At 67.0% G+C, this 56,144-nt stretch carries 56 protein-coding genes (1 of these 56 running past the window's edge); 29 read left to right on the top strand and 27 right to left on the bottom strand.

Features of this window, described 5'->3' with window-relative positions; all coding sequences use genetic code 11:
* Positions 1–720 carry the 5' portion of a DUF6517 family protein gene (locus ACSBP4_RS13150; protein ID WP_049964698.1) on the bottom strand. The gene continues 12 nt to the left of window position 1, outside the view, so the window shows 720 of its 732 coding nt (coding positions 1–720); the start codon lies at positions 718–720; its stop codon lies beyond the left edge, outside the window.
* 111 nt (positions 721–831) lie between these two features.
* The gene (locus ACSBP4_RS13145) at positions 832–2,088 is read right to left on the bottom strand and encodes a Glu/Leu/Phe/Val family dehydrogenase (protein ID WP_435552472.1); all 1,257 of its coding nucleotides are present in this window, start codon (positions 2,086–2,088) and stop codon (positions 832–834) included.
* 959 nt (positions 2,089–3,047) lie between these two features.
* Here ACSBP4_RS13145 and ACSBP4_RS13140 point away from each other — a divergent pair.
* Positions 3,048–4,334 carry a Cdc6/Cdc18 family protein gene (locus tag ACSBP4_RS13140; protein WP_006649260.1) on the top strand — a complete coding sequence of 429 codons (1,287 nt, stop codon included), beginning with the start codon at positions 3,048–3,050 and terminating at the stop codon, positions 4,332–4,334.
* Positions 4,335–4,409: 75 nt separating this feature from the next.
* On the opposite strand, the gene ACSBP4_RS13135 is transcribed toward ACSBP4_RS13140, so the two are convergent.
* Positions 4,410–4,622, bottom strand: coding sequence for a hypothetical protein (locus ACSBP4_RS13135; protein WP_006649259.1), 213 nt, complete (start codon positions 4,620–4,622; stop codon positions 4,410–4,412).
* A gap of 119 nt (positions 4,623–4,741) precedes the next feature.
* Between ACSBP4_RS13135 and ACSBP4_RS13130 the strand changes: the two genes are divergently transcribed.
* Positions 4,742–6,142 (top strand): NAD-dependent succinate-semialdehyde dehydrogenase, encoded by a 1,401-nt coding sequence (locus ACSBP4_RS13130; protein ID WP_435552471.1) that lies wholly within the window; start codon positions 4,742–4,744, stop codon positions 6,140–6,142.
* A 14-nt stretch (positions 6,143–6,156) separates the two neighbouring features.
* On the opposite strand, the gene ACSBP4_RS13125 is transcribed toward ACSBP4_RS13130, so the two are convergent.
* A complete protein-coding gene (locus ACSBP4_RS13125; RefSeq protein WP_435552470.1) occupies positions 6,157–6,852 on the bottom strand; it encodes a hypothetical protein in 696 nt (231 codons plus the stop codon).
* Between the two features lie 160 nt (positions 6,853–7,012).
* The gene (locus tag ACSBP4_RS13120) at positions 7,013–7,363 is read right to left on the bottom strand and encodes a DUF5658 family protein (RefSeq protein ID WP_435552469.1); all 351 of its coding nucleotides are present in this window, start codon (positions 7,361–7,363) and stop codon (positions 7,013–7,015) included.
* 691 nt (positions 7,364–8,054) lie between these two features.
* Here ACSBP4_RS13120 and ACSBP4_RS13115 point away from each other — a divergent pair.
* Both ACSBP4_RS13115 and ACSBP4_RS13110 read left to right on the top strand, forming a co-directional pair.
* Positions 8,055–9,227: a hypothetical protein gene (locus tag ACSBP4_RS13115; protein WP_435552468.1), complete on the top strand. Its 1,173-nt coding sequence runs from the start codon at positions 8,055–8,057 to the stop codon at positions 9,225–9,227.
* A gap of 98 nt (positions 9,228–9,325) precedes the next feature.
* Complete coding sequence (locus ACSBP4_RS13110) at positions 9,326–9,550, top strand: hypothetical protein (RefSeq protein WP_006649254.1); 225 nt, start codon at positions 9,326–9,328, stop codon at positions 9,548–9,550.
* 25 nt (positions 9,551–9,575) lie between these two features.
* On the opposite strand, the gene ACSBP4_RS13105 is transcribed toward ACSBP4_RS13110, so the two are convergent.
* The 3 genes from ACSBP4_RS13105 to ACSBP4_RS13095 all read right to left on the bottom strand — a co-directional run bounded on the left by ACSBP4_RS13105 (position 9,576) and on the right by ACSBP4_RS13095 (position 12,224).
* A complete protein-coding gene (locus tag ACSBP4_RS13105; RefSeq protein ID WP_435552467.1) occupies positions 9,576–10,445 on the bottom strand; it encodes a class 1 fructose-bisphosphatase in 870 nt (289 codons plus the stop codon).
* Positions 10,446–11,240 (bottom strand): class I fructose-bisphosphate aldolase, encoded by a 795-nt coding sequence (locus ACSBP4_RS13100; protein WP_435552466.1) that lies wholly within the window; start codon positions 11,238–11,240, stop codon positions 10,446–10,448.
* A 225-nt stretch (positions 11,241–11,465) separates the two neighbouring features.
* The gene (locus ACSBP4_RS13095; RefSeq protein WP_435552515.1) at positions 11,466–12,224 is read right to left on the bottom strand and encodes a DUF7409 domain-containing protein; all 759 of its coding nucleotides are present in this window, start codon (positions 12,222–12,224) and stop codon (positions 11,466–11,468) included.
* A 114-nt stretch (positions 12,225–12,338) separates the two neighbouring features.
* On the opposite strand from ACSBP4_RS13095, the gene ACSBP4_RS13090 reads away from it, so the two are divergent.
* Both ACSBP4_RS13090 and ACSBP4_RS13085 read left to right on the top strand, forming a co-directional pair.
* Positions 12,339–13,193, top strand: a complete 855-nt coding sequence (locus tag ACSBP4_RS13090) for a 3-hydroxyacyl-CoA dehydrogenase family protein (protein ID WP_049964690.1) — start codon at positions 12,339–12,341, stop codon at positions 13,191–13,193.
* Between the two features lie 61 nt (positions 13,194–13,254).
* On the top strand, positions 13,255–14,607 hold the full coding sequence (locus ACSBP4_RS13085; protein WP_435552465.1) for a hypothetical protein: 1,353 nt from the start codon (positions 13,255–13,257) through the stop codon (positions 14,605–14,607).
* Between the two features lie 42 nt (positions 14,608–14,649).
* Here the strand turns inward: ACSBP4_RS13085 and ACSBP4_RS13080 are convergent, their stop codons facing one another.
* Together ACSBP4_RS13080 and ACSBP4_RS13075 are read right to left on the bottom strand one after the other, a co-directional pair.
* Positions 14,650–16,128, bottom strand: coding sequence for an HTTM domain-containing protein (locus ACSBP4_RS13080; RefSeq protein WP_435552464.1), 1,479 nt, complete (start codon positions 16,126–16,128; stop codon positions 14,650–14,652).
* 131 nt (positions 16,129–16,259) lie between these two features.
* Positions 16,260–17,318 (bottom strand): phytoene/squalene synthase family protein, encoded by a 1,059-nt coding sequence (locus ACSBP4_RS13075; protein WP_006182039.1) that lies wholly within the window; start codon positions 17,316–17,318, stop codon positions 16,260–16,262.
* Between the two features lie 152 nt (positions 17,319–17,470).
* Between ACSBP4_RS13075 and ACSBP4_RS13070 the strand changes: the two genes are divergently transcribed.
* From ACSBP4_RS13070 to ACSBP4_RS13050, 5 genes are all read left to right on the top strand, one after another.
* Positions 17,471–18,118, top strand: coding sequence for an SDR family oxidoreductase (locus ACSBP4_RS13070; protein ID WP_435552463.1), 648 nt, complete (start codon positions 17,471–17,473; stop codon positions 18,116–18,118).
* Positions 18,119–18,401: 283 nt separating this feature from the next.
* Positions 18,402–20,054 carry a long-chain fatty acid--CoA ligase gene (locus ACSBP4_RS13065; RefSeq protein WP_049964684.1) on the top strand — a complete coding sequence of 551 codons (1,653 nt, stop codon included), beginning with the start codon at positions 18,402–18,404 and terminating at the stop codon, positions 20,052–20,054.
* A gap of 161 nt (positions 20,055–20,215) precedes the next feature.
* Positions 20,216–21,361 (top strand): acyl-CoA dehydrogenase, encoded by a 1,146-nt coding sequence (locus tag ACSBP4_RS13060; protein WP_049964683.1) that lies wholly within the window; start codon positions 20,216–20,218, stop codon positions 21,359–21,361.
* A gap of 82 nt (positions 21,362–21,443) precedes the next feature.
* Entirely contained in the window at positions 21,444–21,674 is a 231-nt protein-coding gene (locus ACSBP4_RS13055) for an antitoxin VapB family protein (protein WP_049964682.1), read from the top strand.
* On the top strand, positions 21,671–22,078 hold the full coding sequence (locus ACSBP4_RS13050) for a PIN domain-containing protein (RefSeq protein ID WP_435552462.1): 408 nt from the start codon (positions 21,671–21,673) through the stop codon (positions 22,076–22,078). Before ACSBP4_RS13055 ends, ACSBP4_RS13050 begins: the two co-directional genes overlap by 4 nt.
* A gap of 85 nt (positions 22,079–22,163) precedes the next feature.
* Here the strand turns inward: ACSBP4_RS13050 and ACSBP4_RS13045 are convergent, their stop codons facing one another.
* The gene (locus tag ACSBP4_RS13045) at positions 22,164–22,463 is read right to left on the bottom strand and encodes a PadR family transcriptional regulator (protein WP_435552461.1); all 300 of its coding nucleotides are present in this window, start codon (positions 22,461–22,463) and stop codon (positions 22,164–22,166) included.
* 40 nt (positions 22,464–22,503) lie between these two features.
* Complete coding sequence (locus tag ACSBP4_RS13040) at positions 22,504–23,403, bottom strand: DUF3267 domain-containing protein (RefSeq protein WP_435552459.1); 900 nt, start codon at positions 23,401–23,403, stop codon at positions 22,504–22,506.
* A gap of 107 nt (positions 23,404–23,510) precedes the next feature.
* Between ACSBP4_RS13040 and ACSBP4_RS13035 the strand changes: the two genes are divergently transcribed.
* On the top strand, positions 23,511–23,810 hold the full coding sequence (locus ACSBP4_RS13035; RefSeq protein ID WP_435552458.1) for a DUF7111 family protein: 300 nt from the start codon (positions 23,511–23,513) through the stop codon (positions 23,808–23,810).
* Between the two features lie 42 nt (positions 23,811–23,852).
* Here ACSBP4_RS13035 and ACSBP4_RS13030 read toward each other — a convergent pair whose 3' ends face one another.
* On the bottom strand, positions 23,853–24,191 hold the full coding sequence (locus tag ACSBP4_RS13030; RefSeq protein ID WP_006649241.1) for a DUF7410 domain-containing protein: 339 nt from the start codon (positions 24,189–24,191) through the stop codon (positions 23,853–23,855).
* A gap of 149 nt (positions 24,192–24,340) precedes the next feature.
* Here ACSBP4_RS13030 and ACSBP4_RS13025 point away from each other — a divergent pair, with 149 nt between their 5' ends.
* Positions 24,341–25,762 carry a heme o synthase gene (locus ACSBP4_RS13025; RefSeq protein ID WP_435552457.1) on the top strand — a complete coding sequence of 474 codons (1,422 nt, stop codon included), beginning with the start codon at positions 24,341–24,343 and terminating at the stop codon, positions 25,760–25,762.
* Positions 25,763–26,148: 386 nt separating this feature from the next.
* Complete coding sequence (locus ACSBP4_RS13020) at positions 26,149–26,613, top strand: GNAT family N-acetyltransferase (RefSeq protein WP_049964677.1); 465 nt, start codon at positions 26,149–26,151, stop codon at positions 26,611–26,613.
* A gap of 125 nt (positions 26,614–26,738) precedes the next feature.
* Here the strand turns inward: ACSBP4_RS13020 and ACSBP4_RS13015 are convergent, their stop codons facing one another.
* Both ACSBP4_RS13015 and ACSBP4_RS13010 read right to left on the bottom strand, forming a co-directional pair.
* Positions 26,739–28,358 carry an SLC13 family permease gene (locus ACSBP4_RS13015; RefSeq protein WP_084158236.1) on the bottom strand — a complete coding sequence of 540 codons (1,620 nt, stop codon included), beginning with the start codon at positions 28,356–28,358 and terminating at the stop codon, positions 26,739–26,741.
* 56 nt (positions 28,359–28,414) lie between these two features.
* Positions 28,415–28,660: a hypothetical protein gene (locus ACSBP4_RS13010; protein WP_006182027.1), complete on the bottom strand. Its 246-nt coding sequence runs from the start codon at positions 28,658–28,660 to the stop codon at positions 28,415–28,417.
* Positions 28,661–28,820: 160 nt separating this feature from the next.
* Here ACSBP4_RS13010 and ACSBP4_RS13005 point away from each other — a divergent pair, with 160 nt between their 5' ends.
* The 4 genes from ACSBP4_RS13005 (at position 28,821) to ACSBP4_RS12990 (ending at position 32,302) form a co-directional block, all read left to right on the top strand.
* Positions 28,821–29,879: a M20/M25/M40 family metallo-hydrolase gene (locus ACSBP4_RS13005; RefSeq protein ID WP_435552456.1), complete on the top strand. Its 1,059-nt coding sequence runs from the start codon at positions 28,821–28,823 to the stop codon at positions 29,877–29,879.
* 138 nt (positions 29,880–30,017) lie between these two features.
* Positions 30,018–31,184, top strand: a complete 1,167-nt coding sequence (locus ACSBP4_RS13000) for a thiolase C-terminal domain-containing protein (protein ID WP_006182025.1) — start codon at positions 30,018–30,020, stop codon at positions 31,182–31,184.
* Positions 31,184–31,573, top strand: coding sequence for a Zn-ribbon domain-containing OB-fold protein (locus ACSBP4_RS12995; protein WP_435552455.1), 390 nt, complete (start codon positions 31,184–31,186; stop codon positions 31,571–31,573). Before ACSBP4_RS13000 ends, ACSBP4_RS12995 begins: the two co-directional genes overlap by 1 nt.
* A 72-nt stretch (positions 31,574–31,645) precedes the next feature.
* Entirely contained in the window at positions 31,646–32,302 is a 657-nt protein-coding gene (locus ACSBP4_RS12990; RefSeq protein ID WP_006649236.1) for a DUF502 domain-containing protein, read from the top strand.
* A gap of 1 nt (position 32,303) precedes the next feature.
* Here ACSBP4_RS12990 and ACSBP4_RS12985 read toward each other — a convergent pair whose 3' ends face one another.
* From ACSBP4_RS12985 to ACSBP4_RS12975, 3 genes are all read right to left on the bottom strand, one after another.
* Complete coding sequence (locus ACSBP4_RS12985; protein ID WP_435552454.1) at positions 32,304–33,242, bottom strand: alpha/beta fold hydrolase; 939 nt, start codon at positions 33,240–33,242, stop codon at positions 32,304–32,306.
* A gap of 139 nt (positions 33,243–33,381) precedes the next feature.
* Positions 33,382–34,476, bottom strand: a complete 1,095-nt coding sequence (gene meaB / locus ACSBP4_RS12980; protein WP_435552453.1) for a methylmalonyl Co-A mutase-associated GTPase MeaB — start codon at positions 34,474–34,476, stop codon at positions 33,382–33,384.
* Complete coding sequence (locus ACSBP4_RS12975) at positions 34,473–34,889, bottom strand: cobalamin B12-binding domain-containing protein (protein ID WP_006182017.1); 417 nt, start codon at positions 34,887–34,889, stop codon at positions 34,473–34,475. The genes meaB and ACSBP4_RS12975 overlap by 4 nt, the downstream gene beginning before the upstream one ends.
* Positions 34,890–35,111: 222 nt before the next feature.
* Here ACSBP4_RS12975 and ACSBP4_RS12970 point away from each other — a divergent pair, with 222 nt between their 5' ends.
* Positions 35,112–35,786, top strand: a complete 675-nt coding sequence (locus tag ACSBP4_RS12970; RefSeq protein ID WP_015299133.1) for an HD domain-containing protein — start codon at positions 35,112–35,114, stop codon at positions 35,784–35,786.
* 104 nt (positions 35,787–35,890) lie between these two features.
* Here the strand turns inward: ACSBP4_RS12970 and ACSBP4_RS12965 are convergent, their stop codons facing one another.
* The gene (locus tag ACSBP4_RS12965; RefSeq protein ID WP_006649233.1) at positions 35,891–36,571 is read right to left on the bottom strand and encodes a LysE family translocator; all 681 of its coding nucleotides are present in this window, start codon (positions 36,569–36,571) and stop codon (positions 35,891–35,893) included.
* Between the two features lie 347 nt (positions 36,572–36,918).
* Between ACSBP4_RS12965 and ACSBP4_RS12960 the strand changes: the two genes are divergently transcribed.
* Complete coding sequence (locus tag ACSBP4_RS12960) at positions 36,919–37,539, top strand: TlpA family protein disulfide reductase (RefSeq protein WP_435552452.1); 621 nt, start codon at positions 36,919–36,921, stop codon at positions 37,537–37,539.
* 60 nt (positions 37,540–37,599) lie between these two features.
* Here ACSBP4_RS12960 and ACSBP4_RS12955 read toward each other — a convergent pair whose 3' ends face one another.
* Positions 37,600–38,223 (bottom strand): class I SAM-dependent methyltransferase, encoded by a 624-nt coding sequence (locus ACSBP4_RS12955; protein WP_435552451.1) that lies wholly within the window; start codon positions 38,221–38,223, stop codon positions 37,600–37,602.
* A gap of 177 nt (positions 38,224–38,400) precedes the next feature.
* Here ACSBP4_RS12955 and ACSBP4_RS12950 point away from each other — a divergent pair, with 177 nt between their 5' ends.
* A complete protein-coding gene (locus ACSBP4_RS12950) occupies positions 38,401–39,021 on the top strand; it encodes a TlpA family protein disulfide reductase (protein ID WP_006649230.1) in 621 nt (206 codons plus the stop codon).
* A 230-nt stretch (positions 39,022–39,251) separates the two neighbouring features.
* Here the strand turns inward: ACSBP4_RS12950 and ACSBP4_RS12945 are convergent, their stop codons facing one another.
* The gene (locus ACSBP4_RS12945) at positions 39,252–41,732 is read right to left on the bottom strand and encodes a DNA topoisomerase I (protein WP_435552450.1); all 2,481 of its coding nucleotides are present in this window, start codon (positions 41,730–41,732) and stop codon (positions 39,252–39,254) included.
* A gap of 295 nt (positions 41,733–42,027) precedes the next feature.
* Between ACSBP4_RS12945 and ACSBP4_RS12940 the strand changes: the two genes are divergently transcribed.
* From ACSBP4_RS12940 to ACSBP4_RS12915, 6 genes are all read left to right on the top strand, one after another.
* Positions 42,028–42,267: a hypothetical protein gene (locus ACSBP4_RS12940; RefSeq protein WP_006649228.1), complete on the top strand. Its 240-nt coding sequence runs from the start codon at positions 42,028–42,030 to the stop codon at positions 42,265–42,267.
* A gap of 162 nt (positions 42,268–42,429) precedes the next feature.
* The gene (locus tag ACSBP4_RS12935; RefSeq protein WP_435552449.1) at positions 42,430–43,917 is read left to right on the top strand and encodes an MATE family efflux transporter; all 1,488 of its coding nucleotides are present in this window, start codon (positions 42,430–42,432) and stop codon (positions 43,915–43,917) included.
* A gap of 175 nt (positions 43,918–44,092) precedes the next feature.
* A complete protein-coding gene (locus ACSBP4_RS12930) occupies positions 44,093–45,022 on the top strand; it encodes a sulfide-dependent adenosine diphosphate thiazole synthase (protein WP_006649226.1) in 930 nt (309 codons plus the stop codon).
* 12 nt (positions 45,023–45,034) lie between these two features.
* A complete protein-coding gene (locus ACSBP4_RS12925) occupies positions 45,035–45,799 on the top strand; it encodes a DUF7001 family protein (protein WP_435552448.1) in 765 nt (254 codons plus the stop codon).
* Positions 45,800–45,885: 86 nt separating this feature from the next.
* A complete protein-coding gene (locus ACSBP4_RS12920) occupies positions 45,886–46,296 on the top strand; it encodes an acyl-CoA thioesterase (RefSeq protein ID WP_049964667.1) in 411 nt (136 codons plus the stop codon).
* 286 nt (positions 46,297–46,582) lie between these two features.
* Complete coding sequence (locus ACSBP4_RS12915; RefSeq protein WP_435552514.1) at positions 46,583–47,935, top strand: arylsulfotransferase family protein; 1,353 nt, start codon at positions 46,583–46,585, stop codon at positions 47,933–47,935.
* A 12-nt stretch (positions 47,936–47,947) separates the two neighbouring features.
* On the opposite strand, the gene ACSBP4_RS12910 is transcribed toward ACSBP4_RS12915, so the two are convergent.
* The 6 genes from ACSBP4_RS12910 to leuS form a co-directional block, all read right to left on the bottom strand.
* A complete protein-coding gene (locus ACSBP4_RS12910) occupies positions 47,948–48,328 on the bottom strand; it encodes a hypothetical protein (RefSeq protein ID WP_435552447.1) in 381 nt (126 codons plus the stop codon).
* Positions 48,329–48,409: 81 nt separating this feature from the next.
* Positions 48,410–49,135, bottom strand: a complete 726-nt coding sequence (locus tag ACSBP4_RS12905; RefSeq protein WP_049964665.1) for a class I SAM-dependent methyltransferase — start codon at positions 49,133–49,135, stop codon at positions 48,410–48,412.
* A 9-nt stretch (positions 49,136–49,144) separates the two neighbouring features.
* The gene (locus ACSBP4_RS12900; RefSeq protein WP_049964664.1) at positions 49,145–50,044 is read right to left on the bottom strand and encodes a thiamine-phosphate synthase family protein; all 900 of its coding nucleotides are present in this window, start codon (positions 50,042–50,044) and stop codon (positions 49,145–49,147) included.
* Positions 50,045–50,111: 67 nt separating this feature from the next.
* Positions 50,112–50,717 carry a DUF420 domain-containing protein gene (locus tag ACSBP4_RS12895; protein WP_435552446.1) on the bottom strand — a complete coding sequence of 202 codons (606 nt, stop codon included), beginning with the start codon at positions 50,715–50,717 and terminating at the stop codon, positions 50,112–50,114.
* 299 nt (positions 50,718–51,016) lie between these two features.
* Positions 51,017–51,310 carry a HalOD1 output domain-containing protein gene (locus ACSBP4_RS12890; protein ID WP_049964663.1) on the bottom strand — a complete coding sequence of 98 codons (294 nt, stop codon included), beginning with the start codon at positions 51,308–51,310 and terminating at the stop codon, positions 51,017–51,019.
* Between the two features lie 108 nt (positions 51,311–51,418).
* Positions 51,419–54,106: a leucine--tRNA ligase gene (gene leuS / locus ACSBP4_RS12885; RefSeq protein ID WP_435552445.1), complete on the bottom strand. Its 2,688-nt coding sequence runs from the start codon at positions 54,104–54,106 to the stop codon at positions 51,419–51,421.
* Positions 54,107–54,289: 183 nt separating this feature from the next.
* Between leuS and ACSBP4_RS12880 the strand changes: the two genes are divergently transcribed.
* Both ACSBP4_RS12880 and ACSBP4_RS12875 read left to right on the top strand, forming a co-directional pair.
* Positions 54,290–55,705, top strand: a complete 1,416-nt coding sequence (locus tag ACSBP4_RS12880) for a PQQ-binding-like beta-propeller repeat protein (RefSeq protein WP_435552444.1) — start codon at positions 54,290–54,292, stop codon at positions 55,703–55,705.
* Between the two features lie 65 nt (positions 55,706–55,770).
* A partial coding sequence (locus tag ACSBP4_RS12875; protein ID WP_435552443.1) for a hypothetical protein occupies positions 55,771–56,144 on the top strand: 374 nt, incomplete at its 3' end.

Raw genomic sequence — 56,144 nt, 5'->3', positions numbered from 1 at the left:
GCCGTCGTCGCTGTCGTTGTCGTCGCTCGTCGAGCCGTTTTCGGCGTCCGAATCGGAGTCGGCGCCGCCGCTCGAGGCGCCCTCGTCGACGTCGGTGGTCACGGCCTCGGTGAGCGTCGCCACGTTCGGCGCTTCCCGCCCCTGGAGGGGCTCGGGATAGACTCCGATCGTCACGAGCAGGTCGTCGTCGGCCTCGACGGCCTCGGTGATGTGGACGTCGACCGCGACGTCTCGGCCGTCGAACTCCGCGTCCGCGCTGTACCGCGACTTGGTCGTCGACTCCCCGAGGATCGTGACGGTGGCGTCCTCGTCGTGAGAGACGTTATCGATGCCGTCGTAGTTGCTCCTGACGAGGTCGATGAGTTCCTCGGTCGACATCTCCTCGACGGGGTTGAGTTCCTGCCCGAGGATGCTGACCTGCGGGGTCGTCAACACGTTGAAGACGGCCGCGCGGCGCTCGCCGAGCCCCTGAATCCCGACCCGCTTTTCGTGTTTGGTCATGTAGTTCGTGACCGTGACGGTTTCGTTCGTGGGGCCGACGTCCCGCTCGATCCCGAGGGGTTCGATGGCCGTCTGTTCGTAGCCGGTCTCCGCGCGGGCCTCGCTCGTGACGCCCGCGGGCGACGATTCGTGTTCGTCCATGCCGAGTAAGCCCAGACAGCCCGACAGGCCGGCCAGTCCCGCCGCACCGAGTCCCGCGATGACGGTTCGTCGATTCATTTCCCTGCAAATGGCGGTCCAGGTGGTAAGTGTTTACTGAAATCCTAACAGTGTGTCACTCGAAAAATGGGTGTCGTCCGAATCGCTCCGGCTACGGCAAGCGACCGTCGGTCAGGGCCAGGTCCCGGCTTCCTCGAAGGCGTCGGCGACCCGCTGGACCGCGACGACGTAGGCCGCGGTCCGGGGGTTCTCGAGGTCGTGTTCCTCGTAGGCCTCGATCAAGGCGTCGAAGGCGTCGACGATGACGCCCTCGAGTTCCTCGTTGACCCGCTGCTCGGACCAGTAGAAGCGCTGGCGGTTTTGTACCCACTCGAAGTAGGAGACGGTGACCCCGCCCGCGTTCGCGAGGATGTCCGGAATCACGAAGACGTCTTTCTCTTCGAGGACCTCGTCGGCCGCGGGCGTCAGCGGCCCGTTTGCGGCTTCCGAGATGACGTCGGCCTCGACGTCTTCCGCGAGGTCGGCGTCGACCGCGTTTTCCAGTGCCGCGGGGATCAGCAGGTCGACATCGAGGGTGAGGACGTCCTCGTTGGTGATCTCCTCCTCGCTTCCCTCGAAGCCGACGACGCTGCCCGTCTCGTTCTTGTGATCCTTGGCCGCGACCGGATCGAAGCCGTCGGGGTTGTAGATCCCGCCGCTCGAGTCGCTGGCGGCGACGACGGTCGCGCCCATCTCGTCGATCAGTCGGGCGGCGATCCAGCCGGCGTTCCCGTAGCCCTGGACGGCCACGGTCGCGCCCTCGAGGTCCTTGTCGAGGTAGTCGAAGGCCTCGCGGGCGGCGATGACCGTCGAGCGGCCGGTCGCGTCGACGCGGCCCTCACTGCCGCCCGAATCCAGCGCCTTCCCGGTCACGACGCCCGGCTCCGACGTGTTCTCGAGGGTCTCGTAGGTGTCTTTGATCCAGTTCATCTCCCGCTGGCCCGTGTTCACGTCGGGCGCGGGCACGTCGCGGTCCTCGCCGACCATGGGCCGGAGTTCCTTCGCGAACGAGCGAGTGAGCCGCTCGAGTTCGCTCTCGGAGTAGTCGTTCGGATCGATGATGATGCCGCCCTTCCCGCCGCCGAGGGGGATGTCGACGATCGCGGTCTTGTAGGTCATCCAGCCCGACAGGGCCTTGACCTCGTCGCGGGAGACGCCCGGGTGGTAGCGGATGCCGCCCTTGTAGGGCCCGCGGTCGCCGTTGAACTGCGAGCGGAAGGCCTTGAAGCGCTCCAGGTCTCCGTCGTCGCGTTCGATCGTGAGGTTCGTCTCGAGGACTCGCTCGGGGTGTTTGAGTCGCTCGATCACGTCGTCGCCGACGTCGAGATACGCCGCCGCGTCGTCGATCTGTGATTGCAAGCTTTCGAACGGGTTGGTCCCTTCGCTCATACGCGAGGGGTTTCGGGGACCAAGGGATAAGCGTAGCGAATATCTATCATGGAAAGAGATGCACGTTCTCCAAGGCTGACCTAAGTACCCTATATACTGACCGTTCAGTCGATTTCGCCGGTTGCTCCGGCCGGGTCACGACGCCTTCGACGCGGGTCCAGTTGGGGGGCGACCGCGCCCTCGAGGTCGACTTGCAGCACCAAATCGCAACAATCGCACACGATCGCCTCCGCACTCGAGCGGATGGGCGATCGGTCAGTTCTCTACCGCCCGTTTCGGGGCCCGGTCTCGAGCGCGGGCCGATAACCCGGTGGCACACCCCTCGTTCAGAGTGAAAAGCCGGGCGGTGTCGCCGGGCGTTCGGAATCATCCCGGCGATCGACGGATCACGATCGATGGGGTAGTCACACCCCTCGTTCAGAGTGAAACGGGATCGTGAGGGGATGACCGGATTCACTCTGAACGGCGGGGGATCCGATCGAACGCGATCGGACGGTTTGCGATTCGTAGTACCGGACCCACACCCCCCATTCAGAGTGAATACCGAGTGAGCGGTACCTGGTTGTGACCGACGGAATCGACCCGCGGGGGACACAAGCGATTGTTACGATTTGGTACTGTAAGATGTTGCAATATCTTCTGCTACCGTAATATATAATACTATTTCTAGATGGAGGAGAGGGAGAGGAGACGTTCCGGAAAGCTGCATCCGTCGCACTCTCGACGTTCCACGCGAACTCGGTGTACACTCCGGTTGGCGACTACGGCTTATCGACTGCTTTCAGTCTGAACGGGGTGTGGGCCTGTTCCCGACGGGCGTTCACAGTTCAGTCTGCACCCGGCAGCGAGTACGGATACTCCGAAACGGCCTTCAATAGACAGTAACAGTTCTATCTCTGTTCACTATCAGTCTGAACGGGCTTCCACAGGTTTATAATGTCCGTCTCCAGATCTGAACTATGGCCGAGCAGACCGGTGGGGACCCGCTCTTCGAATCTCATGATCCCATCTTCGATCGGAAGGAACTCCTCCACGTCGGTCACGTTCCCGACGAGGACCGCATCGTCGGGCGCGACGACGAGATCCAGTCCGTCGCCGCCGAAGTCGGTGCGATCACGCGTGGTGATCCGCCGAACAACGTGATGATATACGGCAAAACGGGGACCGGAAAGAGTCTGATCTCACGACACGTCTCGACGCGGGCCCAGGACGCCGCCCGCGGCAACGACATCGATTGTGCCGTTCTCTACGTCGACTGCTCCGAAGCGAACACCGAAACCCGTGCGACCCGACAGCTGGCACTCAGTCTGAAAGACCAGACCGACTACCAGCAGAACATCCCGCTTCGCGGCGTCGGAACGATGGAGTACTACCAGCACATCTGGGGGATTCTCGAGGACTGTTTCGACGCCGTCATCGTCATCTTGGACGAGATCGACAAACTGGACAACAGCAACATTCTGATGCAGCTCTCGCGCGCTCGAGAGGCCCGAAAGACCGACGCCTACATCGGCGTGATCGGGATCAGCAACAAGGTCCAGTACCGGGAGACCCTCGACGAGCGGATCGACAGCAGCTTCGGCCACCGGGAGCTGTTCTTCCATCCGTACGACGCCTCCCAGCTCCGCGAGATCATGCGCAATCGCGAGGACGCATTCCAGCCCGACGTCCTCGAGGACGGAACGATCGAACTCTGTGCCGCCCTCGCGGCGAAGAAACACGGCGACGCACGAAAAGCGATCGAGATCCTCAAGGAAGCCGGGGAACTCGCCCGCCGCACCGACAGCGAGACGGTTTCGGAGACCCACATTCAGCAGGCTCAGGAGGTCGCCGAGATCAACCGCATCGAAGAACTCACGAGCGGCGCGACCGTTCACGCGAAACTCGCCCTCTATGCGCTCGCCAGTTGTATCATCACGGGCGATCGGGAGACGTACAAGACCCGGGAGGTGTACGAGCGCTACGTCGGCATCTGTGAGCTGGTCGCGACCGACCCGATCACCGAAAACGGCCTCTATCGCCAACTCAAAGAGCAGGCGTTTCTCGGCGTCATCGAATCCGAGAAGACCGGTGGCGGTCGGTCACAGGGGAGTTACCTCTTGCACCGGCTCGTGACCGACCCGAAACACATCGTCAAGGCGGTCCGTCGCGACGCCTCGCTCGAGGACCTGCCGACGTACGACCGACTTCGGGAGACGGGGCCGTCGACCGGGAACCGCGACGCCGATCTCGAGTCCTTTTCCTGATCCGTCGAACTACCACCACCTCGAACACGCGTTTCACTCTGAACGAGGGGTGTGGGACCATCCCCCGGTCCCGCGCTAGACCGCTTTCACGGTCTCGCGCCGGCGTCGCGATCGCCGATCGACGACGCAGCCACAGTCGACACAGACGAGCAGTCGCTCGTCGCCGGCTGTCACGGTCTCCCAGTCGCCGGTAACCGGACTCTCGTGGCCACAGTCCGGACAGAAGAGAACGGTCTTCCGCGCTTCGGGTGGCGGTTCGAAATCGTCGTGGGACGTGTCAGTTGACATGGTCGCTCGTAGGGATTCGACCGACATAGGGGTTGTGTGGCACGAACGACCGTGACGGATCGACTCACCATTGGTTGGCAGCCCCGCGTACTAAGCGATTCGTCATGGTCGGTCACCGCATGTCAATCGAAAGCACGAACCCGGCGACGGGCGACGTGGTCGACAGCTTCGAGGCGACCTCCGACGAGGAACGCGAGACCCGACTCGAGCGCGCGACCGAGACCTTCGCGGAGTGGTCGGAGACGCTGATCGAGACCCGACAGCGGCTGCTCGCCCGGGCGGCCGACGTCCTTCGGGAGAACACCGACGAGTACGCCGAACTGATGACCGAAGAGATGGGGAAGCCGATCGGGCAGGCCCGCGACGAGGTCGCGAAATGCGCGTGGGTCTGTGACTACTACGCCCAGAACGCGGCACAACACCTCCAGGACGAGGTGATCGCCGGCGACGAGAGCGCCCGCACCGTCGTTGCCTACCAGCCGCTGGGGCCGGTACTGGCGATCATGCCCTGGAACTTCCCCTTCTGGCAGGTCTTTCGCTTTGCCGCGCCGAACCTCGCAGCGGGCAACGTCGGCCTGCTGAAACACGCCTCGAACGTCCCCGGCTGCGCCCGGGCCATCGAGGACGTCTTCGACCAAGCGGGGTTTCCCGACGGCGCCTTCACGTCGCTGCTGATCGACTCGAGCGAGATCGACGCGGTCATCGAGGACGACCGGATCCGAGCCGTCACCATCACCGGCAGCGACGCCGCGGGTCGGGCGGTCGCCGAAACCGCCGGCAGCCAGCTCAAGAAGTCGGTCCTCGAGTTGGGCGGGAGCGACCCCTTCGTCGTCCTCGAGGACGCCCCCATGGACGAGACGGTCGAGACGGCGGTCCAGGCGCGACTCATCAACAACGGCCAGTCCTGCATCGCGGCCAAGCGGTTCGTCGTGGTCGACGACGTCTACGACGAGTTCGTCGACCGCTTTATCGACGAGATGGCGGCCCAGACGGTCGGCGATCCGATGGACGAGGCCACCGACCTCGGGCCGCAGGCCCGCCCGGACCTCATGGAGGAACTCCACGAGCAGGTCGCGGAGACGGTCGAGCAAGGCGGCGAACTCGAGTTGGGCGGCGAGCCGATGGACCGCGACGGCGCGTACTACCCGCCGACGGTAATCACGGACGTCCCCGAGAACACCCCCGCCGACCGGGAGGAACTGTTCGGCCCCGTCGCTTCCGTGTTCCGGGTCCCCGACGAGGACGCCGCCATCGAAAAGGCAAACGACACCCGCTTCGGTCTCGGTGCGAGCGTCTGGACCGAGGATCTCGAGCGCGGCGAGCGGGTCGCCCGGCAGTTCGAGTCCGGGCTCGCCTTCGTCAACGAACTCGTCAAATCCGATCCTCGATTGCCCTTCGGTGGCGTGAAGGACTCGGGCTACGGCCGGGAACTCGCCGAACACGGGATCACGGAGTTCGTCAACACGAAGACGATCTGGATCCAGCAGGACGCCGGCGACGAGGCCGATAGGGTCGAGTGATCGGCCGCTGCCGGTCACTCGATGTCGACCGACCACTCGCCGTCGGATTTGATTTCGACGTAGCCGACGCCGTCGAACTCGAACTCGGTCGGGTTCTCGATACTGTCCTCGTGAAACACGAACTGGGTGGCCTCCCGCGTCGTCGAGAGGATGGTGACGTTGATCTCCGTTCCGTCGTAGTCGCCGGAGGGCTGGTGCGATCCGTCGAACTCGAACGGACCGTGGACTTCGTTTCCGGTTCCCTCGAGGGACACGGGCATGGAATCCCCGGAGGTCTCACGCGGCTCGCGGACGGTCACCGTCCAATCGCCGCCGGCGACGACGCTGAGTTGGTAGGTCCCGCCCTCCATATGCCACGCGGTCTGTCCGTCGTACTCGCCCGACGAATCGGCGAACAGCGTCCCAGTTGACTCCGTCTCGCTTGTGTCTTCCGTGTCGTCCTCACTACCGTCGTCTTCCTCGGGAATCAACCGAACTTGGAACTCGCCGTCGCCCTCGTGGGTAGCGTCGACGACGGTGAGCCCGCCCTCGACACTGACGTCCTCGAGCGCCTCCGATCCGGTCCCGGAGAACTCCCGTTCGTCCGATTCGTCGGCGGAACCGTCTTGGTCGTCAGTGTCGCCATCCGTATCGTCGTTCTCGTCATCGCCCTCGGCCGCCTCGTTCGAACAGCCGGCAAGCGGAACTGCGACGCCGCTCAGTGCAACCAATCGTACGACTTGTCTCCGCTTCATTCGAGCCCGTTGGTACGGTGAAACGCCGTTTAGGAAATGGGGGGCATTGCAGAATCTGAAACCGGAACCGCCGGATTGTCTCCCTTCCTCGAGTCGTTCGACGACACCGCCACTGGTCCCGCCCGTCTTCGGCCGCTCACACGACCGTCGAGATCGTATAGACGTTGAGAACTGCAGCGGCCAGCCACGGCACCGCGAGCCCCGCGGGCACGATCGGCCGATACGCCCGCTCGAGGAGAGGCCGGCAGGCCAGCGCGACGCCGACCGCGAACGCCTTCAGCCCGAGCATGCCGACGACGCCGTAGCTCTCGATCGCGCCGCGGGCCGCAGGGTTGGACTCGGCCAACCCGAGGTTGAGCCCGACGAAGGTCGTGACGACGTCGGCGACCAGCGAGAGCGCGACCAGCCCCCAGAGCAGCCGCTCGAGGTCGACGGGCGTCACATCGCCCGGCAGCCACTGGCCTGGGGTCGCGCGCTCGGAACTCATAGACTCCCGGCCGGAATCGAACCGACCGCTGCCGTCGGGAGCAAGAACCCGTACCAGTACGCGGGGTATTGTTATGGCAGGCGTAGGGGGATCGCCGTCGCTGGTAATCGCTTACAATCGACGGCAAACGGTTCGGGCGGCAGCCGCGACGATTTCGGGGTTGTAACCGGGTCGTACTTCGAAGGCGGGGTCAGCTATGCGTCGAAACCACATGATACTGGATCTCCTGCCGGCCGAATACTGTCGTTACCGTCGTCTCCATGTCGGACGGTCACACGAACTGATCACGGACTGGATGAGACAGTAGAGGGGGAGAGGGGTCGCGCCGACGGATCGCCACTGATCGTGTGGCGGTCGTCGCGAGGGGAGACGGATCGACTATGGCGCGGCCCGCTCGAGAGTGCGTTCTGTCTCCGTGGTCACCAGCACGGAGACATCATACACTGTCGGGTCCGATGATACGAACGCTCGCGTTCAGTAGTCCACGCGTTACGTGGGAGTCCGCGTTATATGGGTGTCCGAGAGGCCGCGATCGACTGGCGGGCAGCACCACGGCCGCTGCCGACCGACGATCCGGCCGCGAGAAAGACGTTCGACGGCAATTGCAGGCAGCACGGCTTTCCGTCGAATGGCCGTTCGTTTCGACGGTTAGCGATCCGTTCCAATAGTGTGGAGCGGGGTAGATAGCGATATGTCGGAGGTACACACCGAACGTTCGGGACAACGGAGAGCGACGCTTCGCGACCGGATCGGGCGGGGACTGGACCGACGCGAGTTCCTGCGGACGGTCGCCGGCGGTGGCTACGCCCTCGGGATGGCCCACTGGATCGGCGTCGACGACTTCCTCGCCGCCGGCGACGGCGAGGTCCCCGTCGTCACTGCCCTCGTCAGGGACGACCCGGCCGACCCGTGGTCGATCCGGGAGCGAACGGAACGCGTCCCTGCAGCGTGGTACGCCGCCGTCGAGAAGGCGCTCGAAATCAATGATCTCCTGTCCCGGGTCGGGTTCACCGGCTACCTCGGGAGTGCCGTCGTCCCCGGTGACTTCGATAGCGGGACCGCAACCGTCTCCGTCGGCGTCTCGAGCGAGGGGCATTCCGTGAACGAACTGCTCGGCGAACTCGCCGAGGGCGTCGAGATCGACGTGGAGACGTTCATCGATGTCGACGACATCGGGGACGACTCCGAGGCGAGCGAACCCCGGCTTGGCTACCCCGGTACGGACGGTCGCGTCCCCAGCGGCGTCGCCTGCGAGACGCCGACGAGTCTGGCGACGCTCGGTCCGGCGCTGTATCACCCCGACGGGGAACGGCGGTTCTTCGTGACGGCCGATCATGCCTTCGACGGGATCGAGGGGTCGACCGAGGAATCCCTCTCGCTGCCCGTCGGGGGCGACGACGCGGCCGAACTAGGGACCGTCGCGCACCACCACCCGGTCGCCGACGTCGCGACCGTCGAACCGACCGGCGGCATCGAACCGACGAACAGGATCGACGCCCCCTCGAGCCCGCGGGTGCGGGGCCAGTTCACCAAGTTCGGCCTCGCGACGCTCGTCGCACGCGACGCCGAACTCGAGAAGGTCGGTGCGATGACCGGTCACACGGTGGGAAAGATACAGGGAATCGACGCCGTGACCTGTTTCACGGACGACTTCTGCCGGCGCGGCCAACTCCGCTGGGGCGGCGAGATGGACCTCACGGACGGCGATAGCGGCTCCGTGAGCTACCACCGCGATCCCGAGGGCGGGCCCGACGACGTCCTCATCGCCGGCTTCAACAACGCCCGGACCTGGTGGCCCGGCCAGAGCTACGTCTGGGGCGTGGGGGCCTATCGACTGACCGAAACACATGGCTATCACTTCTGAGCGACGACCGACGGGGGCCACGAGGATCGTATCGACGACCGACGGGGGCCACGAGGATCGAACCGACGATCGACCGGAGCCACGAGGACCGAACCGCGATGCGTAACGATACCAGTCGGTCCGAGGAGGGCGCGACCGGACCTGTTAGAACGGCCGTCCGGACGATCGGCCGCGTCGTCGGGGATCTGATCGCCATCTCCCTGTGGGTCCTGTTTCTCACCCTGGCGTTCCTCGCGACCGGCTGGCCCCGCTGGGCGTTCTACGCGCTGTTGCTCGTCGGTGTTGGCGTCTACGTCGCCGTAACGGCCGCCTGGATCGACTGACGATACCAAAAAATGGATCGGCGGGCTACGCGAGGGCCGCCTCGAGGCGCTCGATCAGCTCGTCGTTGCCGACGTGGACCGGCGTGCGATCGTGGAGGGCGTCGGGCTCGACGGCGAGTAGCGAGCGGTCCCCGTTCGAGGAGCGCCCGCCGGCCCGTTCGACGACGTAGCCGATCGGGTTCCCCTCGAACTGCAGGCGGAGTTTGCCCTCGGGCCGGGACTCGAGGCCGGGGTAGCCGAAGGTGCCGCCGTATGTCAGTACCTGATTGACGTCGCCGATCAACGCGCCGCCGTAGCGGAGTTTGAGTTCGGCCTCGATCTCGCGGGCGTACTCGCGGAAGTCCGCGGGCCAGTCGGGGACACGGCCGCCGAAGCCGTAGACGACCGGCTCGTCGGGGAGGGTCACGTCGTCGTCGACGACGTTCCGCTCGCCCCCGGAGAGTTCGTACTCGGCGACGGTCTCCTCGGTGGCGATCACCATCGTCGTGATCGGGCCGTAGAGGACGAAGCCGGCTGCGACGAGCGTCTCACCGCGGGCGGGCAGTGCGGCGTCGTAGACGCCGAAGATCGTCCCCATGGTGTTGTTGGACTTGAGGTTCGAGGAGCCGTCGAGCGGGTCCACTGCGACGGCGTAGGCGTCGCCGTCGGCCGGATCCACACCGCAGTCGACGATTTCGGCGCGCTCCTCGCTGGCGTACTGACCGACGCCGTCGATCCCGGTGAGGCGCTCGCCGAGCAACTCGTCGGCCCAGACATCCGCCTCGGCCTGGGTCTCGCCGCTTGGGTTTTCCTCGTCGACGGTCCCGCGGCGGCCGATCAGTCCCTGCCGTATCTCGGTCGCCGAGCGACTGATCGTCGCGACGATGTCCTCGACGACCGGGTCCGAGACCGTCATCTATTCGGTGGCCTCGAGCGCGGCGTCGGCCGTCGCCTCCTCGTAGATGACCTTCTCGAGGGCGTCCAGCAGCCGCGTCGGGTCCTCGCGCTGCCAGACGTTTCGACCGACGGCCAGCCCCTTCGCGCCGGCGTCGATGACCGCCTCGACCTGCGAGAGGAACTCGTAGTCGGAGGTCTTGGACCCGCCCGACATGATGACCTTCATGTCGCCGGCACAGTCGACGGCGTGGGCCATCGCGTCCGGGCTCCCGGGGTACTTGACCTTCGCGATGTCGGCACCCAGCTCGAGGGCCAGCCGCGTCGCGTAGGAGATCGTCGAGGGCTTGGTGTCGTTTTTCAGCCCCTGGCCGCGCGGGTAGGACCACATGACCATGGGGAGGTCGTACTCGCGGCCCTTCTCTTGGGCGTCGCGGAACTCCTCGACCATCTCGATCTCGTGGTTCGAGCCGCCGTAGACGGTAAATCCGAGGGCGTCGGCGCCCAGTTCGGCGGCGTAGTCGACCGAGCAGTTGACCGCCGAGTCGGGCTCGCCCATCCAGAGGTTCGAGGTGCCGTTTAGCTTCAGCAGCAGGTTGACGTCGTCCTCGTAGCTGGGATAGTAGCCCTCGGCGATCCCCTTCTGGACCGCCATCGCGGAGACGGCGTCGTGGGTCGCCGTCTCGAAGACCGTCGACGGGTCGAGCTTCTCGGGAACCTCCTCGAAGTCGACGGGGCCGTGTTCTAAACCGTGGTCCATCGCCAGAATCAGTGACTTGCCGTCGCGTACGATCGGGGAATCGTCGATCGGAATCATCTGTTAGACGGTCCAACAGTGCGCTATAAATCTCTGATGGTCCTGATTGTCGAAATTGAGTATACGTGTAGTAATCGCACTCTCTCGAGCCGTGCGACGTGACGGCGATCCGACTCATCGAGTACTCGAAACGGGATCGAAATCAGCTATCGGGAGCCGACTGCCAACGCGGCGTCGGCTCGAGCGACGAGTGCTAGCGACAGCGTCACCGTGCTATCGCCGTCGTCACTCGAGCAATTCGCGGGCGTTGTGTCGCCACGTACGGACGTGCAGGACGTTCAGATCGAGCGCCGTGGCGACGGTCATCGCGCTGATCGTCGCCAGCCGCTCGGCCGACTGGATCCCGGCCTCGGCCAGCCGATCGGCGTCGTCCGGGCCGACCCCGGTGACCGCCGTCACCGGCGTCGGCTTCGGATACGGCCGCTGTGAGGGGCGCTCACGACCGATCGAGACGGCCGCCTCGTCGTACTCGAAGGCCTGCCAGTCCTCGTCGTCGCTGACCGCGATCCACTCGCGTTCGGCCGCGCCGAGCCCGCGGACCTCGCTCGAGCGCCGTTGGAGATCGCCGTCGGACTCGAACGACCACGGCAGCGAGAAGCGCCTCCGGAGGGCGGCCGCGACGTCCTCGTCGACCCCGTCCTCGAGCAACAGTCGATAGGAGTACTCCTTGTCGACGACTGCCTCGGGGTCGATGCCGGCGGCCGCGAGCGCCTCGCGTTCGGTCGGTTCGATCGCCGCGTCCCGCTCCGAACCCGCGGGGGCTTCGTCGTCGGTGTCCACGGTCGCGGCGTCGGTCGCCGCGAGCAGTTCGTCCTCGTCGAAGGCGAGTTCGACGGGGTCCGAACCGTCGTCGGCGACATCGGCGGTGTCGTCGCCGACGTCGACGGTGATCCCGATGTCGACGACGGTCGTGTTTCCGTCCTCCCCATCGCTCGCCGGGCCGGCTCCCGTCTCCGCGTCGCTGACGACTTCTTCCTTGCTCACGCGATTCACCGGTCGTGCGTAGCTCACACTGTCTCGTCTTGAAAGTTACCCTCGCGCGCCGACACGACTCCAGCCGACCAGCACGCTTACGGCCGCGACGACGGAAGGGAGCGTATGGTTCGCGAGCAGCTCGACCGGATCGGCGTCGTCGGCGCGGGGACGATGGGCAGCGGCATCGCACAGGTCGCCGCCACGAACGGCTACGAGGTCGTCATGCGCGACATCGAATCGCAGTACGTCGAGAACGGCTTCGACACCATCGACGACAGTCTCAGCCGCCTCGAGAGCCGGGGTGCCCTCGAGGAAGCGCCGGCGACGATCCGCGACCGGATCGAGGGGACCACGCTCCTCGACGATCTCGGCGACTGCGATCTGGTCGTCGAGGCCGCCCTCGAGGAACTCGCGGTCAAGCGGGAGGTCTTCGCCGACTTAGAGCGGGTGTGTGCCGACGACGTAGTGCTGGCGACGAACACGAGTACGCTCTCGATCACCTCGATCGCCAGCGACCTCGAGTGCCCGGAGCGCGTGATCGGGCTGCACTTCATGAACCCGGTGCCGATCATGGAGGGCGTCGAAGTCGTCGTCGGCGAGAAGACGACCGACACAGTGACCGAACTGGCCCACGACCTCGCCGCGGACCTCGGGAAGACGACCTGGGAGGCCGACGACAAGCCCGGCTTCGTCACCAACCGGATCCTGATGCCCTGGATCAACGAGGGGATCCGCGCCTACGACGAGGGCGTCGCCTCCAAAGACGACATCGATACGGGAATGGAACTCGGGACCAACGTGCCGATGGGACCGCTGACGCTGGCCGATCACATCGGGCTCGACGTCTGTCTCCACGCCTCCGAGACGCTTCACGAGGAGTTAGGTGATCGGTACAAGCCAGCTTACCTCCTCAAGCGGAAGGTCGAGGCCGGCGACCTCGGTAAGAAGACGGGGCAGGGGTTCTACGAGTACGAATAGCCGCGCCGGTCGTTTCAGCTTGGCATAATTTATTTGGTGCCGACATGCGTCTTCGAAGACGATGCGAACCGCCCGTGTTCTCCCGCTCCTCCTCTGTTGGTGTCTCGTCGGACTGATCGCCGTCGTCGCGGTGGCGGCCGCACCGCCTCCGACACAGCTCTGTGGCGTCTGCGGTCCCAGCGTCGCCAACGACGCCGAAGTCGCGGGCGCGACCGATCACGGAACCCTCGACGTCTACGTCGACGAGACCGGTAATTCGCTATGGCACGCCCGGATCCCCGTCACCGACTCGGCCGCCGAACGCTATCGGTCCAACGAGAGCGCCCTCGAGGCCGCGGTCGACGACGCCTGGGCACACTCTCACGCCGCAGATGGCGACGTTCGGGCCGTCGAGGCGACGGTCGAGGACGACACCGTCGTGGTGAACTACACCGTCGACGACGTCGCTCGTCGCGGCGTCGGCGACAGTTGGATTATCGACTACTTCGCGACCGGGACGTCGTCCACGCGCTACGAGTTGGCGGCCGAGCGGCTGACGATCCATACGCCCGACGGAACGGTGATCACGAACCGTCTCCCCGCCGCCGACGTCGACGGTAACGAGGCGACCTGGACGAACGAGAACGACGGGGCACGGGACCGCGGCTTCGACGACCAGACGTACGTCACCTACGGCGAGGGCGGCCTCCTCGGTACCGCGAGCGGCTACGCGACGATCGCCCACGTGACCGGGCCGCCAGCGCTTGCTTGCGGGTTAGCTATCGGGGCCGTCCCCGGCGCGCTGATCGGTCTCCTCGGTATCGTGATCGGCCGTTCCAGCCGCGGATCCGCCGTGGTCGAGCGGGTGACCAGCCGCCTCGGCCTCGAGCGGCCGACGGTCGATGCGGCGACGCTCGAGCGGTTGCTGGTCGCCGTCGGCATCGGCGGTGCGATCGGCTTCCTCGCCTACGGTGCGGTAGCGACCGACCGGGTGTTTCCGCCGGCCGCCGTCGTGCTGTCGTCGCTGGGAGTCGGATACGCGTTGCTCGGGCTGGCCGCCGCACGGATCGGTCCCCGACTCGAGACGCGCGGGCTGTTCGTCCTCGCGGTCTTCGCGACGCTCGTCGCCGCCGCTTACACGCGAGCGCTCGCCGGCGGGGTCGTGTACGCGCTACCGCTCCTGTTCGGGGTTGCTACCGCACTCTTCCTGCCGATCGGCCACGCGTTCGAGCGCGACCGGCGTCCGGTCGCGCTACTCGGGGCCGCCGCGCTCGTTCCGAGCGCCGTCGGCGCGCTCGTCTACCCGGCGAGTCCGATCGGCGTCTGGACCGTCCTCGTCGGCATGCTCGTCTTCCTGCCGTGGGTCGCAGTCGTGGGGATTTTCGGCTATCCGCTGGCGCTGCTCGGCCGAACGCTCGCGGCCGCGGACGGCTGACGGCGTAATCTCCCGACTCCCTGTCGCAGTTCGTCCCCGCTCTCAGCACGACCGTTCGACGACCGTCGTCGTCTCCGGCGGCGGGGCCTCGCCCTCGAGCGCGATCCGCCGTTCAGTGTACGTCACGGTGACGTTCTCGACGGGGCTCCCGCTCGCCGCGGTCGCCCGCTCGCACATGTAGCCCGCGAACCGATCGGCGCGGGCGTCGCTCTCGAGCAGCGAATAGAGATACTTCCGCCAGCGGAAGTCGGGGCCCGTGTCGGCCGCGGGCGGGTGGTCGGCCCGAACGGCGGCACCGCGAAGAACGTCGATATCGGGCCCGCCGTCGACGTGGCCGACCGCCGTAAACCCGCCGTCGGTCGTACTCGGATCGGGTGCGAACATCGTCCACCGATAGTCGTCGGGCACCCGCGAGTCGGCCGGCTCGAGGCCTGCCGTCGCGCCGAGCAGCAGTCCGCTCCACAGGAGGACGACGGCCAGAACGCCGACGAGTGCGACCGATCGATACCGACCGATTCGGTTCCGGACCGTCGACGGCAGCGGCGAGCCGACGGACCGCGGCGGTGTCACGCGATCGATCCTGAGCCGGCAGGCCGTCAGAGCGCGCTCGAGCGGGGCGACCCGATCGACCGCGCCGGCGGCGACGCGCTCCAGAGCGTCCCAGATGCCCGGTGGGAGAAAGAGGAGGACCGCGGCGAACAGGACCGCCGGGAAGAGGCCGACGGCCATCGAGAACGCCATTCCGGAGACTGCGGTCAGAAACGCCCCGGCGTAGGCAGTTCGGAGACGGCCGGTAAGCAGGAGCAACAGGGGTGCGCCGGTCACGAGTCCCGCCCAGGCGTAGGTGCCGGCCGTGAGCGCGAACGGGTAGGTCGCGACGGCGTCGGCGAGCGGGAGCGTCAGTTGGTCCTGCCGGAGCGCGTAGCCGAGGGCGTCGCCGCTATACCAGGTGCTGCCCTCGGTCTTGAGGACGGCGTTGCCGACGAACAGGGTGACGACGTGAACGAGGACCGCCGCGGTCGCCGGCGTCGCGATCAGCGCGTCGTTGCCTGCTCGCGTCGCGGCGTCGTTCCGTCCCGCCCTCTCTCGAGCGTCGATCGACCAGCGGTTGCCGAGTGGGAGGAAGACGGCAAGTACCAGCAGTTCGCGCAGGAGCCTGTCGGCCCCGTTCAGGACGAACGGGTTGCGAAAGTGCAGCGAGAAGAGCAAGAGTGCAGCGAGGGCCGTCGCGGTTCTCGTCCGGTAGCCCACCAGCAGTGCGACCGCGAGGAGCGCCGAACAGCCGAACAGAACGACTTGGACCCACGGCTCGCCCGACAGCGCGTGAACCGAGTAGCGTCCGAGCGCGTACTGTTCGCGGAGGAGCGCCCGCGGCAACACGCCGTCGTCCGTGTAGAAGGCGTTGAGAAACCGCACCCGGTGAGAGACGTCGAACAGGAGGAGGCCGCCGAGCGCGATGCGAAACACCGCCAGCGCGCGCTCGTCGATGCCGACGCGGCGCTCGAGGGCGGGACGGACCATCGGGGTAGAACTCGTCAGGACGCTCGCATACGTCTTGTGTCTCCGCCGCGAGCCGGGAAACGGCGCTGCCGGTTCGGTTCGACGGCTCGAGAACGGCCCTCGTCGGGCGTTTCAGGCGCAGTGGTTGCCGTTCACTGATGAAGCGGCTGGTTGGCCATCTGCTCGCGCAGTTCGGCCAGTCGCGAGCGGGAGACGCCGTCCTCGAACTGCTGGAGGAGGGCGAAGACCTCCGCCCGGGAGACTTTCACGTCGCCCTCGCGGACCACGTCCTCGGGCCGTTCGCGCAGTTCGCGGAGCGTGCCGACCGCCAGCAGATAGGGGATCGCCCACGCCGAGAGGCGGTTGCCGTTGTGTTCGGGGACGACCTCGAGGTATCGCTGGGCGTCGTCGAGGTAGCTCTCGGCGCGGCCTGTCACCCGCTTGATGACGTTCGTGACGCCACCGTGGTGGGCCTCGTCGGTGACTGCCTCGACGTCGACATCTTCCGCGGCGAGCCATTCGGCGGGGAGGTAGACGTTGTTCTCCTCGCGGTAGTCGTCGTCGACGTCTTTCGCGATGTTGACCAGCTGCAGGAGGAGGGCAAACGAGCGGGCGTTCTCCCGCATCTCGTCGGCCCGGTCCTGTGAGGTGCCGCGGGCGACCAGCCCGGTGATCAGGGTACCGACGGTGCCGGCGGCGTACCAGCAGTACTCCTCGAGTTCCTCGATGGTCTGTAAGCGCAGGCCGCCCTCGTCGGCGTACCGGTCGGTGAACATCGCCATCCCGTCGACGAGTTCTCGGACGGGGTCGCGCATGATCTCGCGGGGCTCTTCGTCGAGGGACTCGAACGTCCGCAGGACGCGGGGGGTCCGGGCGACGACCTCCCAGTCGTCGTTGCGGTCGTCGGGAATCCAGGGCTCGATGTCGTCCATGAACGCGTCGACCGACTCCGTCGCATCGGGATCGAGCAGCCGGTCGTACCGCGTGAGCAGTTCGGTCTGTCGCGCCGGCGGGATGTGGCCGGCGTCCTCGATGGTGTCCGCGATCCGACAGAGGAGATAGCCGAGACAGATGTGTCTCGCCATCGGCTCTTCGAGCCGATCGATCGTGATCGAAAAAGTCCGCGAAACGCCGTGAACCGCATCGTAACACCACTCGAGGTCGTCCTCGAGGTCGGCGTCTGGTTTGGGTTCGGGCTGGCCCGTGGTCATCTACTCGAGTTAGTTTGGTTATCATCCCGGAAAAACACCGCGGTCGCGGCGCGCTCTTCCGCCCGGCGCTCCGAGCGGGCCGGCCCGACCGATCGGGGGGGCCGGCAACTCCCGCCGAAACCCGTATGCGTGCGAGCGGCGAATCCGGACCCATGCATCAGTCGATACTCGTCGCCGGCTCCCACGGCGGGGTCGGTCAGCACGTAACGGCGCTGCTAGCCGAACGCGACTACACCCCGCGAGCGATGATTCGCGACGAGTCCCAGCGGGAGGAACTGGAACGACTGGGCGGAGAGCCGGTCGTTGCGGACCTGACCGAGCCGTCCACGCTCGAGCGCGCGCTCGAGGGCTGTGACGCCGTCGTGTTCGCGGCCGGCTCCGGCGGCGAGGACGTCTACGGCGTCGACCGCGACGGCGCGATCAACCTGATCGACGCCGCGGGCGAGGCGGGCATCGACCGGTTCGTCATGCTCAGTTCGATGGGGGCAGACGACCCGGATGCGGGGCCGGAACCGCTGCGAGACTACCTGATCGCGAAGGCCGAAGCCGACGAGTACCTCCGACACAGCGGGCGCGCGGACACGATCGTGCGGCCGGGTGAACTGACGGACGAACCCGGCACCGGCGAGATCCGGGCCGCCGAGGGGCTCGAGCTGGGCGAGGATGACATCCCGCGCGAGGACGTGGCCGCGACGCTCGTGGCCGCGATCGACTGCGAGCCCGTCGTCGGCGAGACGTTCGAGATCCTTTCGGGCGAGAACCCGATTCCGGACGCGCTCGAGGCCGTCGGCTCGAGCTGATCCCCGTCGCGGAACGGACTGCATAGACGAGTCCCTGTTCTATACTGGCAGTCGATGGACGTCCGACCGTACGGCTGCCGTGCGGTCGGTGTGTGAGTCGTTTCGGTCGCCGGTGGCCGGCCACTTCTCGGACTCGCACTTGTCTCGGCCGAGACGGATTGTATCGCCGAAACTTCAGCCGTTACGGGGACTGCAGACGATACGTTGGGGCGGAAGAAGCGTCCGAACCCCATCATATGTATGGAAAGAATAATACAGTATTTCTCCCTCTATATAGGACGACATGCCAGCAGGTACTGATCAAACGCTTCGGCCGTTCTTGTGGCGGGCAAGCAAGCTGTATTCCGAGACGGAGATCGTCTCCCGGAATCACGATGGAATGCAACGATACACGTACGGCGAGTACGAGCAGCGAACGAGCCAACTCGCGAACGCGCTCGACGAGTACGGAATCGAGGAAGGTGATCGGGTCGGAACCTTCTGTTGGAACCACTCGCGCCACTTCGAGACGTATTTCGCCGTGCCATCGATCGGGGCACAGCTCCATACGATCAACCCGTTGCTCCCCGACGCACACATCCAGTACATCGTCGACAATGCCGACGACGAACTGATCTTCGTCGACCAGTCGCTCGCGCCGAAACTCGCGGGTGCCGTCGCCGACGCCGACGACGAGTTCGACGGTATCGACTTCGTCGTCATGGGGAGCCAGCCGGCCGACGACCTCGAGGCAACACCGTACGAGTCGTTCATCGACGGCCACGAGACCGACTACGACTGGCCCGACGTCGACGAGGAACAGCCCGCGGGGATGTGTTACACCTCGGGGACGACTGGCAACCCGAAAGGCGTCGAATACACCCAGCAGATGCTCTGGAGCCACACGATGGCCTCCCAGACGCCACAGGGCATCCCGATGGCCGACGACGACGTCGTCATGCCCGTGGTGCCGATGTTCCACGTCAACGCCTGGGGGATGCCGTTTACGGCGACCGCCGGCGGGGCCAAACAGGTCTTCCCCGGCCCCTCTCCCGAGCCCGAAGACCTCGCGTCCCTCATCGAAAACGAGGGCGTGACGATCAGCGCGGGCGTCCCGACCGTCTGGCTGGGGCTGATGGAGTACTGTACGGAGAACGACGTCGACCTCTCGACGCTGGATACCGTCATCGTCGGCGGCTCGGCCGCGCCGAAATCGATGATCGAGTGGTTCGACACCCAGGGCGTCGAGGTGCTTCACGCCTGGGGGATGACCGAGATGGCGCCGATCGGTGCGGTCTCCCATCTCAAATCCGACCTGCAGAACGCGGACTACGACACGCGGGTCGAAAAGCGCGGTAAGCAAGGGCTGGTCGTTCCCGGCCTCGAGTTCACGGTCATCGACGACGACGGCGAGGAGATCGAGTGGAACGGACAGGAGTTCGGCGAACTGTGGATCCGCGGGCCGTGGGTGACGACGGAGTACTTCGAGCGCCCCGAGGCCAACGAGGCGGACTTCGAGGACGGCTGGCTCAAGACGGGTGACGTCGTCACCGTCGACGAGGACGGCTACATCAAGATCGTCGACCGCGAGAAGGACGTGATCAAATCGGGCGGCGAGTGGATCTCTTCGGTCGAACTCGAGAACGCGATCATGGCTCACGACGGCGTCGCCGAGGCGGCCGTCGTCGGCGTCCCCCACGAGCGCTGGCAGGAACGACCGGTCGCGTTCGTCGTCCCCGCCGAGGGAGCCGATCGGGACGCGCTCGTCGACGAGGTCAACGAGATGCTCGCCGACGAGTATCCCAAGTGGTGGCTCCCGGACGAGATCGAGTTCATCAAGGAGGTGCCCAAGACGGCGACGGGCAAGTTCTCGAAGAAGGACATCCGCGAGGAGTACGCCGACCAGTCCCTCGTCGAGGGACAGGTTCCGGAAGACGCCGCGCCGGACGAGAACTGAGGCGATCGGCTGCCGATTTTTGGGTCCGCGTTCGTACCTGCGGTTCGTCGTCGATTACTGCCGGTCGAGACACTACTGCACGACGTTCCCTCTCATGACACTGATAGACACGATAGCGCAAAGAGAGAACAGTAAAGGATCATGATTCCTAATCCCGCCATATGGACTTTGCACTCTCGGCCGAGCAGCAACAGATTCGGGACATGGTGTCGGAGTTCGTCGACGAGGAGGTCGTCCCCGTCGCCGAAGAGATCGACCACGACGACGAGTTCCCACAGGACCTCGTCGACCAGATGGCCGAACTGGGGCTGATGGGGATGCCCTTCCCCGAGGAGTACGGCGGTGCCGGCCTGGACTATCACTCCTACGCGATCGGGCTCGAGGAGATCGCCCGGGGCTCGGGCGGCCTGGGGACGATCGTCGCCGCCCACACCTCGCTGGCGGGCAACATGCTCTACGAGTTCGGCGACGAGTCCCAGAAGGAGGAGTACCTGACCCCCGTCGCGGCGGGCGAGGACATCGGGGCGTTCGCGCTCTCGGAGGCCGGTGCGGGCAGCGACGTGCCGGCGATGGAGACCACCGCCGAGAAAGACGGCGACGAGTACGTCATCAACGGCGGCAAGCTCTGGATCTCGAACGGCTCCGTCGCGGATACGGTCACGCTCTTCGCCAAGACCGATCCCGACGCGGGGAACAAGGGCATTTCGTCCTTTATCGTCCGTCCCGAGGAGGACGACGGCTTCATCGTCGAAGGCACCGAGGACAAACTCGGCGACAAGGGCTGTCCGACCGCCGAACTCCGGTTCGACGATCTCAGGATCCCCGAAACGCGCCGACTCGGCGATGAAGGCGACGGCTTCGTCCACGCGCTGAAGACCCTGAACGGCGGCCGGATCACGATCGCCGCCCGCGGCGTTGGCATCGCCCGCGCGGCCTTCGAGGAGGCCCGCGACTACGCGAACGAGCGCGAGCAGTTCGGCCAGCCCATCGGCGAGTTCCAGTCGATCAAGCACAAGCTCGCGGACATGGACACCAAGATCCAGGCCGCGAAGATGCTCATGCACAAGGCCGCCGACAAGAAGATCCGCGGCGAGGACTACATCAAGGACGCCTCGCAGGCCAAGCTCTACGCCTCCGAAGTCAGCCGCGAGGTCGCCAACGAGGGCATCCAGATCCACGGCGGCTACGGCTACACCAAGGACTTCGCCGCCCAGCGGTTCTACCGCGACGCCAAGCTCAACGAGATCTACGAGGGAACCAGCGAAGTGCTGCGCAACACGATCGGCGACCAGTTGCTCGAGGAGTAGCGCCGCTTCGCCGACTCCATCTCAGTACTACCTTCGTCGCCCAAATATTGATCCGCCTGTAGCGTCAACGCTGTCAACAGGGATGTCACAGCAAGTTCGCCTCGACGAACACGTGTACGAACGGATCAAATCGAAGAAACGAAGCGACGAGTCGTTTAGCGAGGCCGTCGAACGGCTCATCGGTGGTCGATCACTTCGCGATCTCCGAGACGTATTCGACGCGGAACAGGTAGACGAGATGCGTACGGCTATCGACGAGGCCGATCGTGTCGATCGCGACGAAGTCCGAGACGTCGGCGATCGGTTCAAATGATCGTCGATACGAGCTTCGTTTTGGACGTTATCGACGGCATCAACGAAGCCCTCGAGAAGGAACGGGAACTCGAGACCGAAGGCGTTCCGCTGGTCATTCCGACGATGACGGTGCTGGAACTCTATATCGGCGTCGGAAAAGTCGCGCACACGACAGCCGAACGGCAGCGCGTCGAGGCCGTCCTGGACTCCTATCCGCTCGTGCCGATGACGCCGAGTCTCTCGCGACGTGCCGGTCGTCTCCTCGGTCGGCGACTAACCGACGCGGCTGCCGGCGACGGGCCGGGGATCGGCAAGGGAGATGCGGTCGTCGCTGCGACCGCGCTCGAGCGCGACGAACCGGTCCTCACTGGCGATACTCACTTCGAAACGATCTCCGGTATCGATGTCGAGACGTACCGGTAATCGAGTCGACTGGTGCCTCTGGTCGCCCCATCGCCTCCGATCGTGGTCGTACGCATTCTCACACCGATTCGATTCAAAACGGCACTTACGCTGATTCTCCACCAGTATCTAGACACGCTCCGACCCATTCGGCGTGGTCCCGCATCCGCCGTTCGCCAGCGTCGGTCAGCGCGTAGACGTCGTGCAGTCCCTCGGTTCGCTTCTCGACGAATCCAGCGTCGACCAGCGCCGACAGCGAACCGTAGAACGACTTGGGCTCGAGCCGGTCGTCGTAGTGGGACTCGAGGCGCGTTTTCAGCTGCTGGCCGCGCAGTTCGCCGTCCGCGGCCGCGGCGAGCAGGAAACAGATGTCCCGCCGGCGGCCGCTCCGGAGCCACTTGGTCATACCGCGGGGTCGGGCCACCGGCGGCTCGAGCGTTACGGTTTCACTCGAGGCGCTGTCGCAGCGTCGCGACGATCGTCCATGCGAGCCCGCCGAGGGCCGCTGCGCCGAGCATGGCTCGATCGCCGATCTCGAGGAGGGCGCTCCCGTCGGGGCGGCGATCGTGGCGGACGAGCAGCCAGCCCCGGTCGGGGTCGCCGAGGACGACGTCGCCGGAGCCGAAGGCCAGCGAGAGCAAGACGGCCACCAGCGCGTAGGTCACGACCGCGGCGAGGGTCCCGACGCTCCCGGTCACAAAGCGCGAGAGGAGTCGCGCGCCGGGCAGCCGGTCGCTCGCGCCCTCGTCCGTTCCGTAGATGCCGAAGCCCTGCACGCCGCCGGGCGGGTCGCCGACGCGGACGTCGGCGGGGTACTGACAGAGGACCGCGGCCATCCAGAGGTCGCCGATCGAGCCGGCCGCGTTCGCCGCCAGCGGGACGACAAGCAGCGGCGACGGGGAGACGACCATCGCGGCGAGGCCGACGGCGGTGATCACGGCAAACGGCGCGAGCAGGGCGACCAGCAGCTGGTTGCGGGTGTAGCTCGAGCCGTCGGTTTCGGCGTAGGCGTAGGGGAGGACGAAGTGGGAGACGCCGACGCCGTAGCGCGGCGAGCCGCCGTAGCGGGCCAGAAAGAGGCCGTGCAACAGCTCGTGGGGGACGACCACGACGACCAGCAGGCCGACGGAGACGGCCAGCCAGACGAGGACCGTCGGCGGCGACGACGGCGCGATCACGATCGGCTCGAGGGCGACCCCGCGGAGCCGGGCGAGGACGCGGGCGAACGCGTAGACCGCGCCGAAAAAGCCCGCGGCGGAGACGACGAGCCACTGGAGGGCGACCGCTCGGCTGAGTCGGAACGTCGCGAGCGGGCGACGGGCCGTAGCGGAGTCCGATCGGTTCACGGCCCGCATCTCGAAGGCGACCGAAAAATCGGTGTCGATGTTCGCTCCTTCCGGCGGGTCCGACCGGAACCGACAGCTTCCCGGTGATCGATTCCTCACTGTCGCCCATGACCGACGAACGGACCGCCGAATCCAACGGGATCGCGGCGACCTACGACGAGACCGAGACCGAACGGATCCTGTCGTTCGAACGCGAGGCCGGGGCCGGAGCCGGCTCGAGCGCCACGGCGGCGATCGCACAGAACGTCGAGGGCTACGCCATGCTGAAGGTGCGGCCGACGGCCGACGGCGACGAACTCGAGCGCTACTACGGGTTCGATATGGCGCTGGATCACGTCGGGGAACTGCTCGGCGTCCCGCCACACGACCTGCCGGTCCCCGAGGCCGCCGAAGATATGGGGATGTGAACGGACCGGCAACGAGGCCGGGAGAAGACGACGCTCCACGGATCAGACGACGAACGCCGCGACGATCAATAGGCCGAAATAGATGACGACGACCGCGCCGACGGCGTACAGTCGGACTCGCCGCATCGTCTTGCTTTCCGCACGGCGGGCCCGCTCGAGGGCTGCCCGCTCCCGGTCCGAGAGTCGCGCGGGGTGGGCGCGGCCCCGGTGGAGTCGCTCGTAGCGGACTCGCCGAAACGGCCGCCCGCAGTACGGACACCGCGCTGGCGGGTCGCCGTCTTTGCCGCCCTCGGGTGCGTCGACTGCGGGTTCGGTGCCCGTCGTGGCACCACGAGTGAGATTCGCACCCGTCGGCGCGTGATCGCTCGAGTCGCCCGACACGGCGACGACTACGACGACCCGTCATATGCGTTTTCGGTCGGTTTTCGCCGACTGTCTCGCCGGCCAAGACGACCGGCGTCGGTGTCCCGCTGTGGGAAAAAGCGGGAGCCCTAAATACGCGGAGTCGAAGGGTGTAGACGAGAATAGCCGTGGCAACAGAGTCGTTTCCCCGCCCCGTCGGCACGCGACATCGCTTCTCCGCACTGCTCGCAGCGACCGCGCTGGGCGTTTACCTCCTCCTCATCGTCGGCGCGACGACGTCGCTGACGAACGCCGCCGCGTCGTGTTCGACGTGGCCGACCTGTCACGCGCCGGTCGACCCGCTGAGTCAGACCGAACTCGCGATCGCGTGGGCCCACCGGCTCGCCGCCGTCGTCGTCGGCCTGCTCGTGGCCGCGACGGCCGCCGCCGCCGTTTTCGGTGACGTCTCGAGCCGCGTCCGAACGACGCTCGCCGTCGCCGCCGTCCTCTACGTCGTCCAGGTCGGTGTCGGTGCCGTCACCGCGACGATCGGCCCCGCCGCGATCGTCCCCGGACTGCACCTCGGGCTCGGGCTCGTCATCTTCTCGGCGGTCGTCCTCGCGCTCGCCTGGGACTTAGAGATCGCGACCGGGAGCGAAGACGAGGACGGCGTCACGTCTCCGGAACCCCTCGAGGCGGACGTTCCGACCGCGACCGAACGCACGCTCCCCTCGAGTCGCCTGGCGCGCGCCCGGCTAACCGCCTTTGCCTACTTCCAGATGATGAAGCCGCGCCTGATGTGGCTGCTCTGTCTGGTCGCCGCCGCCGGAATGGCGCTTGCCGCCGGCCCCGGCCTCGAGACTTACACGATCGTCGCGACGCTCGGAGGCGGCGTCCTCGCGATCGGTGCCAGCGGGACGTTCAACCACGTCCTCGAGCGTGACGTCGACCAGAAGATGTCCCGGACCGCCGAGCGCCCGCTCGCGGTGGATCTGATTCCGGTCCGGAACGCGCTGGCCTTCGGGCTCGCGCTGACCGGACTGTCGCTTGCGGCCTTCCTGACGATCAACCGGCTGGCCGCGGCGCTCGGCCTGGCTGCGATCCTGTTTTATAGCGTCGTCTACACGCTCCTCCTCAAGCCGAACACGGTCCAGAACACGGTTATCGGCGGCGCTGCGGGGGCACTGCCCGCGCTGATCGGCTGGGCCGCCGTGACTAACGAGATCGGCTGGCCCGGCCTCGCGCTCGCGGCGGTCATCTTCCTGTGGACGCCGGCGCACTTCTACAACCTCGCGCTGGCCTACAAGGACGACTACGCCCGCGGCGGCTTCCCGATGATGCCGGTCGTCCGCGGCGAGACGGAGACGCGAAAGCAGATCATCTACTACATCGCCGCGACGCTCGTGAGTACGATCGCGCTGGCCTGGATCACTGACCTCGGCGCGCTGTATGCCGGGACCGTCGTCGTCTTCGGCGGGATCTTCCTCTGGGCCGCCGTGCGACTTCACTTCGAGCAGACCGAAGCCGCCGCGTTCCGCTCGTTCCACGCCTCGAACGCCTTCCTCGGGGCCGTGCTGGTCGCGATCCTCGTAGACGCGCTGGCGTTCTGACCGATCGCGCTCTCGGCTCGAGCGAATGGGGGGCCGTTTCCGTCCCGGTTGAACCCGGCTGTTCGACGGATACAGAGACGTTACGGCCGGAACGGGTGCCAATTTTGGTGCCACGGAATACACCCCTACCGCTGTCGAGACAGAGCGGCGGTTACTGCTCTGACTGATTCGTCGGAGTCGTCCATGAAGGCCCGGTGCGTCTGGGGATCGATCTCACCGATACCCGTTGAGAACAGCGTGCGGAATAGAGTGTGTAGTCTGCGACTGCTCCGCGTTCATTCCGCGGTTACTCGGGTGGAGATACCGGTCACAGAACTGCTCATCCTCCCGTGTTATTGACAATAATCCTCCGAATACATTATTATTGGAACGTAAGAAGGCGAAGTATGAAACTCGTAGAAGCCACAGCAGACGATCTCGACGCGCTGGTCGACCGCTGGCACTCCCTCGCAAAGTCGATGGAAGCATACGACGAATTGAACCGACTCGTCCGCACGGACGTTTACGATGTCGCCGAGGACGGCTTCCAAAAGTTGCTCGATGCCGAGAATACCACCGCCTATCTCGCCGTCCGCGAGAATGAGACTGTCGGTTACGTCCTCCTTCGGGAGGGCCACCACCCGTCCCGCCAGTGTTCGGAGTTCCTTCGCATCGTGGACCTATTCATCGACGACGACCAGCGGAGTCGCGGTCACGGCACAGCGGTCGTCGAACGCGTAAAAGAGATGGCTCGCAACAGTGGCTGTGATTTCCTCAAAGTATCTTGTGAGTGGCAGAACGAAGATGCACGGCGGTTCTACCGGGAGACGGATTTCAGACCGAAACAAATCGAATACGTGCAGTCACTGTAGTGACCGTTCGCACGGTTCCGGTCTACCGCACGAGAGCGAACCGGGATTTCGCGGATCTCGCAACCCCTTCGATCCCACACGGCGACGAGACGCCCCGGTCTCGAATCACTTGCCCCCGAGGCGGGTCACCAGAGCAGGTGCGGCCAGACGAACGTGAACAGGAACCAGATGATAGCCGTCAGCACGACCGTCATGATCGCGTTCAGGACCAGTCCGGCCCGGAGCATGTGGCGTTGTTTGACGTATCCGCTGCCGAAGACGATGGCGTTGGGCGGCGTCGCGACCGGCAGCGCGAACGCGAAGCTCGCGGCGATCGCGCCGGCGACCGAGAGAAAGAGCGCGGTCGAGAAGTCGGTCAGCCCGAGCGTCGCCGAGAAGACGCTTCCGAGGCTGATCAGAATGGGGACGATGATGCTGGTCGTCGCGGAGTTCGAGGTCATTTCGGTGAGGAAGATGACGACCAGAACGACCGCGCCGATGACGAGGATAATGGGCGCGCCGACGAGTCCGCCGAACACGGTGTCGGCGATCCACTCCGTCGCACCCGTGTCAGCCAGCGCGTTCGCGAGGGAGATCCCGCCGCCGAACAGCAACAGCGTTCCCCAGTCGATGTCGACCAGTTCGTCCCACTCCATCGTGTCGGCCAGCACGAGCGCGGGAATCGCCGCGACGCCGACCATGACGTAGTAGAGCAGCCCCTGATGGCCCTCGACGCCGAAGACCGTCATCCCCTCGCCGCCGAACACAGTCGTCATCCAGGTGGCTGGGAGGTACGGCTCGAAGAGGTCACCGAGTCCGCCGAGCATCCAGAGCCCCGCCGTCACGGCGAAGATCGCCGCCACCCGTTTCCCGCGGGGATCGAGTTCGCCTTCGGCCTCGAGTTGCTCCCGGGCGGTGGCTCGCGCCCGTTCGACGTCCGGCACCTCGGGCGGATACAGCACGTACGTCAGGAGGAACCAGACGAGCGGCAGCGTCACGACGACGACCGGGAACCCGACGAGGAACCAGTCGGTGAACCCGATCTCGTAGTCCAGAATGGCGTTGAGTTGGCCGACGAGAATCGCGTTCGGCGGCGTCCCGATGATCGTCCCGACGCCGCCGACGCTCGCGGCGTAGGCGGTCCCGAGCAGCATCGAAATCTGGAGGTTGGTAAAGGCAGCCGTCGATTCGGCGGTCCCGCCGTCGGCGGCCGTCTCGGCGGCATCACTCGCCCGATCCTGCTCGTCCGACGACGCAAGATCGTCCCGGTCGAGGACCTGGCTGAGGACGCCGACTGCGATCGGCATCATCATCGCGGCCGTCGCGGTGTTTGACACCCACATCGACAACACGGCGGTCACGACCATGATCGCGAAGATCAGCCGCCGCGGCGAACTGCCCATTTTGGCGATGGAATACAGCGCGATCCGCCGATCGATATTGTACTTCTGGATCCCGTTAGCCAGCATGAAACCGGCCAAAAACAGGAAGATGATGTGATCGGCGAACCCGACGAGGGCCGCGTCCATCGAGTCATAGACGCCGGTCCCCGTGAGCAAGACGGGGATCGTCAGCGCGGTGACCGCGAGCGGGAGCGCGCCGGTGACCCAGAGGAACCCGGCGAAGAACATCGTTGCGAGCGCGTACTGGCCCGTCATCGACAGCCCCGACGGCGACGGTGCGGCCGCGATTGCTACTGTCCCGATCCCTGCGAGGGCGAATAGGGATGTCCGGCGGTCTAAACCACCCAAAAGTCCGTGTATCATTGATACACGGAGGAATTATCATTATGGATCTTAAGCGCTTCCATTCGAGAGTTCCCTTAGAAGTGGTCGACGATCGCCCGCACCTGTTCGACGGTCAGTTCCGCGGCGTAGAGTTCCAGCAACGTCTTCCGGCGCGGTCGGGACAGGGACCGGCTCCCGCTCTCGAGCATCGAGAGGTGTGCCTGCATGAGGTCGTCTATCTCCCGTTCGACCGCCCGTTGTTCGTATCCGGCCGCAACACGGAGGAGTCGCCACGCCAGCGGGGAGATGCCCTCGGGGTCGGGGAGGTCGGAAGTATCCATGAGCGTCAGTTACGGGAGACATACTACGGTGACTTGAAATGCGTTCCGTCCGGCGGCGGTGGAATCGTCGTTTCTGGCCCACGATCACCACGAATGCCGCGACGGGCGTGTCCGCGAGATCATAGTCGAGTTTTTCACCTATCGGGACCCATGTCGGTGCATGGAGCAACAACGCCGTCGGTTCCTCGACGAATTACTTACCACAGCGACGCCGTCCGGATTCGAGACACCGGGTCAACGCCGCTGGGTAGAGTACGTCGAGGAGTTCGCCGACGAAGTGAGGACCGACAGTTACGGAAACGCCGTCGCTGTGCTGGAGGGGAACGAGACGTCGATCGCCCTCACTGGACACAGCGACGAAATCGGCTTCATGGTGCGGGACATCGAAGAAAGCGGCATCCTCCGAATGACTCCTGTCGGGGGGTCGGACCGGACCGTCTCGAAGGGCCAACACGTCCGTATTCATACCGACGCTGGGCCGGTTCCGGGAGTGATCGGTCAGACGGCGATTCATCTTCGTGATCACGAAGACGAATCGCTCACCGATATCGACGAGCAGTATATCGATATCGGCGCCGACGATGCGGCCGAAGCCGAGGAACTAGTCGAGCGCGGCGATCCGATTACGTTCGATCAAACGGTCTCCGAACTTGAGAACGGACGGATCGCAGCACGCGGGCTGGACAATCGTATCGGTATCTGGGCCGCGGCGGAGGCACTCCGGCGGGCAGCCGAACGCGACCACGAGGCGACGATCTATGCCGTCTCTACGGTTCAAGAGGAAGTCGGGTTACAGGGCGCGAAAATGGTCGGCTTCGATCTCGCGCCCGATGCAGTCGTCGCGATCGACGTGACTCACGCGACGGACACGCCGGATCTCCCGTCGGGTCAAAAAACCGGTGTCGAACTCGGTGACGGCCCGGTCGTCGTACGCGGAAGCGCGAACCATCCGCGACTCGTCGATGCGGTTCGGCGGACTGCCGCTGCGGCCGATATCGATATCCAGTTACAGGCATCGGGAACGAACACCGGGACGGATGCTGATGCGTTCTATACGTCCCGCGGGGGGATTCCATCGGTGAACGTCGGCGTCCCGAACCGCTATATGCACACGCCCGTCGAAGTCGTGGACCTGGCGGATCTCGAGACGGTCGCCGAACTGCTGAGCGCCGTCCCAGCTACTGTTGCTGACCGTGACCTTTCCACGAGCATCGAATAGCGCGAGCAGCCCCTCGTAGCGTCCGCCGTTCGTCGTGGGGTAGGGTGATACCGATCGACCCGCCACCCAGCTCACGCAAGTGGCACTCGTCGCCGTAACCGCCGAGTATTAACGGATCCGTCCACTACGCGTGTGTACATGAGTGACGTACGTGTTGCAGGGACAGGGCTGACGCCGTTCGGGAACAGTCCCGAGCGGACCAGCCGTGATCTCTTCGCGGAGGCGAGTATCGCGGCCTTCGAGGACAGCGGCGTTCCCCGCGAGGACGTCGAGGGCGTCTTCTATGGCAACTTTATGGGCGAACTCTCCGAGCATCAGGGCCACCAGGGGCCGCTGATGGCCGAAGCGGCCGGCGTTCAGGCCCCTGCGACCCGGTACGAGTCCGCGTGTGCCTCGAGCGGTACCGCGGTCCGCGAGGCGGTCACACGGATTCGCAACGGCGAGAACGACGTCCTCCTCGTCGGCGGTGCGGAGCGAATGACCAACCTCGGCACCGCGGGCGCGACGGAGGCGCTGGCGATCGCCGCCGACGACCTCTGGGAGGTACGGGCCGGCGTGACCTTCCCCGGCGCGTACGCGTTGATGGCCCGGGCCTACTTCGACGAGTTCGGCGGCGAACACGAGGACCTCGCCCATATCGCGGTCAAGAACCACGCCAACGCCCTCTCGAACGAGAAGGCCCAGTACCAGAGCGCGATCGAGGTCTCGGACGCCCTCGAGGCACCGCCGGTTTCCGAACCGCTCGGGCTCTACGATGCCTGTCCGATCTCGGACGGCGCGTCGGCGCTCGTGCTGACGAGCGAGTCCTACGCCGCGGAACACGACCTCGAGGCCCCGGTCGCGATCACGGGCACCGGACAGGGCGGCGACCGAATGGCGCTGCACGACCGCGAGTATCTCGCTCGCTCGCCCGCGGCCCGCGAAGCCGGGGCGGAAGCCTACGCCGACGCCGGCGTCTCGGCCGGCGACGTCGACCTCGCGGAGGTCCACGACTGCTTTACTATCGCCGAAGTGCTGGCGCTCGAGGCGCTCGATCTCGAGCCGATCGGCGAGGGGATCACGGCCGCCCGCGACGGGCGGACGACCGCGGACGGCGAGACGCCGATCAACCTCTCGGGCGGACTGAAAGCCAAGGGCCACCCGGTCGGTGCGACGGGGGCCTCCCAGATCGCCGAAGTGACCGACCTGCTGGCCGGCGAGCATCCAAACAGCGACCACGTCGCGGACGCGACGACCGGCGTCGCCCACAACGCGGGCGGTACGGTCGCGAGCGCGACCGTTCACGTTCTGGAGGTGATGGAGTAATGAGCGAAGACACCGTCACCGACGCCGGCTTCGACGACTGGCTCGACGCCGCCGAGGACGGCGCGGCCTACTACCTCGAGTGTCCCGACGACCACACCGCCCTGCCGCCGCGTCGGGTCTGTCCCGACTGCGGCGCGACCGACCTCGAGCAACTTGCCCTCCCGGACACCGGCGAGATTCGGACGTTCACCGTCACGCACGTACCGACGCCGGCCTTCGAGGAGGACGCCCCCTACGCGACGGCCGTCGTCGACTTCGGCCCCGTCAGCCTGACCGGCCAGGTCGTCGGGATCGACGTCGACGACGTCGAGACCGGCCTCGAAGTCGAACTCGAGATCGCGACCTCGGAGACGACCGGCGAGCGCGTGATCGGGCTGCGACCGGCGTAAGCCGCCGAACGGGGCGGCCGTTGCGGGGCCGCCCGCCGATGGCTATTTCACTCGCGAGACGTCACGGCCGCTATGAACGTCTGGGATACCGTCAGGCGGAGTTTCGTCGCCGGACTCATTCTGGTCGCGCCGCTGGTCGTCACGCTGTACGTCCTCCGGTTTCTCGTCAACTGGTCCTTACAGTTCGTGGATCCGCTCGTACGCGCCGCGGGATTGGCCCAGTACACCGGCAACGTGACGGTCGTCGCCCAGGCGTTCGCCGTGGTCCTGATCGCTGTCGCGGTCGTCGTCCTCGGCTTTCTCGCCCAGTTGAGCGTCGGCCGGCACCTGTTCGGGAACGTCGGGCGACTCGTCAACGTGGTCCCATTGGTCAGTACGATCTACGGCAGCGTCCGGCAGGTCGCCGACTCGCTCGTCGAGCGCAAGACCAGCTACGAGAGCGTCGTGTTGGTCGAGTACCCCCGCGAGGGCGTCTACATGATCGGGCTCGTCACCGGCGAGGGGCCACGAGAGGCCGAGGCGATCGCCGGCAGTGACGTCTACAACGTCTTTCTGCCGAACAGTCCGAACCCGACCGCCGGCCGGCTCGTCTTGCTCCCCGAGGACCAGGTCCACGAGACCGATATGAGCGTCCGCCGCGGGATGCGCCTGATCGTAACGACCGGGATGGGCGACGAGCGGGCACCGGAGGGGGTGTCGCCGCAGCTACTCGAGCGCGTCGAACGGTGACTCAGTCGCCGGCGTCGGCCCGTGGTAGTTCCGCGCGCAGGTACTCGACGAACTCGTCGGGGTGTTCGGCGTGGGGCAGCTGGGTCGCGTAGTCGATGACGACCAGATCGAGGTCCGCGGCCGCCGCCAGATTCCGCCCGTCACGCAGCGGGACCAACTCGGCGTCGCGGCCCCAGACGAGCGTGGTCGGGGTCTCGAGGGCGGCCAGCTCCGTCGCGAGGTCGAAGTCGGGATCGAGGGTGCCGGCGGCGAAGGAGGCTGGGGCATAACGCGACCCGGGCTGGTGGGCACTCTCCCAGGCGTACTGGACCTCGTCGGAATCGATGCGATCGGCGTCGTAGTAGCCGTCGCGGTCGTAGAAGTGGCGGATCGATGGCTTGCTCGCGAGCAGGTTGTACAGCGTCGTGCCGACGATCGGCGTCCGCAGGAGTGTGCGGACCCACGGCCGTTCGTCGGTCGTTTCGCCGGCCGGACAGATCAACACGAGGCGTTCGAAGTCGGTCTCGTCGGCGGCCTCGACGGCGAAGGAGCCGGACAGCGAGGAGGCGACGACGATCGGCTCGTCGGTGACCTCGCTCGCGAAGTCGCGGACGAACTCCGCGTACAGCGTCGCGGAGTAGACCAGCGGCGGCCGCTCCGAGCGGCCGAAGCCGGGCAGGTCGACCGCGTAGACGTGGTAATCCTCCGCCAGTCGGTCGACGATCGGCTCGAACTCGTGGCTGCTCGCGCCCGCGTAGACCCCGTGGAGCAACAACATGTCGGGGTCGTTCGGGTCGCCGGCGACCGTATACTGCGTCTCGATCCCACGCCAGCGATACGTCCGTTCGATGCCGACGAGCGGGTTCTCGAGGTCGCCAGCGCGCCGCTTCAGGAGGCGGTTACCGAGAACGGCTCCACCGACGGTTCCGAGGGCTGCACCGAGGACTGTTCGGGCTTTCATACGCTGCCGTAAGTTGCCAACGAACTTAGACCTCCGGTTCGGGAACGGGTTCTGCTGGGATCCCGGTCACGGCCGGCGGAGACGGCGGTTTCGCCGGTGGATCGAAGACTCGAGCGACGCCGCGTCGGTGCCGACCGGCTCACTCCGTGCCCGATCCGTCCGGCCCGGTCTCGAGGTTCTCGAGGCAGGTCGCGACGGGCTCGAGAACGTCGGTCGCGATCGAGTAGGGATCGGTCTCGCCCTGCCGGACGTCTTCCGCGAGGTCGTCGATTCCCCCGGCGGCCTCGAGTTCGTCCTCGAGCATGGCGTGGACGTCCTCGCGCAACAGGGTGCGGATCTCCTCGGCGTAACGCGTGCGCACCTGCTCGGCGTGTTCGCCGGAGTCGACGAGGTAGTCCCGATGGGCCGCGAGTTCGTCGATGAACGCGTCGACGCCGGTGCCGTGGATGGCGACGGTCTCGACGATCGGCGGCGTCCAGCCCGCGTCGCTCTCGTCGGCGTCGTCCGGCTCGCCGTCCCAGTCGTCGTGGGCGTCGATGATCTCCTGGCTGTGGTGGCCACCGCCCTCGTGACCGCTCCCGTCGCCGAGTTGAACCATATCACGGAGTTCCTGTACCGTCCGATCCGCGCCGTCGCGGTCGGCCTTGTTGACGACGAACACGTCGGCGATCTCGAGGATGCCCGCTTTCAGCGTCTGGATGTCGTCGCCCGAGCCCGGCGGGACGAGGACGGCGACGGTGTCGGCGGTCCGGACGATGTCGATCTCGTTTTGCCCGGCACCGACGGTCTCGATGATGATCTTGTCCTTCCCGAAGGCGTCCATCGCCTTGACGGCGTCCGCGGTGGCCGTCGAGAGCCCGCCCAGCGTCCCGCGGGCGCTCATCGAGCGGACGAAGACGTCCATGTCGCCCACCGTGGAGGCCATCCGGATTCGGTCGCCGAGTACCGCTCCGCCGGTAAACGGTGAGGAAGGGTCGATCGCGATGACGCCGACCGTCTCGCCCCGATCGCGGTAGGTCTCGGCGAGCTTGTCGACCAGCGTCGACTTACCCGCGCCCGGCGAGCCGGTGATCCCGATCACGTCCGCGTTCCCGGTGTGGGCGTACAGCTCCGAGACGAGATCGCGATAGCCCGGCGCGCGGTTCTCGATCTTCGAGATCACGCGGGCGAGCGCACGGTGTTCCCCCGCGAGCAGATCCTCGAGGAGCGACCGGTCGTCGGCGTCCATGGTCATCGCTGGGGCGCGTTCTCGCGGACGAATTCGATGGTCTCCTCGACGGAGGTTCCGGGGCCGAAGATGGCTGCGACACCCTGTTCTCTGAGTTCGTCGCGGTCCTCCTCGGGAATGACGCCGCCGGCCAGCACGAGCGTGTCCTCGGCCGCACCGTACTCCTCGAGGCCGTCCATGATCTTCGGGACGAGCGTGTCGTGGGCCCCCGAGAGGATGGAGATGCCGAGGACATCGACGTCCTCTTGGACCGCTGCCTGGACGATTTCGTCGGGCGCTTTGTGGAGCCCGGAGTAGATGACCTCGAAGCCGGCATCCCGGAACGCGCGCGCGATGACGTGTGCGCCGCGATCGTGACCGTCGAGGCCGACTTTGGCGACGAGACACCGAATCGACTCCGCTTCCTGTTCGCTGCTCATACCCCCTACTTCCCGAGCCCGCGGTTTGACTTTAACGGAAGATCGTGGGAATCGTCGACGGAGCGTCGGGATTTCGCCCGGAGTCTGTCCCGTCGATCGGGGACGCTGTTCGACTCGTGACTGTCACGATCGGGCGAAACCGTCACGAACCAAAGGCTAAAGAGCGAAACGACCGAACATTCAGTCAATGACTATCGTTCGTCTATTGCGGAGGGATCTATCGTGGGCGTCGAAATAAAGGAGACGCGGGTGTCCGACGCCGAACTCGAGGAGATGAAAGGGTTCGTCTTCGAGTATCTCGCGGCCAGTGTCGAGAAGGAAGAGGAGGGCGGCCGCATGCGCTGGTACCCGTGGCACTCCGCCGAGTACCGACACAACCACATCCTCAACGTGGTCGATCTCGCGACCGAGATCGCCGAGGAGGAGGGTGCCGACGTCGACGTCACTCGCGTCGCTGCCCTCTTTCACGACGTGGCCAAACTCGAGACCGATCAGGAACTCCACGCCGAGGCCGGGGCCCGGGTCGCCCGGGAGTTCCTCGAGTCGCGTGCGGACTATCCCGAGTCGTTCATCCAGCAGGTGTGTCGCGCCATCGAACACCACTCCTATCAGGGCGACCTGACGGACCTCGATCTGGAGACGCAGTGTCTCATCGAGGCCGACCTGCTCGACAAGGTCGGCGCGAACGGGACGGCGTTGATGCTGTTGCGGATGGGGTACGAGGCCCGCACGCACATGGACTGTGACGAGATGGTCCAGCGCGTCTTAGAGCGGGGCTACGACGCCGCCTCTCGCGTCCAAAGCGACACCGCGGAGGGAATCGCCCACCAGCGCCTGAAACGCGTCAAGTGGTTCAGCGAGTGGCTCGAGGACGAGATCGCCGCGCTGGGTGAGTGAGCCGTCGGCGCGCCAGTCCCGGCACGACGGCCGGTTCGAACTGCGCAGGTGTTAGCCCGCGGGGGAGTTGGATGATCCGAGCCGTTTCCCGTAGCGTCCGCGGCTCAGACGAACTGTACCGTTCCCAGTCCCAGGAAGGCGAGTCCGAACCCCGCGAGGACGACGGCGCTGCCCGCCGCGACGAGGGGTGCAAACGTGTCGACGCGTCGTCCGGCCCCGACCAGTGCCGCCGGGTAGCCCACGATCCAGCAACCGATCCCGCCGAAGAACCCGAGCAAGAGCGCGGGTGAGCCGGTCCGGACGACGAGGGCCCCCTCGAGCAGCTCCCCGACGGCCGGCACGTACGCCAGCACGTCGAGCGTCCCGGGCTCGAGCAGGCCGACGCCGACGGTGAGCCAGAAGCCGATCTGGTAGGGGTTGGTCAGCGAGAGGACGAACGTCTTGCGGAACCCCCTCGAGACGCCCTGATCGGTGTCGGTAAACGAACTCGCGGTCCGGGCGTCCCGGATCGCACCGACCGCGAAGTACAGCATGAGGACGCCGCCGGCGAGATAGAGCGCGGGTCGGACGATCGAAACGCGGTCGATCACGGCGACGAACCCTGCGAGCGTGAGGCCGAAAAAGACCGCGTCGGCCAGCATGGCACCGAGACCGGCCCGGAAGCCGGCTGGCCAGCCGCGAACGACGCTCTCCTCGGCGATGATCGCGTTCATCGGTCCCGGCGGGGCCGCGAGTGCGAGCCCGAAGACCACGCCGGCCAGTCCCGTCACGACGAGTTCGATCACGGCTATCGGTTTCGGGTGGGAGCCGCGGCGTGAAAAACACGACGAACCGGCCGTGGTGGGGACCGATACTGTCGTCGCTCTTGAACGTCGATTCGCACCCGAACCGCAGAACAGCGTTGCGATCGGTGTGTAAATCCTTTCAAGAGCGACCACGGCCGATGGCGCGGTCGGGGATGCGACCGGCGATGGGGTCGCCGCCGGACCTGTCGCGACCAGTGACTCTTTGCGCGGGGCGTCCATACGAGCGGTATGGTCGGAATGGGAACTCATAGCATGGGGACGATCGGCGGCGCTCGTGTCGGACGGCCGGCCGTCCGGCATCGGTGCGACGGGGAGACGGGATCGCGATGAAACGCCGACACCTGCTCGCGACGACGGCCGCGACGACGGCGCTGGTCGGCTGTCTCAGCGGGCCCGACGACGAGGGCGACGGCGAGGACGACGACGCGCCGACCGAGCCCCCCTTCGAGATCGCCACGCTCGACGCGTCGGGCAGCGAGAGCGGGACGATCACGGTACCCGACTCGAGCCGGCCGCTCCTCTGTAACTTCACCCGGACCGAGTGTCCGACCAGCCGGGGGTTTCTCTCGACGCTCGCCGAGGCCATGTCCCGACTCGAGGGCGGGGGGTATGCCGTCGGCGGGGCGGATCCGGACGTGCGATTCCTCTCCGTGACCGACGGGACCAGCGGCCCCTCGCCGACCGACGACGAACTGGCCGCCTGGTTCGAGGCGAACGGGGGGAACTGGTGGCTGGGCCGTGACGAGCCCGGGACCTGCTACGACTACTACGGCATCGACGGCTATCCGACGACGATCCTCGTCGACAGTGCGGGGACGGTCCACTGGCGCAACCGCGGCGAGAGTTCACCCGGCACCGTCACCGCGACCGTCCGTGACACCCTCGAGGCGGACGCCGGCGGCTCGGACGGCGGTAACGAAAGCGCAGGCAACCGGACCGACGGCTGATCGCCGCCCGCTCGGACTCCCGTCGGTCGCGCCGAGCCACTCGAGCGGTCGATTCCCGCGTTACGGCTCGAGCCCGTCGTCCGGGACCAACGGATACGACTGCGTCCCGCCGCTCGAGCGTCTGGCGACCAGCGTCGCGACCGCGACCGGCTCCCCGTCGTCGGTCGACCGCTGCCGCTCGGTATACGAGAGGACCGTCAGGTCGAGACACGCCCGCAGCAGGTCGTTCGAGCGGTACCGATAGCGGTCGGTCGAGGGGCCCGCGACCGGGTCGCTCGAGCGGAGGTGGTGTTCGGAGACGAGGACGCCGCCGGCCGCAAGCGCCTCCTTGAGATCCGGGAGGTACTCGAGGGCGGCGAAGTAGCTCACGACGATCAGGTCGTATCGGCCCGGTTCCGGATCGAACTCGGCCAGGTCGGCCCGGGTCCAGTCGACGTCGAGACCGCGCTCGTCGGCCCGCTCGCGTGCCGTCTCGATGGCCTCATCAGCGATGTCGACGGCGTCGACGTCGTAGCCGCGCTCGGCCAGAAAGAGCGCGTTTCGCCCACTGCCGGTCGCCACGTCTAGCGCACGACCGTCGGGAAGCGTCTCGATCCGGCGCTCGAGGACTCCCACCGGATCGTCGCGGAGTTCGCGGTCTCGCTTCTCGTAGCGCTCGTTCCAGCGCTCGCGGTCGTCGTTCACGAGCGTCCCGACGACTGCGGGTCCCTTAGTTCGTGTCCTCTCGCTGGCGTGTTCGACGTTCGGACCAGTGTCTTCTTTCAGTCTCGCGTACGTACTGGGACGTATGACGGCCTATCGAACCCGACCGGCGATCCCCGCCACCGGCTCGCACGTCCGCGCCGCGGAGGTGAGTCGGCGATGAGACGGCGTGAACTGCTCGCGGGCGTCGGCAGTATCGGCGTCCTCGCGGGCGGAACCGGCGTTGTCCTCGCTGGCCTCCCGTCGTTCGGGACCGACGAACCGGCCGCCGACTCGGACGGCGACGACGGCTCGGAATGGCCGATCGAAGTCGAGACGATCGACGCTCGCGGCAGCGACGGCGGGACCGTGACGGTTCCAAACGACGGGGTCACGGTCGTCGAGTTCTTCGTCACGGGCTGTGGCATGTGTCAGGCCCAGATGCCGCGCCTCGCCGAGGCTCGGTCGCGACTCGTCGACGACTACGGGGATGATCTCACGGTCCTCTCCGTTACCTACCAGTCGGCGGACTCGATGCCGGACGACGAACTCCGGTCCTGGTGGCGAACCCACGACGGGAACTGGGCCGTCGGCCGCGATACGACGTCGTCGCTGACGGCGAACTACGGCATCGCCGGCTACCCGGTCACGATCGTCGTCGACGAAACGGGGAAGAAACGCTGGGAGAAACTCGGCGTCGGCTCCAGCGACGACATCGTCGGGGCGGTCGAGGACGTGTTCGAATCGTTCGAGGAGCGCGACGACGCCGAGGCCGAAACGAACGAATCCGCGACGGCCTGATCGGCCCCTGTCAGGTCGACCGTGACTATTCTCACGCCCGCCGCTCGAGGGCGTGGGCGACGTTCAACATCGCCTCGACCGCCGGCGGTTCCCGGGGAGTCGGCCACTCCCGTCGGCCGACTCGTTCTCGCCAGCGCGCCCCGGGTTCGAGGTGCCGAACCGGCACAGGGCCGCCGACGAACCCGACCCAACGGAGCGGCTCGCCTGGACGGCCGGCCGTGAACGGTCGGTCAGGCCTTCGCCTGCCAGCTCCGGATGCGATCCGCACTGACGCCCTCGACGTCGTCCGCGACCGCGTCGGGATCGGCCTCGGTCAGGTCCTCGAGGTCCTCGATCCCCGCGTCGGCGAGTTTCTCGACGGTCTTCGCACCGACGCCGTCCAGCGCCTCGAGATCGGAGCCGGAGTCGCTCTCGCGGGCCTGGAACTCCTGATAGTTACAGATGGGACAGCCCAGCTCCCAGGGGTCGTCGCCGCTGTGGACGACGAGTTCGGGCAGGTCGTGGTCGTCGCAGTACTCGTCGGTGACCTCGATCTCGCCGCGGCGGGGCAGCGGCAGCGAGTACTCGCAGTCGGGATAGCGCGTACAGCCGACGAGTCGCGAGCCGTTCTGGAGCGTTTTGATAGCCAACTCGCCGCCGTGTTCTTCACCGCACTCGGGACACTCACCCAGCACCGGCCCTTCGCCGGCGTCTTCGGCCTTACAGAGCGGACAGCCGTGGACGAACGTCTGCCGGCCCGCGAGCATCTTGACCTCGTTCAGGCCGTGTTCCTCGCACTCCTCCTCGAGGATCAGCGGCTTGCCCGTCGAGGGCAGCGGCAGCGTGTTCTCGCAGTCGGGATAGCCGTCGCAGCCGATGAAGTACGAGCCGTGACGGCTCCGGCGGACGAGCAGGTCTTCGCCACACTCCGGACAGGGGCCGAGTCGCTTGTCGTCTTTCAGCGACTTCCGGAGGTGATCGCCGATCTCCTCGCGCGACTCGGCGAGGTTCTCGAAGATCTCCTCGAGCATTTCCCGGGACTCGTCGGTCACGTCGTCGAGCGTCGCCTCGCCGTTGGCGATGGCGTCCATGTCGGCCTCGAGCTGGGCGGTCATCTCCTCGCTGACGACGCGGTCGGCGTAGTTCTCGGCCGCGTCGACGACGGCCATCGCGAGCTTGGTCGGCCGCGGCGGATCGTTTTCTATATATCCGCGATCGTATAATTTCTCTAAAGTGTTATGTCTAGTACTCTTCGTTCCGATCCCCATGTCCTCCATGGTCTCGATGAGCCGCGACTGGCCGTAGCGTCGGGGCGGCTGGGTCTGTTTGGCCTCGAGTTCGACGTCGGAGAGCGCCAGTTCCTCGCCCTCGTCGACGTCGGGGACGAAGTTCTCCGTCGTCGAGAAGTACGGATAGACGTCGTGGTAGCCGGGCTCGACCAGCCGCTTGCCGTTGGCCTTGAGCCGGTAGTCGTCGACATCGGCGACGACCTTGAGGTGTTCCCACTCGGCGGCGTCGGCGACGGTCGCGTAGAACCGCCGGACGACGAGTTCGAAGATCTCCCACTCGTCGTCGGAGACGTCGCCCCGCGAGGGGATCTCGCCCGTCGGATGGATGGGCGGGTGGTCGGTCGTCTCCTCGTCGCCTTCCGTGGGGGTGATCTCGTCGGCCTCGAGCAGCGATTCGGCCGAATCCCCGAGCGTCGAGTGAGTGACGAACTCGTCGAGGAGGTCCTCGGGGTCTAGATCGTCGGGGTAGACGGTGTTGTCGGTCCGCGGGTACGTGATGTAGCCGGCGGTGTAGAGGTCCTCGGCGATCGACATCGCGCGCTTGGCCGAGTAGCCGATGGCACCGGCCGCCCGGATGAACTGGGTGGTGTTGAACGGCTCTGGGGGCGTGTCGGTGCGGGTCCGACGGTTGACGTCGACGACGGTCGCGCTCTCGCGGTCGGACAGCGTTTCGTAGACCTCGTCCGCGATATCCTCCTCCCGGACGCGCTCGGCCTCGTTGCCGTCCTCGTCGCGGTAAAAGTACTGGGACTCGAAGCTCGTCTCGTCCTTTCGTAGGTCCGCGAACAGCTCCCAGTAGTCCTCGGGATCGAACGCCTCGATCTCGCGCTCGCGGTCGACGATCAGCTTCAGCGTCGGCGACTGGACCCGGCCGACGGAGATGAAGTCGTCGCCCAATTGGCCCGCCGACAGGGAGAGAAAGCGCGTGAGCGCGGCCCCCCAGATCAGGTCGATGATCTGGCGGGCCTCGCCCGCGGCCGCGAGGTCGAAGTCGAGGTCGTCGGGCTCGTCGAAGGCGTTCTGGACCTCGTTTTCGGTGATCGAGGAGAACCGCACCCGACGAATGGGAACGTCCTCGTCGACCTCCCGGACGATGTCGTAGGCCTCCTTGCCGATCAGTTCGCCCTCGCGGTCGTAGTCGGTCGCGATCGTCACGCGCTCCGCGCGACGGGTCAACAGCCGCAGCGTCGCGACAATGTTCTCCTTCGTCGCCGTCTTCTCGACGTCGGCATCGATCAGTTCGACCGGCTCGACGTCGCGCCAGTCGGAGTACTCCGACGGGAAGTCGACGCCGACGACGTGGCCCGACAGCCCAACGCAGCGCTTGCCGCCCCACTCGTAGACGTTGACGCCGTTCTCCCGGCTCGAGTCGTAGGTGCCGCCGGAGAGGATGTCGGCGATCCGGCGGGCCGCGTTGTCCTTCTCGGTGATTATCAGCTCCACCGCGGCTCACCTCCGGCTCGGCCGTCCGGTCGCGCTCGTCGCGGACGAGTGTCGGTCATCGTCGCTCGGTACGACTGAGGATCTGATAACGCTTTCGCCGAAAACCGAGGGACAGCGCGGGTGTGCGTGCGGTCGGGCGTCGCGCAGGCGCGTGGGGATGACGAAAGATAACTGCGCAGCGCACCGGCAGCGGGGACGGCTCGCTCGAGCGAACATCATGTGGAATGTTACCAGATGGCTCATCTTCGCTCGAGTCATAGAGGAGATCGCGTGAACTCACGCGGAGAATACTGAAATGAAACACACTCTCGGTGGATTCGATCGCGCCTGGCGCTTGGTCGGCGGCGCGCTCGTCGCGTTCGTCTTCGTCGCCTCCTTCGTCGGCCTCGTCTCGATCGGGCTCGCCCTTACCGTGGTTCTGCTCGTCGCCGTTCCGGTGGCGCTTTCGACCGGTGCCCGTCGGCGGCGCGTCGTCAACCGGTTGCCGGGGATCGACACCCTATCGCGGCGACCCGGTGGAGGCAGGTTGGACTGACGACGTCTCGATAGAACTAACCGATCGACTGGGTCTGTGATCCGCGAGCGGTTCGGAATCATCGCCAGAAGCGGCCGAGCGCCGTCGGTACCGGAACCGGCAACGGCTCCCGTGGGCCAATCCTTTTTATCATGCCTGGCTGAGATTCACACACGAGACCTCGTGGCAGCGACGGACCCCGAGCGAAAGCGCGTCGACATGACGACGGGGGCGATTTCCCCGAAGCTCCTCCGACTCGCGTGGCCGCTGGTCCTGGGAAACCTCCTCCAGACCGTCTACAACCTGGCCGATATGTTCTGGGTCGGCCGCGTGAGCAGCGACGCCGTCGCCGCCGTCTCGCTGATGTTTCCCCTCTCGTGGCTGTTCGTCTCGACCGCGATGGGGATCACCGCTGCGACCATCGCGCTGGTCTCCCAGTACGTCGGTGCGGGCGACGAACGAATCGCCGATCGCGTCGTCGCCCAGACGATCCTGCTCACGCTCTCCGTCTCGTCGGTCCTCGCCGGTCTCGGGTTCGCCGCCCGGCGGCCGCTGCTCGAGTTGATCGGCGCTCGCGGGCCGGTGTTCGTCGAGGCGCTCGCGTATATCGAGGTGATCTTCCTGGCACTGCCGTTTACGTTCCTCTTCTTTGCCTTTCGGGCCTCGCTGCAGGGGGCGGGCGACACGAAGACGGCGATGTGGCTCGTCTTCGTTTCGGCCGGGCTCAACGTCGTCTTCGATCCGTTCCTGGTCCTCGGCTGGGGGCCGTTCCCGGCGATGGGGACGCGAGGCGCGGCCATCGCGACCTTCGTCTCGCGCGGGCTCGCCACTGCCGCCGGGATCGCCGTCCTGCTGGACGGTCGGTTCGGCGTTCGGCTCCGACTCGGCGATCTCACACCCGACGTCGCCCTCCTGAAACGGCTACTCGACGTCGGCTATCCGGCCACGCTCGATGGCTGGGCCCGGAGTTTCGCGGCGGTCGCGTTGGCCGGGTTCGTCGCCCGGTTCGGGGCCGCGCCCACGGCGGCGTTCGGGATCGGGGTTCGACTCATGTCGGTGACGTGGGCCGTGGCCGGGGCCGTCGGGCAGGCGACCGCGGCCGGCGTCGGACAGAACCTCGGTGCGGGGGCACCCGAGCGGGCCGTCGCGGTCACGCGGACGGCCACCGCCGCGACGACGGTCTGTATCTTCGCCGTCGCGGCCGTCCTGTTTGTGTTTCCGGCGACCGCGATGAGGGCCTTCATCACCGATTCCGCCGTGATCGCCGAGGGCGTGGTCTTCCTGCGGATTACGGCCCTCTTCTGGGCCCCTTACGCCGGTGTCATGGTCATCCAGGGTGCGTTCCGCGGGGCCGGCGATACTCGTACGGCGATGGTCCTCTCGATCCTCTCGCGGTGGGTCCTTCGGTTCCCGCTGGTGGTCGTTCTCGCGTTCGCCTGGTCCGTACCGATCCCCGAAACCGGCCTCGAGATCGCCGGGCTAGGCTGGGGTCCCGAGGGGACCTGGTGGGCGATGGTCGCCGGGATGGTCGGTTCGTTCGTCGTCGCCGTGGTCTGGTTCCGTCGGGGGACCTGGACCGAGGGCGTCATCGACGACCGTCCCAAGCGGCGCCGGTCGCCGGACGAACGGCCGACCGGCGACGAGGACGACGCCGGGTTCGTCGACGACTGAGACGGACCGTCTCGGTTCTCACCCGCTTCTGATGCGACTCGAGGCCGGAGCCGCGTTCGACCGTGCTGACGCACTCACACGGACGGAGCCGTCCGCGGACCGCTCACGACCGCCGATCACGTTCGGGCATCGGCTGCGATAGACTTTTTACTACCAGGTCATACCACCTAGTTGTATGAGCGAATTCGAGCAGTTCAGTCAGGTCGGTGAAGCCGATGTCACCCGCGCGATCGGACAGGAGTGGACCGAGGAGTTCATGGACTTCTCGGACTCGGACGTCATCATCGTCGGCGGCGGTCCCTCGGGGCTGACCGCGGCGAAGGAACTCTCCGAGCGCGGCGTCCAGACGATGGTCGTCGAGAAGAACAACTACCTCGGGGGCGGCTTCTGGCTCGGCGGCTTCCTGATGAACAAGGTCACGGTACGGGACCCCGCACAGGAGATCCTCGCGGATCTCGACGTCGACTTCAAGGAGTCTCAGGACAGCGAAGGGCTCTACGTCGCGAACGGCCCCGAGGCCTGTTCGGGCCTGATCAAGGCCGCCTGCGACGCCGGCGCGAAGATGCAGAACATGACCGAGTTCACGGACATCGTCATCCGCGAGGACCACCGCGTCGGCGGCATCGTGATGAACTGGACGCCGGTGCATGCCCTGCCCCGCGAGATCACCTGCGTCGATCCGATCGCCGTCGAGGCCGACCTCGTCATCGACGCGACCGGCCACGACGCGATGGCGGTCAAGAAACTCGACGAGCGCGGCGTCCTCGACGCGCCGGGCATCGGCGACGCCGCGGAATCGGCGACCGGCATGGACCAGACCGGCGACGACTCCTACGGCGCACCGGGCCACGACTCGCCGGGCCACGACTCGATGTGGGTCGGCAAGTCCGAGGACGCCGTCGTCGAACACACCGGCCTCGTCCACGACGGCCTGATCGCCACCGGGATGGCGACCGCGACGACCTACGGCCTCCCGCGGATGGGCCCGACCTTCGGTGCCATGCTCGTCTCCGGGAAACGCGCCGCTCAGGAAGCGCTCGACGAACTCGGGGTCGACGCCGACCCCGTCGAACTGACCTCGCGTGCGACGCCCGCGGACGACTGATCGCGGCCCCACATGGTCGAGCGTATCATCTGCTATCGAGCGCCGTCGACCGTCGCAGACGTCGACGCGGTCGCCGACTGGCTGGCCACGCGGGTCGACGCCGACGTGGCCGTCCGGGACCGGTTCCTCGACGTCCACCGCACGGACGACCTCGCGGAGCGGTTCGCCGAGGCGCGGGTCCCCTCGCCCTATGAGCGCGAGACGGGCACCACGATGCTGGGGACGATCCGCTACGAGGAACGTGCCCTCGAGAATCCCGAACGCGAGGGCGGGGTCCTCTACGACGGCGTGCAGGTCCAGCGCGCGCTCAACGCCGCGCTGCCCGCGGCCGAACGCGGCCTCGAGACGCTGCACGTCCCGATCCTCGACCGGGCGATCGGCACCTGGGGCGACCACGACGGCCGCTGGCACAAGCGCGTGACCGTCCTCGGCCAGCCGGCGCTGGTCTCGGTACCCGGCCTCTACGAGGCCCCCGCTAAGCCCGAGTCCTACTACAAAGAGAAACAGCGCCACGCCCTGCTCTCGGGCGATACGCCGCCGCGGGAGGTCCTCGAGAACCAGGTCGACGGCGAGTTCCTGATCGCGGACGATCCCCGGACTACCGACGTGCTGAAAGGGACGGTGTTACAGGGGTATCACTACCTCGAGACCGGCGAGGCGTTTTGCGACCGCGAGGGCTGTCGCCTGTTCAACGCCCACTATCAGGCGGATCTGCTCGCGGCCCACCTTCGCGAGCCGGCGTTCTGTGACGACCACGCGCGACTGTACGGGCCGTGAGATCGACCGCCCGCGTCGCCGTCTCGCGGACGGGCGGAGCCGTAACCGGTACGTATTTTTGATCCAGTCCGCTTCGACAACGTACAATGAGTGCGGAGTTTACCGTCGACGTTCCCGTTCGCTATCGCGATCTCGACCCGCTGAATCACGTCAATCACGCCGTCTACGCCAGCTACCTCGAGGCGGCCCGGACCGACTACCTCAGAGACGTCGCCGAACTGCACTCCGAGGACATCTCCTTCGTCATCGCGAACCTCGAGATCTCCTACGAGCGGCCGATCAGAATGGGCGACGAGCCGACGGTCGCGCTGTCGGTCTCGCGACTGGGTGAGACGAGCTGTACGATGCGCTACGAGATCCGGGTCGACGGCGATATCGCGGCGACCGCCGAGACGACCATCGTCCACGTCGATCCCGAGACGGAGCGACCGAGCCCCATCCCGGACGGGATCGCCGACCGGATCCGGGCGTACGAAGGGCTCGAGGCCGCAGCGTAATCGGCGACTCTGCGTCGCGCTCGAGCCAGCCGCTGGCGTCGGTCCGAACGAAGCAGTCCGGCGACCGGAACTCTCAGGGGTTGCAATCGCACGGGTACGGTTTTCCGTTCGGGTGTGGCCGAGTCCGATACGGGTTCGATGACGCGACTCGCCGATCACCGTCACTCGGGACAGGACCGCGACGGAACCGTGCCGGACGAGTCGCGTCCGGCTCGAGGGGGACCGAACCGTGGGTGACGGATCACAGTCTCGCGGTCGGGTCCGGTCGGGTATCGCCCGCGTTCGAGTGGGGATCACGCGGACCCGGCTCCGTGCGCTCTTCGCTGTGTTGCTTCTCGTCTCGGCAGTCGTCGTCGCCAGCGCGGCGTCGGGGGGCCTCTCGACAGGGTCCGCCGACGCCGTCCCAGAGGCCCCGCCGACGGAGAACCACACGGTCGTCACCGAGTCGGGACGGGCGGGGACGATCACCGCCTACGCACCCGACGGCGAGGTCGTCTACTACAACAACTCGCGGACGAAGTACTTCGACGTCGACCCCGTCGAGGGGCAGCCCCTGACGGTCGAGTACACCGCGACCGACACGATCCACACGGCCGGGCCGACCTGTGGCGACCCGCCGTGTGCCCGCAACGTCATCGAGCGGGCGAACCTCACCACCGGCGAGGTCGAGGTCGTCTACGAACGCTACGACCACGCGGAGAACGCCGGCGAGTGGCACGACGCCGATCGCATCGACGAGAACCACGTCGTCGTCGCCGACATCATCGCGGATCAGGTCTTCGTCGTCGACACCGAGACGGAGATCGTCGAGTGGCTCTGGGACGCCCAGAGCGCGTTCGACCTCGAGAGCGGCCACTCCTTCCCCAACGACTGGACCCACATCAACGACGTCGAGTACGTCGAGGACGGTCGGATGGCGGGCCGGATCATGGTCAGCGTCCGCAATCAGGACCAGGTCGTCTTCCTCGACCGGGACGAGGGCTTGCTCGAGGACTGGACGCTGGGCAGCGAGAACGAGTACGATATCCTCCACGAGCAGCACAACCCCGACTACATTCCCGAGCATCGGGGCGGCCCCGCGATCGTCGTCGCGGACTCGGAAAACGGCCGCGTTCAGGAGTTTCAGCGCGAGAACGGCGCGTGGACCCGGACCTGGCAGTGGGAAGATGACCGGATGCAGTGGCCCCGTGATGCCGACCGACTGCCCAACGGCAACACGCTGATCACCGATACCCACGGCAACCGTGTGTTGGAAGTCAACGAGAGCGGCGCGATCGTCTGGCAGGTCGAATCGACATTGGCCTACGACGCCGAACGCCTCGAGACGGGAGCCGAGAGCGCCGGCGGGCACAGCGCCCGGTCGCTCGGGCTCGAGTCACGGACGGCCGCCGGCGGCGGTAACGGGGAGCCCGGGTTCCGACCGCTCGAGTTCCTCGGCGGTCTCGTCGAGTCGGTCCTCCCACACCGGGTCACCAACGCGTTGCTCTTCGTCGCCCCGGTCTGGGTCGGCAAGACCGAGGCCGTCGCCATCGCCGGCGGCGTCCTGACGGGGTTTTGCTGGGCCGCGCTCGAGGCCCGGTGGCGACTCCGCGACGCCGGGATCGGATTCAGATCCCCTGTCGCTCGCGACCGCGAGTGACCGTCGCGGCCGTCAGCGGCGGCCATTGCCGTCCGCCCGACCCGAGGGTGCGACTTCGGACCGGTTCTCGACGCCGCTCGAGCGCGAGACGCCGTGTCGGAACGGGAGCCACGTCCAGAGGACGCGGCCGGCGATCGCACAGACGGCGGTGGCGAGCAGCAGCGAGCAGAAGTACCACGGCTTGGACTGGACTACCGCGAGCCCCCGCGTCGATGCGGGCACGACGCCGATCGCCAGCAGGTAGAACCCCGAGAGGGCGGCCAGCGACGAGCGGTGGTGGCCGTGCCAGTAGAGGATCCCGACGAGAACCCCCGAGAGCAGCCCCAACTGCCCGGAGTGTAGCTCCGGGATCGTGTTGAAAATCGACGAGAGGACGTTTGCAACGGTCGCCATAGGTGACCGTTCTCGAGCGGGAGGCTATGCGTTTGCCTGCACGTCGACAGTCTCTATGAGGCATCCCCTCTTGTGGCTCGCCTACGCTACCCGACCGCCGGTCAGCCGAACGACGCCGAACAGGTGGGTTTCGTCCGCGACGGCGACCGCCCGCTCCCGGAGTCGCTCGTGGGCAGCGTCGATCTTCGCGTCGAGGCGCAGGTGAGGCGAGTCGTCGTAGCGCAGCCGCGTCGTCGGCGGCGTCGAGAGGACGACGATCGCCCGGAAGACGGCGTTGACCGGCGGGGCGTACCACTCGTCGCTCCGGGCGGCGTTCGCGAGGACGACGTGCCCCCCGGGCCCGACCAGCCCACACCAGTCGTCGACCGCGCCTGCCGGGTCCGCGAGCATACCGACGACGAACGTGGCGAGGACGGCGTCGACGCCACCGGCCGCGACGGCCTCGCCGACCGCACTATCGGCTCCGTTCGAGACCGACCGCGCCGCCTCGAGCCCGACCGGCGGCTCGGTCGCGTCCCCCTGCAGGACGTGGACGTTGTCATACTCGGCGGTGGCGGCGCGTGCCCGCTCGAGGACCGGTCGGGTGAAATCGATCCCGATCACGGTCCCCTCGGAACCCACCTGTTCGCGCAGATGGGGGAGGTTCGCGCCGGTGCCACAGCCCATCTCGACGACGGTGTCGCCGGGCTCGAGGCGGCAGGCAGCGGCCGCTCGTCGCCGGAGACGGGCGATCCCCGGCGTCTCGCGTGCGATCAGGTCGTAGAGGCGGGCCCAGCGGCCGTAGAACTCCTGTGCGGATTCGGACATCGTGGACGCTCAGACCAGCGATCGGATCGTGTCCGCGACCGACTCCGCGTCCGATCCGAGGACGTAGATCAGCGGCTCGATCCCCATCCCGCCGGTCTGGTAGAGGACGGTCGCTTCGGGTTCCTCCTCGATCGCCGCGCCGACGCTCGAGGCCACGTCGCCGGATTCGTCGAACTCGGCGGCGACGTGGCCCCGCTGGGCCAACTCATCGATCAGTTCCGGATCGTACGTGACGTTGATCCCGGCCGCGACGGCGGCCCCGTGGCGGCGGGCGGCCAGCAGCACGCGCGCGACGTGTTCTGAGACGCCGAACTCGGGGTCGGCGGGGACGGTCGCCCGCCCCTTCACGTCGAAGATCCGGCCCGGGACGCCGGCCACGTCGTCGACTCCTTCGGCGTCGGGCGTACAGGCGACGAGGTTCGAGCCGACCGCGGGGATCAGCCCGGTAAAGCCGCTCGTCGTCTCGAGGACCCGCAGCCCCCGGCGCAGCGAGGAGAGGACCCGCTCGCTCGAGCGCAGTTCGCTCTCGGGGTCGTGGACCCGAAAGCTCGAGCCGTGGTCGGCCAGTTCCGGGACGGCCTCTTCGTGGAGTTGCGCGAGGAGGTCGCCGCCGCTCTCCAGCTCGCGGATCAGGACCTCGAGTTCGATCAGAGCCTGGACCGGCGAGGTTTCGCCGCCGGCCAGTCCGCTGCCGAGTTCGTCGACGAGGGACTGGACGCGCTCGTCGTCGGCGATACGGTCGTTGACGGTCACGTCGCCGTGGGCGTACTTCGAGACGGCGCTCTGGCTGATGCCGAGGACCGCGGCCACCTCGCTCTGGGTGAGTCCGCGATCGCGGAGATCGCCGGCAAGCAGCGAGCGGACGGTGGGCAGAAACTCGTCCACGACGATTTCTTCGACGAATTGCATTCGTTGCTCGAGGGTAGGACGGGCGCGGGGATAACTTGTGGGTCCTGCGGGACGGTGGTCCCGTCGGTCAGAACAGCACCGGGACGAGCATCGCCGCGAACTCGTAGTCGAAGACGTGGTTGAGCAGGACGTAGGTGACGACCCCGAGGAACAGGCTCAGGATCCACGCGGCGGCGGCGATCCGCCCGATCCGGGCGTGGGCCGTCCGCCGGAGTTCCGCGGGCGTGTGGGTCAACCCGAGGATCAGGGCGTAGAGGACCACGGGGACCGAGACGATCGAGAGGATGATGTGGATCGCGAGCATGATGAGGTAGGGGTAGTAGACGAGGTCGGGACCGACGAACTCCTTGGTCCCGCCGCCGCCGACCTTCAGCAGGTAGACGACCAGAAAGCCCAGGATCAGGACGAACCCGGAGACCATCGCCAGCCGGTGTTTCTCGACCTCGCCGTTGCGGATCCAGTACCACCCGAGCGTCAGGACGACGGTCGCGGTCGTGTTGATCCCCGCGATGACGTGCGAGAGCAGGTTGACCTGTGCGTTCGTCAGGTCGGGGTAGATCGGCACGTCCAGCAGGAAAGTCCCGAGGACCAGCGCGTAGCCGACGATGGTCAGGACGATCGTCGCGCCCTTCGGCCGCTCCCGGAGTCGCCGTCTCGCGTCAGCGGTTGCCATTGCCGGACGTTAGGAGTACCACCCTTTCACCCTTGCTGTTCCAGCAGACCGCGTCCGAAACGCAACGTCGTTCGCTCGAGTCGGCCGAGCCGTCTCTCGCCCGTCTACTCGTCCGCCATCGCACCGGTTTCAGTCACGCTCGAACGGCAGCCGGTTGCGCCGCTCGCGGACCAGCGGCCGCAGTTCGAAGCGGGAGCGCTCGGTGTCACCAGCCCCGCCACTCGAGCGGCCGGAGGCCGGTGTTGTGGGCGCGGAGAAAGCCACTGTTCCGAGACGCCGATCAGGGTCCGGCGGGCCGTTCAGTCGGCCGGCTCGACCGCCTCCTCGAGCGTGACCAGCCCGTCCCGATCGACGGTCACGTCGTAGCCACAGAACCGAAACGAGACGGTGCCGCTCGGTCGGCCCCTGCCGTCCGACCGGGCAGCGAAGAGTCCGTCGAGCGCCGTCGGATCGACGACGGCATGCAGCGGTTCGTACGCCGGCGGGGCGAGCCCCTCCGGTTGGACGCCTTCGGCCTCGGCGACGGCTTCGATCACCGCCTGACTCGGCGGCCGGTTCGACGGTTCGCCAACGGTATCGCCACCCTCCACCATCGTGTCCGGGGCTTCCGATGCCGATGGAATAAAACTACCTCTCGATCGCCGGGCCACCCACTCACTGCGGTCCGACCACTGGGCGGCTGACCGTCGTCGCTGCCCCGATCACTCGATGCGGATCGCGGGTTTGCCCGGCCGGGCCTTGGCCGCGAGGTCGTCGTCGGCGCCGGCCTGTCGAACGGCGACGGTCGCGCCGAACTCGTCGGTGACGAGCCAGTCGGCGCGCTCGAGGACGGCCAGTTCGCGGTCGGCCGGCAGCACGTCCTCGCCGTCCCCGCCGTCGCGGCCCGTGAGTCGGCCGACGAACGCCGCGACCTGATCCCGGTCGGCGTCGATCTCGAGCGCGCCGTGGTCGAAGAGTCGGTCGACGATTTCGTCGACGTCGATCCCGTCGCCGGCGGCGTCGGCGACCAGTTCGGCGGCCCGGTACTTCCAGTCGGCGGCGACGACGAGTTCGATCCGGTCGGGCTCGTCGATGTCGGCGACGTCGACGATGTCCCGGACGTCCTCGAGGGTGCGGTCGACGAGCTGGCGTTCTCGCTGGTAGGCCGCGACGTTGCCGTCGGGTTCGGGCCAGTCGGCCTCGACGACCAGCCCCTCGCCGCGGAGCTTGTTCCAACACTCCTCGCCGAGGTGGGGGGCCATCGGCGCGATCAGCGCGGCCAGGGTCAGCAGGCCGCGTCGGTGGACCGCGCCGTTGGGACGGTCGTACTCGCGGTAGCGCCGGAGCAGTCGGGCGAGTTCCCGAATCTCGGTGGCGGCCCGATGGAATCGGAATCGTTCGTACTCCTCGGTCGCCGCCGCGATGGTTCGGTCGATCTCCCGTGACACGTAGTCGTCGTGGGCCCGACGCTCAATGCGAGTGTCGCCCTCGTCGACGAAGTCCGCGGCCATCCCGTAGAGGGTCTGCTGGAGGTCGTAGGCCCCGCGGACGTTGTTGGCGGTCCACTCGAAGTCCTGTTCGGGGTGGGCTGCCGAGAGGACGAACAGCCGGGTCGTCTCCGCGCCGTACTCCTCGGGGACGACGACGTTGCCTTTCGAACTGGACATCTTCTCGCCGTCGTACAGGACCGTCCCCTGACTCTTGAGTTCCCGAATGGGCTCGCGTTCCTCGAGCAGTCCGAGATCGGCAAGCGCCTTCGTGAAAAAGCGGGTGTAGAGCAGGTGCAAGACGGCGTGTTCGTCGCCGCCGACGTAGACGTCGACGGGGAGCCAGTCGTCGGCGCGGTCGACGTCGAAGGGCGCGTCCGCGAGGTCGGGCGAGAGGAATCGCAGGTAGTACCACGAGGAGTCGACGAAGGTGTCCATCGTGTCGGTCTCGCGCTCGGCCGGCGCGCCGCAGTCCGGACACGTCGTCTGCTTCCACTCCTCGGCGGCGTCCAGGGGGTTGCCGGTCGTCCGGACGAACTCGGGGAGTTCGACCGGGAGTTCGTCCTCGGGCACCGTGACGGGGCCGCAGTCGTCGCAGTGAACGATCGGGATCGGCGTCCCCCAGTAGCGCTGCCGGGAGATTAGCCAATCGCGCAGCCGGTAGGTGACGTCGGCCTCGAGGGCGTCGTTCTCCGCGACGATCCGCTCGCGGGCGGCCTCGCTCTCCATGCCGTCGTACTCGCCGCTTCCCTCGAGGACGCCCTCGCCGGTGTAGGCCGCCGTTTCGACGTCGATGTCGTCGTCCGCGGGTCGGATCACGCGCTCGATCGGCAGGTCGTGTTCGTCGGCGAAGGTGTGATCGCGCTCGTTGTGTGCGGGGACGCCCATCACGGCCCCGGTCCCGACGTCCTCGAGGACGTAGCCGGCGACGTAGACCGGCAGTTCCTCGCCGGTCAGGGGATGGACGGCGGTCGCGTCGGTCTCGACGCCGTCGAACCCGACCTCGTCGGGGTCACGGGTGCGGGCGGTGTCGACGTACTCGGCGACGGCGTCGTCGGTCTCGGCCAGCTCCCGGGTGAGGTCGTGGCCGGGCGAGACCGCGAGGTAGGTCGCACCGTGGATCGTTTCGGGGCGGGTGCTGAACACGTCGACGGTGCCGGCGTTACTAGCGTCACCGCGGTCGTCGTCGCTGCCCCCGTCGCGGGACACGTCGAACGTGATCCTTGTTCCCTCCTGTCGGCCGATCCAGTTTCGCTGGATCTCGCGGACCCCCTCGGGCCAGCCCTCGAGGTCGTCGAGCCCCTCGTGGAGTTCCTCGGCGTAGTCGGTGATCGTGAAGAACCACTGGTCGAGTTCCCGCCGACCGACGGGCGTCTCACAACGCCAGCAGACCCGATCACCGTCGGTTTCGCTGACCTGCGCGTCGGCCAGCACCGTTTCGCAGTCCGGACACCAGTTGACCGCCGCCGCCTCGTACTCGACGAGGTCCTCCTCGTAGAAGCGTTCGAACAGCCACTGGTTCCACCGATAGTAGTCGGGCTCGCAGGTGGTGATCTCGCGCGACCAGTCGTAGCCAAAGCCCATCGTCTCGAGTTCCTCGCGCATGCGCCGGATGCAGGCCTCGGTCCACGAGCGGGGGTCGGTCTTGCGCTCGAAGGCGGCGTTCTCCGCGGGGAGGCCGAACGCGTCCCACCCCATCGGGTGGAGGACGTCGTCGCCGCACATTCGCCGATAGCGGGCGTAGGCGTCCGTGATCGCGTAGTTACGGACGTGTCCCATGTGAAGCGTCCCCGACGTGTAGGGGAACATCCCGAGGACGTACGTCGGGTCGACGGCGTCGTCGTCGAGTTCGTAGACGTCGTCGCGTTCCCAGACGTACTGCCAAAACTCCTGCACCTGCGCGTGATCGTAATGACTCGTCATGGTCGGCGAGATCCGTTGACTCCCACTGGGTGGGCCGCCCATATCATTGTTCGGCCGTGCCGCCGGTCCGTGGGTCCGGCACCCCGCGGGGCCGACGGGTTCTTGCTGATCGGCGATCGAACGCGATCCGTCTCACTCCTGTCGAACAGGCCGTTTATCAGGATCTGTTACATATGTTTGGCCATGACAGAGGGGGACGATGCGAACCGGCGGACTCGAGCGGACCGATCGCGGATCGACAGGCGAACCGTCCTGCGGACGGCCGGTGTGGGGCTCGTCGGGACGGCGGCGCACTCGTCGGCGGCGAGCGCCGCGGTTCGAACACGCCGGGCGACGATTCAAGAGACCAGCGAGAGCGAAGAGGAGGGACCGGTCTCGGGCGAGCCCGACGAGCCGAGCGACGACGATCGGGTCCGCTGGGCGTTCGACACTGGGCGGGACGTCCGCTCCTCGCCGACGGTCGTCGACGGGACCGCCTACGCCGTCAGCGGGGACGGCGTCCTGTACACGATCGACGCCGAATCGGGCGAGCAGGAGTGGACGTTCGACACCGGTGTCGTCCGGTCCGGCGGCGACGTGCTGTATCCGACGCCGGCGGTCGTGGACGGCACGGTCTACGTCGGCAGCGACGAGGCGAGTACCGTCTACGCGATCGACGCGGCCTCCGGCGAGCAGCGCTGGAGCTACGAGGCCGGCTCGAAGGTCCTCTCCTCGCCGTCGGTCGTGGACGGCACGGTCTACGTCGGCTGTAACGACGCCACCGTCTACGCCCTGACGGCGGACGGCGGCGACGAGGTCTGGATGTACGAGGCCGAGCGGCCGATTTCGGCGTCGCCGACGGTCGTCGACGGGACGGTCTACGTCGGTAGCTGGGACGGCTACGTCTACGCCCTGACGGCGGCCGGCGGCGACGAAGTCTGGCGGTACGAGGTCACCAGCTCCGTGGCCTCGTCCGCGACGGTGGCCGAGGAAACGGTCTACGTCGGGGGAGCCGATACCCGGGTCCACGCGATCGACGCGAACGCGGGCGAGGAGCGCTGGACGTTCGACACAGGTGGCGTCGTCGGATCGACGCCGACGGTCGCCGACGGCACGGTCTACGTCGGCAGTGACGACGGGACCGTCTACGCGCTCGGCGCGGACTCGGGCGAGACGGCGTGGACCCACGAGACAGACGGCGAGGTCCGATCATCGCCGACGGTCGCCGACGATACCGTCCTCGTCGGTAGCGACGACGGGACCGTCTACGCGCTCGCGGCCGACTCCGGGGACGAGCGCTGGGCCTACGAGACCGACGATCGCGTCGACTCGTCGCCGACGGTCGTCGACGGGACGGTCTACGTTGGCGGCTGGGACGGCCACGTCTACGCCCTCGAGGCCGGCCTCGAGGGCTCGAGCGACGGTTCCCGCGTGCTGCTGGGAACGCTCGGTCACCACGGCGATCTCGAGTGGGGGACCGGCGGCGGGGCGGACGGCGGTGGCGGAACGGGCGGTTCCGACGATGGCGTCCCCGGTTTCGGTATCGGGGCCGGGCTCGCCGGCGTCGGCGGAGCGGCGTCGCTGCTCGCGCGACGACTCGAGCGAACGGCCGGGGACTGAGGCCCCTCGAGCAGCGGTGTTGGCTGCGCGTAACAAAGCAGTGAGCGAACCTACCGACGAACCGAATGCCGCAGCCTCGAGTCGACCGGCCCTCGACGGCGACGCTGCTCGGAACCGTCGCCGTCGTCCTGCTCGCGGTCGCCGTGACCGCTCTCGCACTGGCACCGAGCCTGCAGCCGGCGGGGCCGACGAGCGGCGAGGGTTCGATCGACGAGCTGTCGGCGGCCGCCGGGAACGCGACCGATGCGAACGAGACGGCGGCCGGCGACCGGTCCGATCGGCCGCTCGAACGCGTCGACACGACCGGCGAGGGGGACGAGCCCGGCATGGCGGATCGGGATCGAGCGGGCGAGGGGGACCCCGAAGCGCCGACTGACGACGACCGCGGACCACCGGAGGACGACCGCGGGCCGCCGGCCGGCGACGGTCCGGGACCGCC

It is taken from the genome of Natrinema sp. CGMCC1.2065 (genome assembly GCF_051225675.1).
In the GTDB taxonomy this organism is placed as follows: domain Archaea; phylum Halobacteriota; class Halobacteria; order Halobacteriales; family Natrialbaceae; genus Natrinema; species Natrinema thermotolerans.
This window is presented reverse-complemented; position numbering and strand designations above follow the sequence as displayed.

Bases quoted from the DNA above. Each gene is read 5' to 3' on its own strand.
- leuS (WP_435552445.1), bottom strand. From the start codon at position 54,106: ATGACGAGTCATTACGATCACGCGCAGGTGCAGGAGTTTTGGCAGTAC.
- ACSBP4_RS12880 (WP_435552444.1), top strand. From the start codon at position 54,290: ATGACAGAGGGGGACGATGCGAACCGGCGGACTCGAGCGGACCGATCG.
- ACSBP4_RS13005 (WP_435552456.1), top strand. From the start codon at position 28,821: ATGGAGCAACAACGCCGTCGGTTCCTCGACGAATTACTTACCACAGCG.
- ACSBP4_RS13145 (WP_435552472.1), bottom strand. From the start codon at position 2,088: ATGAGCGAAGGGACCAACCCGTTCGAAAGCTTGCAATCACAGATCGAC.
- ACSBP4_RS12990 (WP_006649236.1), top strand. From the start codon at position 31,646: ATGAACGTCTGGGATACCGTCAGGCGGAGTTTCGTCGCCGGACTCATT.
- ACSBP4_RS12925 (WP_435552448.1), top strand. From the start codon at position 45,035: ATGGTCGAGCGTATCATCTGCTATCGAGCGCCGTCGACCGTCGCAGAC.
- ACSBP4_RS13110 (WP_006649254.1), top strand. From the start codon at position 9,326: ATGCGTAACGATACCAGTCGGTCCGAGGAGGGCGCGACCGGACCTGTT.
- ACSBP4_RS12940 (WP_006649228.1), top strand. From the start codon at position 42,028: ATGAAACACACTCTCGGTGGATTCGATCGCGCCTGGCGCTTGGTCGGC.
- ACSBP4_RS13020 (WP_049964677.1), top strand. From the start codon at position 26,149: ATGAAACTCGTAGAAGCCACAGCAGACGATCTCGACGCGCTGGTCGAC.
- ACSBP4_RS12895 (WP_435552446.1), bottom strand. From the start codon at position 50,717: ATGGCAACCGCTGACGCGAGACGGCGACTCCGGGAGCGGCCGAAGGGC.
- ACSBP4_RS13000 (WP_006182025.1), top strand. From the start codon at position 30,018: ATGAGTGACGTACGTGTTGCAGGGACAGGGCTGACGCCGTTCGGGAAC.
- ACSBP4_RS13065 (WP_049964684.1), top strand. From the start codon at position 18,402: ATGCCAGCAGGTACTGATCAAACGCTTCGGCCGTTCTTGTGGCGGGCA.
- ACSBP4_RS13070 (WP_435552463.1), top strand. From the start codon at position 17,471: ATGCATCAGTCGATACTCGTCGCCGGCTCCCACGGCGGGGTCGGTCAG.
- ACSBP4_RS12890 (WP_049964663.1), bottom strand. From the start codon at position 51,310: ATGGTGGAGGGTGGCGATACCGTTGGCGAACCGTCGAACCGGCCGCCG.
- ACSBP4_RS12920 (WP_049964667.1), top strand. From the start codon at position 45,886: ATGAGTGCGGAGTTTACCGTCGACGTTCCCGTTCGCTATCGCGATCTC.
- ACSBP4_RS12960 (WP_435552452.1), top strand. From the start codon at position 36,919: ATGAAACGCCGACACCTGCTCGCGACGACGGCCGCGACGACGGCGCTG.
- ACSBP4_RS13015 (WP_084158236.1), bottom strand. From the start codon at position 28,358: ATGATACACGGACTTTTGGGTGGTTTAGACCGCCGGACATCCCTATTC.
- ACSBP4_RS12930 (WP_006649226.1), top strand. From the start codon at position 44,093: ATGAGCGAATTCGAGCAGTTCAGTCAGGTCGGTGAAGCCGATGTCACC.
- ACSBP4_RS13115 (WP_435552468.1), top strand. From the start codon at position 8,055: ATGTCGGAGGTACACACCGAACGTTCGGGACAACGGAGAGCGACGCTT.
- ACSBP4_RS13075 (WP_006182039.1), bottom strand. From the start codon at position 17,318: ATGACCACGGGCCAGCCCGAACCCAAACCAGACGCCGACCTCGAGGAC.
- ACSBP4_RS12985 (WP_435552454.1), bottom strand. From the start codon at position 33,242: ATGAAAGCCCGAACAGTCCTCGGTGCAGCCCTCGGAACCGTCGGTGGA.
- ACSBP4_RS13055 (WP_049964682.1), top strand. From the start codon at position 21,444: ATGTCACAGCAAGTTCGCCTCGACGAACACGTGTACGAACGGATCAAA.
- ACSBP4_RS13085 (WP_435552465.1), top strand. From the start codon at position 13,255: ATGCGAACCGCCCGTGTTCTCCCGCTCCTCCTCTGTTGGTGTCTCGTC.
- ACSBP4_RS13010 (WP_006182027.1), bottom strand. From the start codon at position 28,660: ATGGATACTTCCGACCTCCCCGACCCCGAGGGCATCTCCCCGCTGGCG.
- ACSBP4_RS13130 (WP_435552471.1), top strand. From the start codon at position 4,742: ATGTCAATCGAAAGCACGAACCCGGCGACGGGCGACGTGGTCGACAGC.
- ACSBP4_RS12995 (WP_435552455.1), top strand. From the start codon at position 31,184: ATGAGCGAAGACACCGTCACCGACGCCGGCTTCGACGACTGGCTCGAC.
- ACSBP4_RS13080 (WP_435552464.1), bottom strand. From the start codon at position 16,128: ATGGTCCGTCCCGCCCTCGAGCGCCGCGTCGGCATCGACGAGCGCGCG.
- ACSBP4_RS13090 (WP_049964690.1), top strand. From the start codon at position 12,339: ATGGTTCGCGAGCAGCTCGACCGGATCGGCGTCGTCGGCGCGGGGACG.
- ACSBP4_RS12905 (WP_049964665.1), bottom strand. From the start codon at position 49,135: ATGTCCGAATCCGCACAGGAGTTCTACGGCCGCTGGGCCCGCCTCTAC.
- ACSBP4_RS13135 (WP_006649259.1), bottom strand. From the start codon at position 4,622: ATGTCAACTGACACGTCCCACGACGATTTCGAACCGCCACCCGAAGCG.
- ACSBP4_RS13050 (WP_435552462.1), top strand. From the start codon at position 21,671: ATGATCGTCGATACGAGCTTCGTTTTGGACGTTATCGACGGCATCAAC.
- ACSBP4_RS13100 (WP_435552466.1), bottom strand. From the start codon at position 11,240: ATGATTCCGATCGACGATTCCCCGATCGTACGCGACGGCAAGTCACTG.
- ACSBP4_RS12975 (WP_006182017.1), bottom strand. From the start codon at position 34,889: ATGAGCAGCGAACAGGAAGCGGAGTCGATTCGGTGTCTCGTCGCCAAA.
- ACSBP4_RS13120 (WP_435552469.1), bottom strand. From the start codon at position 7,363: ATGAGTTCCGAGCGCGCGACCCCAGGCCAGTGGCTGCCGGGCGATGTG.
- meaB (WP_435552453.1), bottom strand. From the start codon at position 34,476: ATGACCATGGACGCCGACGACCGGTCGCTCCTCGAGGATCTGCTCGCG.
- ACSBP4_RS13045 (WP_435552461.1), bottom strand. From the start codon at position 22,463: ATGACCAAGTGGCTCCGGAGCGGCCGCCGGCGGGACATCTGTTTCCTG.
- ACSBP4_RS13140 (WP_006649260.1), top strand. From the start codon at position 3,048: ATGGCCGAGCAGACCGGTGGGGACCCGCTCTTCGAATCTCATGATCCC.
- ACSBP4_RS13105 (WP_435552467.1), bottom strand. From the start codon at position 10,445: ATGACGGTCTCGGACCCGGTCGTCGAGGACATCGTCGCGACGATCAGT.
- ACSBP4_RS12900 (WP_049964664.1), bottom strand. From the start codon at position 50,044: ATGCAATTCGTCGAAGAAATCGTCGTGGACGAGTTTCTGCCCACCGTC.
- ACSBP4_RS13060 (WP_049964683.1), top strand. From the start codon at position 20,216: ATGGACTTTGCACTCTCGGCCGAGCAGCAACAGATTCGGGACATGGTG.
- ACSBP4_RS12910 (WP_435552447.1), bottom strand. From the start codon at position 48,328: ATGGCGACCGTTGCAAACGTCCTCTCGTCGATTTTCAACACGATCCCG.
- ACSBP4_RS13035 (WP_435552458.1), top strand. From the start codon at position 23,511: ATGACCGACGAACGGACCGCCGAATCCAACGGGATCGCGGCGACCTAC.
- ACSBP4_RS12950 (WP_006649230.1), top strand. From the start codon at position 38,401: ATGAGACGGCGTGAACTGCTCGCGGGCGTCGGCAGTATCGGCGTCCTC.